Origin of the sequence: Nonomuraea sp. NPDC049607 (assembly GCF_040675375.1) — a bacterium.
In the GTDB taxonomy this organism is placed as follows: Bacteria; Actinomycetota; Actinomycetes; order Streptosporangiales; family Streptosporangiaceae; genus Nonomuraea.
Window position 1 is genome coordinate 113900 of sequence record NZ_JBFAOV010000020.1, and the last position, 50798, is coordinate 164697.

Here is a 50798-nt window from a genome sequence, read left to right on the forward strand (position 1 = left end):
GCCTTGAGGACATGGTGCCGCCTTGATCGACTCCCTACCTTGGGGCCATGATCGGTCGCCTTTCCCCTGTCGTCACCGCCCTCCTCGTCCTGGCCGCCGCAGGGCCCGCGCAGGCCGTCGCCGCAGCTCAGCCCGTCCCTGAGACGATGGCGGCGCTGGGCGACTCGATCTCCACGGGCTTCAACTCCTGCGGCTGGTACGTCTCCTGCGCGGCCCGTTCGTGGGCGGCGGGCGACAACGCGGCGGTGGACAGCCATTACCTGCGGCTGCGGAGTCTGGCTGGAACGCTCCATCGCGAGAACTTCGCCGTGCCGGGTTCGACGAGCGCCGATCTGCTCGGCCAGGTGAACAAGGCGATCGAGGCGAAGGCCGATTATGTGACGATCCTCATAGGCGCCCAGGACGCCTGCAAGCGCACCGAGCGGGAGATGACGCCGGTCGCGCTCTACCGCCGGCGGATGGACGCCGCGTTGTCGGCCTTGCGCGCCGGCATGCCGCAGGCCAGGGTGTTCATCGCCAGCGTCCCCGACCTGCGGCGGTTGTGGCAGGTCGGCAAGGGCAACCCGCTGGCCCGTACGTTCTGGACCATCGGGAAGGTCTGCCAGACCATGCTGGCCGACCCGGCCTCGATGAGGAAGGCCGACGTGGAGCGCCGGGCGCGGGTGCGGGCGCGGGTGATGGCCTACAACCAGGAGGCGGCGCAGGCGTGCCAGGCCATGGGGCCGGCCTGCGACACCGACGAGGGCGCGATCTTCTCCTTCCCGTTCACGCTCGGCCACGTCAGCAAGTGGGACTTCTTCCACCCCAACCTCGCCGGTCAGAAGGCGCTGGCCGAGCAGACGTTCGAGCACGGGTTCACCTGGGAGGACCCCCGCTAGCCACAGCCGTGGGTCGGCGGTCGGGAAGAAAGGCCGCGTGCGCCGCGAAGGGTGGGTGAATGTAATGATCACCCACCGGAAGGCACACTCATGACAAAGACCGGCACATGACCGCCCACGTGGGCGAGCAGGTGGCCGACGCCGACCTCGTCGCCGGCTACCGGCGGAACCCTGAGCTGTTCACCGCCGTGTACGACCGGTATTTCCATGACGTCTACCGGTACGTGGCGGGACGCCTGGGCAGCCAGGTGGCCGAGGACATCGCGGCGGAGACGTTCCTGCTGGCGTTCGACCGGCGTGACCGGTTCAACCCGGAAATAGGTGGTTTGCGGCCCTGGCTGCTCGGCTTCGCCACCAATCTGGTGGCCAGGCACCGCCACAAGGAGGCCCGCCGCTACAAGGCGCTGGCCCGGCTGGACCCCGCGCCGGTCGTGGAGGGGCACGAGAACCGGGTCGTCACGTCCGCGACCGCGCAGCCGTACCTGGCGAAGGCGCTCGCCTCGCTGAACGGCGGCGAGCGTGACGTGCTGCTGCTCCTGGCGCTGGGCCAGCTCAGCTACAACGAGATCGCCCAGGCGCTCGGCATTTCCCTCGGCACCGTGGGGTCGCGGCTCAGCCGGGCCCGCGCCAAGATCCAGGCCCTCACCGACAAGGAGACCACCCATGGATGACCTGGAAGAGATCGCCACCTTGCTGGACGAGCCGGAGCCGTCCGCCGGGGCGGTCGCGCGCGGCAGGGAGCGCCTGGAGCGAAGAGTGCTGGCGGGCCGGGCACGCCGGCGTGCCGGCTGGTTCGTCCCAGGTGTCGCCCTGGCCGCCGCCGGTGCCGTCGCGGCGGTCGTGTTCGCCACGGGGGCGCCCACGAACGGCGGCGCACCGGTCACGGGCAAGGAGGTCCTGCTCATGGCCGCCGTCCACGCGGAACGTACGCCCCAGGGCTCCGGGACGTACTGGCACGTCACGCGCCGGTGGCTCGCGTCGGACGCCCCACCGAAGGAGAGCTGGACCAGGCGCGACGGCAAGCGCTGGACCAGGGCCGTACCGGGGGATCACGCCGGCGCCGTCATCCAGGCGCCGGACTCGAAGACGCTCAGGCTCAAGGGCGCCAAGGTGAGCTTCGAGGAGCTCGAAGCGCTGCCGACGGACCCGGAGGCGCTGAAGGCGTGGATCGTCGCGCGCAAAGGCAAAGAGACGGACATGTCCGCGTCCGAGATCCGCGGCGAACCCACCCTCACCCTGCTCGCGCTGATCACCGACCTGCCGACGCCCGCGGCGGTCCGCTCGGCCGCGTTCCGCGCGCTTGCCGCGACACCGGGGGTGGAGAACGCGGGCGCGGTCGAAGGCGGCCAGCGTCTGAGCCTTCCGGACCCCGACGGCGGCATGGACATCGAGGTGGTCATCGATCCCGAGAAGGCCCGGGTGGTCCGCGCCACCCTCATCCTCGTCGACGACGGCGACATGGCGTTCAGCGCCGGGTTCATCTCCGTGACCACCGAGTGGACGGACCAGCTTCCTGCGGTGAAGAGCTGAAGCGGGATGACGTGAGCCCCGCGGGTGATCGCGACCGCTGACGGGCCTCCTCACCCGCACTCGTCCGCCCCCGGGCTGGAAGGCCCGGGGGCGGACGAGTCGTGATTCGCCGGGAGCCTCAGCTCACCGGCCGTACGGGTCAGCCCACGGCGTAGGCGCGGGTCACGGTCTGGGTGACGCCGTCGCCCGCCTTGTCGGTGACGGTCGCGCGCAGCGAGACGTACCCCGCGGTGGCGGGGTTGTCCAGCCGTGCCGTCCAGCCCGATCGGGTCGCCCGGACGGGCACCGGTCGCCACGTCCTGCCGTCGTCGGCGGACGCCTCCAGCTTGATCGAGGAGACCGCCGCCCGGCCGGCGCCGGGAGCGCGCTCGACCCGGATCGGGATGGTGGTCCGTGATCCCGGCTTGGCGCGGTTGTCGTCATCGAGGTCCTGCGGCGTGTAGCGCACGGCCATCAGCGGCAGGGGCTCGGGCTTCGCCGTACGGGCGGAGCGGAAGGTCCAGACGGCGTCGACCGCCGTGGACAGCTTCGCCTCCGGCCGCCGGGAGGAGGCGGTCAGCGTGTAGGCGGTGTCGGCCTGCGGCAACGTGGCGGTGAGCGTGCACTCCTCGCTGCGGTAGGGGAGGCAGCCGGCGATGCCGGTCGTGGCGATCTCCTTTCCGTTCCCGGTCAGGGTGAGGGTGCCGGTCGCGGCCGCGTCCATGCCGGTACGTCCGGCGGTTCCGCTGCTGTACAGCCCGTCGGCGGGGAAGGCCAGGGTGTCGCCGGCCCGGCTGCCGCCGGAGACGGCGAACGAGGGGCCGGTCACCGCGGCGTTCCAGAGCTGGGTGAAGTTCCTGTCGCGCACCGGGCCGGTGCCCTGCTCGATCAGGCCGCCCGTGCTGAACTCGTCGTTCCACGCGAAACCCGGGGTGAGGTAGCGCGTCAGGCGGCTCGGCAGCGGCATGTCCTCCCACGTGCTCAATCCAGGCGAGAGGACGCCGCCGGGCAGCACCGGCCCCGTGTTCAGCGTGCCGGTGGCGCCCGGGACGGTCGAGCGGTAGGTCTCGGTCGCCTTGACCATGTCCCGGGTCCGCGCGGCGTACCCGGGGTTGGCGGGGAAGCCGTCCGTACGCTGGTCGACGAGGTCGTAGCGGTACGGGCTGGGCGTCGTGCCCTTCTTGGTCCAGGCGGTCTGGGCCAGGTAGGTGAGCCCCGGCTGCCGCAGCGGGACGAGGTAGTAGCCGCCGGAGTAGCCGAACGCGATCATCGCGGTTCTCCAGGGCCCGTTGACCACGGAGAGGGAGAGCGCGGGATCGGGGACGGCCGTGGGGTCGTCGACCGTGAACGTCATCCGCTTCGCCTTGCTCCCGTCGACCGTCAGCGACACGTCGGCGTCGTCGATCTCGAACGGCTGGTGCGCGAGCGTCAAGCTGCGTTCCGCCTTCCCCCAGATCTCGGTGTAGAGGTTCCAGCGTCCCTTCGGCAGCCTGATCGTGGCCGTGTCGCCGTGGAAGACGAGGCCGCGCTGCGCGCCGGTCGCCTGGTCGTAGACGAGGCTCTGTACCCCGTCGGCGGTCCCCCCGTCCCTGCCCTTGACGGTCACCGTGACGTCATGGGACTCCGGCTCCACGTAGGCCCCGGCCGGGGTGCGGACCACCGTGTCACCGGCCGTGGCGGTGACGATGCCCGGATAGTCGCCGGGGCCCTTGCCCTCGGCGTCGATGGTCACCGTGACCGACGCCTGCCCGCCCGCGGGCACCTCCAGCCGCTGCGGCGACAGCGTGAGCACGTCGGAGCCGTCCGCGAGGTCCAGGGTGACGGGCGCGGCCCCGGTGTTGCTGTAGGTGATCTTCCCGGTGGCCCGCCGCTCGCCGGGCCGGCCCCAGGGGAAGGCGGCCCACACGCCGGTGGGAGTGGCGATCACCTCCTGGGCCAGCGAGCGGAGCACGTCCACCCGCCCGGTGCCCTGCTGGTACGGCGTGGCGCCGTCGGTCGGCCGGGCACTGCCGACGAGCGCCGCCTTGAGCTGCTGCCCGGTCCAGTCGGGATGGCGCTGGGCGAGGATGGCCGCCGCTCCCGCCACGTGCGGGCTGGCCATCGACGTGCCGCTCATCGCCACGTGGGTTTCGTCGGCGGTGCCCGCCGCGGCGGCGGCCACGATGTCCACGCCGGGGGCGGTGAGGTCCGGCTTGACCGCATGGTCGCCGATGCGCGGGCCCGTGCTGGAGAAGTCGGCCACCTGGTCGGAGCGGTCCACCGCGCCGACGGTCAGCGCGGCGTCGGCGCTGCCGGGGCTGCTCACGCTGCCCCCGCTCTGCTCGCCCTCGTTGCCCGCGGCCGCCACGAACAGGGTGCCCGTGGCTTGCGACAGGGTGTTGACCGCCTGCTCGATCGGGTCGAGGCCGGGTTCGTCGGGGCCGCCGAAACTCATGTTGACGATCTTGGCCTTGACCTCCGTGGCGGCCCACTCCATCCCGGCCAGGATCGCGGAGTCGCTGATGCGCTCGCCCAGCTTGCCGAAGGCGATGCGGGCTCCCGGCGCCACGCCGCGGTACTTCTCGCCGGCGCCGGCGATGATCGAGGTGACGTGCGTGCCGTGTCCGACTCGATCGGTGATGTCAGGCTCGTCGGAGAAGTTCCGCGACTGGATGACCACGTCCTTCAGGTCGGGATGCGTGGGGTCGTACCCGCTGTCGAGCACCGCGACCGTGACGCCCTGTCCGGTGAGACCCCGCTGCCACGCCTCGGTCGCGCCGATCTGCTTGGTGCTGCGATCCAGGGTGTACGAACGCCGGCCGTCCAGCCAGATCCTGCCCTTGCCCGCGGCCAGCGTGGACGCCCCGCCGAGCAGGCTCCGCCACGTCTCGCCGGCGCTCTTCTTGGCCACCCGCTGGGCCGTCATGTTCAGGCTGGTCAGTTGCCGGGTGGCCGCCGCGCCTCGCAGCGCGGGGGCCCTTCCCTGCGGCGACTGTGTGATCAGCGGGATGTCGGGCGTGTCCGCGTCGCCGTAGCGCCAGGCGAGCAACTGGGTGACATCGAACAGCCGCTCGTCCAGCACCCCCTGGGCGACCAGGGGCGCGGCGTCGGACGGGACGACGTACAGGTGCCCGTCGCGGTACCCGGAGGAGAAGTGCACCTCCCGGTCCGCGCCCGGCTCCACCTGGAAGCTCCTGCCCGTGACCACGACCCGGTCGCCGGTCAGCAGCGTCACACTGCCCGCCGTGCCGGAGCGCGGCTGCCCGGGCCCTTCCCGGCCCGCGTCGGCCGTGCCGGTTCCCGTTGTCGCGCCCACAGTCAGCGTGCCTGCCAGGACCGCTGCCAGCAGTCCCTTGCCTAACGTCATTGATCCTCGCAAGAAGAGAAAACGATCGCTTTCTCCTCCTCTTCCGAGAAAGGCGGATTCTTCTTCCCTGGGCCCTGAGACGGAGGACCGGGGCTAGCGGCACTGGGCGAGCATGGCGTTCTTGTCGGCCCTGGTCACGGGCAGGTCGTACTTGAGCGCGACCTGGGCGAATCGGGTGACGTACGCGCAGCGGACGCTGCGCTGGGGAGGCAGCCAGCCCGACGGGCCCGAGGCGTCCTTCTCCTCGTTGGCGCGGCCGTCCACGGGTAACAGGTTGAGCGGGTCGTTGGCGAAGTCGAGGCGTTTGGCCATCGGCCAGCGCGGCGCGCCCATGCGCCAGCCGTAGTTGAGCGGCACGACGTGGTCCACCTGCACCTCGTCGGCCTGGGCCTTGCGCCAGGAGATGAGCCGGCCGGTGTAGGGGTCGGTCAGCTTCATGGCGACGACCTCGCACCTCGACCCGGCCCGGTACTCGACGCCGGTGCCGTCGCGGGCGAGCAGGTCGTCGCGGGTGCGGCAGCCGTTGCGCGCGTAGGGGACGCCGGTGGCAGAGTCGGCCCAGTTCTCGCCGTACCGGCTGCGGGCGTAGCCGGTGTTGGGGCCCCGGCTCTTGACGCGTAAGCGGGCGATCAGGGCGCGCGCCCTGGCCTTGTCGCCGTCGGACAGGACGGGGGCGAGGCCGGGCAGCGTGCCGCTGGCGTTGCTGAGGGGGCTGGCGGCGGTGGCGGCGGGGCTCTTGGCGCTGCCGACGAAGGAGACGACGATGACCGCCCCGGCGAGCAACGCGATGACGTCCTTCGTGCCCAAGCAGCCCTCCGTGGATCCCGTGGGCGAAGTTGTCTAGAGAATTCCCGGCATTCCCGGATTTGACACGGGAAGGCTTCCCTCACTGATCGCCCCCGCGCCCGGGGCCACGTCCCGGCGGACGTCGCGGCCGAGCCGGTGGAGGTCACCGGCTCGGAGCTGTGGCGTTCGCCCCGCTAGATCCGGGGCTCGGCCGGTTCGGCGGCTTCGTCGGCCGTGGCGACCTCGGCGGGTTCGGGCCGGGGCGGGCGCACGTACGTGCCGTTGCGGCGGGCCACCAGTTCGGCCAGCAGCGCGTCCCACTTCTGGCCCACGGCGTCCACGTCGTAGGTCCGCGCCGTCTCCAGCGCCCCCGCCGCCAGCGACCGGCGCAGCGGCTCGTCCTCGATGACCCGGATGATCGAGGTCGCCAGGTTGGCGTTGGTACGGGGCTTGACCAGCAGCCCGTCCACCTCGTCAGTGATCATCTCCTTGGGCCCGTGCGGGCTGTTGAAGCTGACGATGGCCAGCCCCTTGGCCATGGCCTCCAGGATCGTCATCGGGAAGCCCTCGTGCCTCGAGCTGAGCACGAAGATCGACGCCTTCTCCAGCTCGGCCCCCACGTCGCTGGTCGGCCCCGGCAGCTCCACCTTGCCCTCAAGCCCGGCCTCGACGATCTGCGCGGCCAGGTTCTCCTGCTGCGGCCCGGCGCCGAAGATGCGCAGCGTCCAGTCCGGATGCGCGGCGGCGACGGTCTCCCACGCGGTGATCAGCCGGTGGAAGCCCTTGAGCCTGGTCATCCGGCCCACGGCGACGACGACCTTGGCGTCCAGACGGGACACCCCGCCGGTCATCGGCGGGACGGCGTTGGGGATGCGGGCCAGCTTCTTCGGCTTCTTCGGCAGCGTGCTGCGGTAGTCGCGCAGGTCGGCCTTGGTGAGGGTGACCAGCGCGTCCATGCGGCGGTAACGCCACTTGATCAGCTTCTGGATCGGCTCGGCCTGGGTGCGCAGGGCCACGTGCTCCTGCCCGACGGTGATCACGCCCGGCTGCGCTAACTGCGCCATGGCCAGGTTGAGCCCGGGACGGGTGGCCATGAGCACGCCGCTGTCGAGCGAGCGGATGTAGCGGGCCAGCCGGTAGTCGGTCCACAGGGTGAAACGGTGGTAGGCCGTCTCCTCCGGAGGCATCAGCTTGCTCGGGAACTTCGACAACATCGCCCGCAGCGGGTCGGCGCTCGGCTTGAGCCGGTCGTCGAGGAAGCGCAGGCGCACCCGCGGGTCGAGCGGGAAGAACGGCTCCTCGGCCTCCTTCAGGATGCTGACGATCTCGACGTCGTGCTTGTCGGCCAGGTAGCCGGCCAGGTTGAACACCGTCCTGATCGTGCCGCCCATGCCGTTGGCGTGCAGGAGCAGGATCCGGATGCGGTCGGTCGACGGAGGTGGCGCGTTGCGTGCCTTGCGGCGGTTGTACCCCCGGTACAACCGGACCATCGCCGACTTCCCCCTGCGTGCCAGTGCGCGCACCTGGACGATCCCCCTTGTGCTCGGTTGCATTCGCGAACACGCGGTCCCGGTCGTCGGGCCGCGCGCGAGCGGAGTGCACACGTCATCCCCTGTGCGCTTTCCCCGCCTATGATCTTTAGACGCCGAACAGGTTCCTAAGGTTGCATCCCCGGCCGATGCGACGGATCGGGCGTATGCGGCGAATGCTCGGCCAGCAGGCTCAGGGCGACGTCGATGGCCCGTTCGAGCTGCGTGTCCACGCCCCTGGCGTAGTCCTGCGGGGTGATGTCCACCTCGATGTCGGGGTCCGTGCCGTAGTTCTCCACCTGCCAGCCGACGTCGTCGAAGGCGAAGGAGAACTCCGGCTGCGTGGTGACGGTCCCGTCGGCGAGCCGGTGGCGCGGCCAGATGCCGATCACGCCGCCCCAGGTGCGCCTGCCGACCAGCGGGCCCAGCTTGAGCAGCTTGAAGGTGTGGCTGAAGATGTCGCCGTCCGAGCCCGCCCACTCGTTGGTGATGGCCACCAGCGGCCCGCGCGGCGACTCCGGCGGGTACGGCTCCGGATCGCCCCACCGCGGGTAGTCGTAGCCGAGCCGCCGCCTGGCCAGCTTCTCCAGCAGCAGCGCCGAGACGTGCCCGCCGCCGTTGAAGCGCACGTCCACGATGAGGGCGTGCCGGTCGTACTCGGCCAGGAAGCCGCGGTGGAACTCGCCGAACCCCTCGGTGCCCATGTCGGGGACGTGCAGATAGCCGATGCGGCCGCCGGAACGCGCGTGGCACTCGGCGCGGTTGAGGTTGACCCAGTCGCGGTAGCGGGCCGGCTGCTCGTCGGCCAGCGCGCGCACGGTCACGGTGAAGACCCGCTCCTCGCGCCGCAGGGTCAGCTCGACCTCCTCGCCCGCCTGGTTGACCAGCCGTTCGTTCGGGGTGGCCGCGCGGCCGATGGGCGCGCCGTTGATGGCCAGCACCGCGTCCCCCGGCCGTACGTCGAGCCCCATCCGGTTCAGCGGCGAGGTGGCCTCGGGGTCCCACCGGTCGCCGGTGACGATCGCGTGGATGTGGTAGACGCCGTCGCGGAAGTCCCAGTCGACGCCCAGCTTGCCCTGGCTGTAGTCGGGCCCCGGGCGATACTCGCCGCCGCTCTCGTAGGCGTGGCTGGTGGCCAGCTCGCCGTGCAGCTCCCACAGCAGGTCGGAGAACTCGCCCCGGGTGGTGACCCGGTCCACCAGCGGCTCGTACCGCCGGAAGACGGCCGGCCAGTCGACGCCGGCCATGTCCTCGGTCCAGAAGTTCTCCCGCTGCAGCCGCCACGCCTCGCGGAACATCTGCCGCCACTCCGACTCCGGCGCCACCGACACCTTGATGCGCGACAGGTCGATCCAGCCGCTCTCGCGTCCCGGCGGGTCGTCGTCGTGCTCGGGCACCTCGCCGGCCTTGACCACGCGCAGTCGGCTCCCGGCCCGGTACAGCAACGTCTTGTGGTCGCGGCCCAGCTCGAACGCGGTGACCCCGTCGGCGAACGTCTCGTTCCTGCCCTTGGCGAAGTCGTACAGGTGCAGGGTGTTCTCGCCCTCCAGCGGGCTGGTCAGCAGCAGCGCCTTGCCCTTGAGACCGGCCACGCCCTCGTAGCGGCCCTCCGGCAGCGGGAACGCGGTGACGCGGGCGGCCAGCCCGTCCAGGTCCACCCGGACGGCCTCCTCCGGCTCGTCCTCGTCGTCGTCCTTGCCGTTGAGCGGGCGCTGTCCGGGCACGAACGGGTCCGGCGCGTCGGCCCGCAACGCGATCGCGTACGGCCGGGTGCCCAGCGGGAAGCCCAGGTCGAACTGCAACTGGTCGTAGACGGGCGAGAAGACCCGCTGGCCGATGAAGTACAGGTAGCGGCCCTGCGGGTCGAAGGCCGGCATCGAGTCCTTGAGCACCGGCTCGGAGGCGGCCACCGTCCGGCCGGTCTCCGGATGGTGCAGCTTGATCGCGGTGGTCTGGGCGTTGAGCGGCCCGGCGTAGGCCAGCCACTGCCCGTCGTGCGACCAGGCCGGGTCCTCGGGCGGCCCGTGCGGGTTGCGTTCCACCAGGGTGGCCGCGCCCGTGGCCAGGTCCAGCAGGTGCAGCTCGTGGCGGTGGTTGACGACGGCCACGCGGTCGTGCGCGGGGTCGGGGACCAGCTCGTTGATCCGGCCCAGCCTGGCCACCTCGACGCCGCAGCCGCCCTCGCTGCCCTCCAGGATGACCAGCGTCTCCTCGTCGGCCTCGCCGCTGGCCGCGGCGATCAGCCGTACGCCGTCGTTGAGCCAGGTCAGGAAGCGGTAGCGGACGCCGTCCGGCTCGCCGTGCTGGCTGACCGGGCCCTCCCAGTCGGCCATCGCGTACGCCTTGCCGCGCGAGGTGATCGCCAGCGCGCTGCCGTCCGGGCTGAGGGTCGCGCTGTCGAGGAAGTCCTCGGCGTCGACGAACCGGCGGTTGCGCTGCGTCCTGGAGCTGGCCAGCCGCACCTCCAGCCGCCTGGGCTCCTCGTCCGGCTCCAGCAGGTACAGGTCGGCGCCGGCGTGGTAGACCAGCCGGTGGCCGTCGCTCGACAGGTTGCGCGCGTAGTAGTCGTCGTGGTGGGTGTGCTTGCGCAGGTCCCGGCCGTCGGGCAGGCAGGAGTAGACGTTCCCGACGCCCTCGTGGTCGGACAGGAAGCAGACCCGCCGCCCGCTCCAGCAGGGCGAGGCCAGGTTGCCCGGCAGCCGGATCAGCCGCCTGAACTCGCCGTCGCCGTCGGTGTCGATCCACAGGTCGCCGACCGTGCCGCCGCGGTAGCGCTTCCACCGCGCGGGGTCGGCCGTGTTGCGGCCGAGCACGATCATCTCGTCGGGGCCGTAGGCGATCGAGTTCGCCGGTCCGTACGGCAGCCGCTGCGGCACCCCGCCCGGCGTCACCCGGTGCAGCCACTTGCGCCCGGCGAACGGCTGGGACTGGTCGCTGGCGTAGAGGATGCGGCCCTCGTGGTCCCAGCCGGTGACCGTGCAGCGCGCGCCGTGGAAGGTGACCCGGCGGGCGGCGCCGCCGACGACCGGCATCACGTACACCTCCTCCGGGCCCTCCTCACGGCCGACGAACGCGATCTGGTCGCCGCGCGGCGAGATGCGCGGATAGCCGGCCTCGGCCGCGCCCGCGGTGAGGCGGAAGGCGCGGCCGCCCTGGGCCGAGACCATCCACAGGTCGTCCTCGGCGGCGAAGACCACCACGTCCTGAAAGACAGTGGGAAAGCGGAGATAGGCCGACATGTGCGCAGCTCCTCCTCCACCGGACAGCCGGGGGCCGCCGGCCCCCGGCTGCGCGATTCACCTCACGGGGTCATCCCTCGTCGGTCCTTCTCGTTTCCTTCTTGGTCTCCTTGGCCTGCCGGTTGGTCTTGATGGCCTGCTTCTTGGCCTTGCCGGACTTAGTGGCAGGTTTCTTCTTCGTGTCAGCCATCGTCTTCCCCCTGTGACGGTTGCGCCCGATTGGCACACTATGGCGGTTAAATACCCATCTATCCCCGAAATCCGACATTCTGCCTATCGCGCGCGAATCGGGCGATCTCCGGACGGTCGCGACCACCACATGCCCTCGCCGTGCGACAGGCCCGGCAGCCGCCGCTCGGCCTCGTGCACGGACGCCGCCGGGATCTCGCCTTCGAGCACCCACGTCTCGGCCCGCCTGCTCGTGCCGTCCAGGGCGGCGCCCAGCCCGGCCAGGGCCGCCGACACGGTGGCGAACGCGTCGGCGGGCACCTCCAGCTCGAAGCGGTGGCACGGCTCGTAGACCTTGGTCCCGGCCCTGCGCAGGGCCTCGGTCAGCACGGCCCGCGCCTGCCCGCGGAAGTCGCCCGCCGCCGTGACCGGAGAGGCGTACCCGGTCGCGGTGAGCGTGACCAGCACGTCCGTCACCGGCCATCCCCGCGGCCCCGAGCCCAGCGTGTGCCGTACGCCCTCCTCGATCGCCCGGTGGAAGGCCGGCGGCAGCGAGCCGAGGTCGACCTCCAGCCGGTAGAGCACGCCCGAGCCCGGCGCGGCGGGCTCCACACGCAGGCCCACGGTCGCCATGAACGCGCCTCCGGCCTGACGCATCTCCTCCCGGGCCGCGCCGGTGCCCGACGGGCGCTCGAAGTAGACCGGCCGGCTCGGCTCGAACTCGGCCTCCACGCCGAAGTCCCTGGCCAGGGTCTCGCCGATGACCTCCTTCTGGACCTCGCCGTACAGCAGGACCGCCGTCCCGCCGCCGGGCAGTGTACGGGTGCCGATCAGGGGGTCCTGCTCGGCCAGCGCGACCAGCGCGGCGTGCAGGCGCGGCTCCTGGCCGGGGATCCGGGGGCGTACGACGGTCTCCAGGCTGGGCGGGGCGAAGTGGGCCTGCCCTGCCGGGCCGGGCTCGCCCAGCCGGTCGCCGACCCGGATCTCCGGCACCCCCCGGACCGTGGCGATGTCCCCCGCCACCGCCACCCGCGCCCCTGACCCCACCACGGCCACCCCGTTCGGACGCCCCTCGTAGGCGTGGACGCCCCCACCCGGCTCGCGGCGCAGGAACGTCACCCGCTGCCGCGCCCGCAACTCCCCGCCGCGCAGCCGCAGATAGGCCACCTTCTCCCCGGCCCGCCCCCGCTCCACCGCGAACACCGTAGCCCTCGTGAGACCCCTGCCGACCGCGCCCGCCGCGTCCGCCGCGCCCGCCGCGCCCGCCGTGGGCTTCGTGGAAGTCCTGGTTGTCGCGCCTGTCGTGGCCATCGCGTCCGTCGTGGTCGGCTTGGCCGTCGTGGTGCGGCTGTCGGCTTCGTCCGAGCCGGTCGGCGGCTGGGGAGCCGCGGGCAGCAGCCGGATCGCCCCCAGCAGCTCGGCCACCCCCTGGCCGGTGATCGCCGACCCGAACGACACGGGATGCGCCTCGCCCACCGCGCACTGCGCCGCGAGCGCCTCCCGCACCCGCCCCGGCCCCGGAACCACCCCGTCGACCAGCAACTCCAGCAGCCCGTCATCTCCGTCGGCCAACACCTCGACCGCCTCGACCGCCCGAGCCTCCACGTCACGGGCCTCCACGTCACGGTCCTCTGCGCGACGGTCCTCTGCGCGGCGGGCGTCCGCGCGGACGGCCTCCGCCTCGACGGGCCCACCGGCCCGCACCACCTCCTCCGAGCCCCCGCCCGCCGCCCCCGAAAGGCCGCGAGCCCCCCGGAAGGCCGGGGGAGCGAAGGCGAAGGGACGCGTGGCGGCGCCCGGCCCGCCGATGCCGGAAACCGTGCTCAACGGAACCGCCCGCGGCGACAACCACCGCCGGATCTCCGCGAGCACCCCCGCCTCCCGGGCCCCCACCCGGTCGATCTTGTTCACGAAGATCAGCGTGGGCAGCCGCAACCGCCGCAACGTCTTCATCAGGACCCGCGTGTGCGGCTGCACGCCCTCCACGGCCGACAGCACCAGGACGGCGCCGTCGAGCACGTCGAGCGCGCGTTCGACCTCGGCCACGAAGTCGGCGTGGCCGGGGGTGTCCACCAGGTTGACCCGCAGGTCGCCCACGGTGAACGAGGCGACCGCCGAGCGGATGGTGATGCCGCGGCGGCGTTCGATCTCGCCGCTGTCGGTCTGCGTGCTGCCGTCGTCGACGCTGCCGAGGCGCGCGATGGCCCCGCTCTCGAACAGCAGCCGCTCAGTGAGGCTGGTCTTGCCCGCGTCCACGTGCGCGAGGATGCCGATGTTCAGGATGTGCATGAGTGGTGGAGCCCTCGAGAACTCTCGTGCCAATGGGGCGCTGGAAGATCTCTGGGCGGCGCCGCATCTCATGCTCCTGAACGTCGTCCGGCAAGTGCCCGGTCATCCTGTCACCGAGGCGGAGGGGCCGGCCACCGATTTAAACCGGGTCACAACAGGCGAAGCTGCTCCGGCTCGGCGACGGCGGCGGGGATCGGGCGGGGCGGCACGCGGCGGGCCATGGCCGGGGTGGCCCTGCCGACGCCGTGGCGTTCGGCCAGCTCCCTGACCTGGGCCACGACGCGGTCCTGGTAGGAGGTGGGGGCGTAGGCGCCGCGGCCGTACAGCTCCAGGTAGCGCGGAACCAGACGCGGGTGCTCGCGCCCGAGCCAGCTCAGCCACCACTCGCGCGCGCCGGACCGCAGGTGCAGGACGATCGGGACGACGTGGGTCGCACCGGCCTCGGCGATCTCCTTGACCGTGCGTTCGAGCTGGGCGGGGGAGTCGGTCAGGTACGGCAGGATCGGCGCCATCAGCACCCCGCACGCCACGCCGTTGTCGTTGAGCGTGGCGCACGCCTCCAGCCGCCGGCGCGGGTTGGGCGTGCCGGGCTCGACCCCGCGCCACACGGCCTCGTCGACGAAGCCGACCGACACGCTCGTGCTCACGTCGGTGACCTCGGCCGCCTCGGTGAGCAGGTCGAGGTCGCGCAGGATCAGCGTGCCCTTGGTGAGCACCGAGAACGGGTTCGCCGCGTCGCGCAGGGCGGCCAGGATGCCCCGCATCAGCCGGTAGCGGCCCTCGGCGCGCTGGTAGCAGTCGACGTTGGTGCCCATGGCCACGTGGTGGCCGCCCCAGCGGGCCGCGGCCAGCTCCTTGCGGGCCAGCTCGGCCGCGTTGACCTTGACGACGATCTTCGAGTCGAAGTCGGCCCCGGCGTCGAGGTCGAGGTACTCGTGCGTCTTGCGGGCGAAGCAGTAGACGCAGCGATGCCCGCAGCCCCGGTAGGGGTTGATCGTGTACTCGAACGGCACCCGGCTGGCCCCCGGCACCCGGTTGATGATGGACCGGGCCTGGACCTCGTAGAAGGTCATCCCCCTGAACTCGGGCGTGTCGAACGTACGGGTGACCGCGCCGCGGGCGAACAACGGCACGGCCGGATCGGCCTGACCGGGCCCGGCCAGGCGCAGGTTGTCCCAGCGCATCCCATGATTAGAACAAAAGTTCGAGCGTGATCGCAAACCGAAAAGAGGCAGTAATTAGGGGGTCACGCCAAGGCTAATGATCTTCATGGTTGGGGAGGAACACGCCACAGTGCTTGCGTTCCGGAGGTGCGTCTATGGCCTGGTCGCAGGACGAGGAGCGAATGCTGGCCCAGATCGAGCAGCACCTCGTCGACGACGATCCGCGTCTCGTCGCCCGGCTCGAGTCGTTCAACGAGCGGGCCCGTCGCGGTGAGGCGAGGGCGAAGGGGCAGCCGGGCAGCAGGCGGCCGCGCCGGTCGACGGTCATCATCGTGATCAGCTGGGTGCTCATCGCGACGCTGGTGGCCACTCTGTTGATCATGGTGCTCCAGCACGAGGCCGCCACCGCCGTGGCGCTGGCCGCCTCGCGCTGACCGTTCCCGGACGGCGTCCGGCTCCGGTGACGCTCAGGCCGTGCGGACGGTCGGCTCGTGGCGTACCGGGAAGTTGACCGAGGCGGCGATGAAGCACGCCTTGTGGGCGTCCGCGTGCAGGCGGGCGGCGGTCTCGGCCATCTCCGGCGCGGCCACGGTCACCTCCGGGCGGAGCACGACCTCGGTGAACCGGCCGCCGGCGCCGTTCTCGGCCATGGTGCCCGCCGCGCGGTCGGCGTACGCGGTGACCACGACGCCCGCGTCGGCGCACAGGTGCAGGTACCAGAGCATGTGGCACTGGGAGAGCGAGGCGACCAGCAGCTGCTCGGGGTTCCAGCGGGTGCGGTCGCCGCGGAAGGCGGGGTCGGAGCTGCCCGCGATGACCGGCGGGCCCTCGGCCGACACGTCGTGGTCGCGGCCGTAGGTGCGGTAGTCGCTGGTCCCGGTGCCGTTGCTGTCGGTCCAGGTGACGGTGACGTCGTACGTGTGATGACGGGTCATGTGGGTTCGTCCGTTCTGTGGGTGACGGCACGGGTGTCGAGGACGTGCGCGCGGGCGACGGCCGCCGCGTCCTGCGGCCTGGCCTCGATGATCGCGGCGAGGAGCTGCTCGTGCTGGCCGGAGACGTGCGCCGGACGGGACGGCGGCGCCAGCGAGCGCAGCGTGGACACCTGGATCTGGTCCCAGACGCGCTCCAGGGTGTGCAGCGCGATGGCGTTGGCCGCCAGCTCGGCGATCCGCCGGTGGAAGCGGCGGTTGAGCCCGACGGCCTCGGTGAGGCGGCCCTGCGCGGTGGCGGCCGCCGTGGCGTCGGCGACCTCGCGCAGCGAGACCAGGTCGGCGGGGGCGATGCGGCCCTCGCCCTGCCGGGTGGCGGCCAGCTCGGCGGTCAGCGCCTCCAGGGCCGCCCGCACCTGGAAGGCGTCCTCCAGCGCGGACGCCTCCAGGGCCACGACGACCACCCCGCGCCCCGCCGGGCGCACCAGCCCGTCGGCGGTCAGCGCCCGCAGCGCCTCGCGCACCGGGGTACGGCTCATCTCCAGGGTCGCCGCGACCTCCATCTCGGTCAGCCGCGCCCCCGGCGGGTAGGTCCCGTCGAGAATCAGCTCCCGCAACCGGCGCCAGGCCACATCGCTCTGCACGGGACGTGACTCTAGCGGTTTGCATACATTGCATGCAATGGTGGGCCCGCGCATGCGAGTCAGCGAGACAGGAGGACTCAGAGGCCCTTGAGGAAGGTCGCCGCCACCGGGGCCGCGACCTTGCCGCCCGTGCCGCCGCCCTCCACGACCACGGCGAAGGCCACGTCACCCTTGAAACCCATGAACCAGGCGTGGGTCTCCAGCTTGTCGCCGGTGCCGAACTCGGCCGTGCCGGTCTTGCCGTGGGTGCCGGCGGGCAGCCCGCTGGCCCTGGCGGTGCCCTTGGAGACCACGGCCGCCATCATGCTGTGCAGCTGCTCCTTGACCCCCTTGGGCAGCGGCTTCTCGCCGGCCTTCTGCTTGAGCGAGGGCACCAGCGTGGGCGGCCGCCAGGTGCCGTCGGCGATGGCGGCGGCCACCGAGGCCATCGACAGGGGGCTCGCGGTGATCCTGGCCTGGCCGAAGGACTCGGCGGCCAGCTCGGCGTCGGACTGGGCCCTCGGGAAGCTGGCCTTCGTGGCGGGCATGCCGATGTTGAGCGGCTGGTTGAAGCCGACCCCTTCGGCCGTCTTGAGCAGCTTGTCGGCGCCGAGCCGCTGTTCGGCCAGCGGCGCGAAGGTGGTGTTGCACGAGTGGGCGAAGGAGTCGAGGAACGACAGCGAGCCGAACTCCTCCTTCTCGGAGTTGCGGATCTTCAGCCCGCCCACGGTGGCGTACATCGGGCAGGTGACCGTGTCGCCGGGCGACATGCCGGCCGCCAGCAGGCCGATGGCGGTGACCGCCTTGAACGTCGAGCCCGGCGGGTAACGGCCGTCGAGGGCCCGGTTGAAGCCGCCCTGGTTGTTGACCACGGCCAGGATCTCGCCCGTGGAGGGCCGGACGGCGACCATGGAGGTGGGCTTGGGGACGTCTTTGACCGCGGCCACGGCGGCGGCCTGCGCCTGCGGGTCGAGCGAGGTCTCGACGGGCTTGCCGTCGGTGCCCTCGATGGTGGCGAGCGTCTTGCCGCCGAGCTGGATCTGGGTGGTGGGGGTGCCGGCCAGCCGCTTCTGGAACGTCTCCTGCAGGCCGCCGCGCCCGACGGCCTGTCCGGGCTTGTAGGAGGAGCCGAGCTTGGCGACGTCCTTCTTGGTGGCCTTGTCGAGGAAGCCGACGAGCTGCTGCACCGAGCCGCCGGACGTGCCCGCGTCGATGCGGCCGCCGTCGGCGTCGGTGATCCCGGCCCGCTGCGGCCAGTTCGTCTTGATGCCGAACGTCGCCCCGGAGGTCATCTTCGGGTGCAGCGCGGTGGGCCGCCAGTCGACCTTCCACGCGCGGTCGGCCACGACGAGGTCGATCTGCCCGTCGTAGGACCAGGAGCCGATGTTCTTCAGTGTCAGCGTCGCGCTGTAGGGGACGTGCGCCCGGCCGTCGCCCTCGACGACCTGCCCCAGCTTGACCGTGGCCGACTCGACGCCGAGCGCGCTGCGCTGCTGGTCGTAGGCGGTGAGCTGCTGCGGTGTCGCCAGTTCGGCGGTCATGGCGGTCTTGTCGCCCGCCTGCCAGGCGGCGGCGAAGCGCTGCGCCGTCTCGCCCGGTGTGCCCTTGGTGCGCAGCAGGTAGTAGGCGCCGCCGCCGGCGGCCCCCGCCACCAGCACTGCGGACACCGACACGATCGCGATGGTACGGCCCCGCGCCACTGGTCAGCCCCCCGGTCCTCGACGACAGGTGTCAGAAGCCTAGCGGTGATCCGTCATGGCGTCCCGTCGGAGGCCTTGTGGCTGGAGGCGTAGGCGGGCACGTACTCCTGGCCGGACAGCTTCTGGACGGCTTCCATGATCTCGTCGGTGACCCGGCGCCGGTCGCGTGCCTTGGTGTGGTCGCCCTCGAAGCGCATCGGCTCTCCGATGGAGATGCCGATCTTGGCGGGCCTGGGGACCTTCGACCCGACCGGCAGCACCTTCTCGGTGCCCTTGAGTGCCACCGGCAGCACGGGCGCGCCCGTCTTGAGCGCCAGCCAGGCCACGCCGACCTTGCCGCGGTAGAGGCGGCCGTCGGGGGAGCGGGTGCCCTCGGGGTGGATGCCGAACAGCTCGCCGCGCTCCAGCAGCTCGGCGGCGGCGTCGAGCATCGCCTGGGCGGCGTGGGCGCTCTCGCGGTCGATCGGCAGGCTGCCGCCGATCCGCATGAAGAAGCCGGAGACGGGGTTGCCGTCGAAGTACTCGTTCTTGGCGGTGAACGTGACGTGCCGGGGCAGCAGCGCGGGCAGCAGGAAGGAGTCGAGCACGGAGAGGTGATTGGCCGCCAGGATGGCCGGGCCGACCCTCGGCACGTTCGCGGCGCCGGTGATGTGCGGCCGGCACATCGCGTGGGCGAGCGGCGCGGCGGCGAACTTGACCACTTCGTACAGCAACGGGCTCTCCTGGATCATGGGCAGTCGGCCATGCCACCCTAAGGCAGCGGGACGCCCGGAAAGCTTTAAGGCCGATGTGGTGGTCGCCTCCTCGGCGAGATGCACAACACGGTTCCAGCCGAACGGTATTCCGTGAAGGCGGTAATTTGCGGCCCGGGGGACACAGCCACATCGGCATTTCCGAGTTAAGCACAGCCTCCGGCGTTGGAGGTAATCGTGCCCGCCACATGGGGCACGCGTGACCTGCGCGCCGGGGCTCAGCGGCGCGGCGGGCCGCCCGCGAGCTGTGCGAAGGCGTGTTCGGCGGCGCTTACCGCGTCGGCCTCGGCCTCGGGCAGGGGGCGGCCCCCGGCGAGCTGTGCCCAGGTGCGGCGGGCGAGCACCCGCTGCACGGCCAGCACCTGAGCGGCCAGCAGCGTGGCGGTCAGCTCGTCCATGGTCTCGGCCAGGGCCTCGGTCAGCTCGGCCTCGTCCTGGGTCATGTGGTGGGACAGCCGCAGGGCCAGGCTGGGGGTGTCGAACACCATGCGGTGGAAGGCCAGCACCTCGGGGTGGTCGTTGAGCCCGGTGACCGGATCGTGCGCGGCCAGGCCGTCGAGGTAGTGGCGGCGCAGCGCGGCGACCGGGTGCTCGTCCGCCCCCCGTCCGCGCACCACGCGGGCGGCCTCGCCCTTGTGGTCGGCGAACCGGTGCAGGACGAGGTCCTCCTTGGTCGGGAAGTACTTGAACAGTGTCGGCTTGGACACCCCGGCCGCCGCCGCGATCTCGGTCACCGGCACCTCGTCGAAGCCGCGTTCCAGGAAGAGCGCGATCGCCGCCGTCGAGATGGCCTCGTGCGTCTGCCGTCGTTGCAGCTCCCGCAGTCCTGTCATGTCGCCAGCCTAGCAAAGTGTTAACCTGGTTAATGACTTAACCGAGTTAACGCTTTTGGGGGTGTGCATGGGAACGCTCGACGACGAACGGCGTCACGTCGAACGCTGCAGGGCGGGGCTGCGCAGGATGCTGGAGGGCGCGCGCGAGAACGTGATCGTCGGGGAGACCGTGGCCGGCGACCGCTACAGCGCCGAACGGCTCGGCCGCCACCTCAAGAGCCTGGCCAAGGAGCTGGGCGAGGAGCCCGACGGGCCGCCGTTCTTCGGCCGGCTGGACTTCGGCCAGGAGTCGGCCGAGCATCGCGGGCGGTCGTACCACATCGGCCGGCGGCACATCACCGGCGAGCACGGCGGGCCGCCCGTGGTGATCGACTGGCGCGCGCCCGTGGCGCGCGCGTTCTACCGCGCCGGCGCCCGCGACCCCCAGGGCGTCGAGGTGCGCCGCCGTTTCGGCTGGTCGGGCAGCACGCTGACCGGCTTCGAGGACGAACGCCTGGGCGCGGGGGAGGAGGGCGGCGGCGCGCTCCTGGCCGCCGAGATCGAACGCCCCCGCGTCGGCCCGATGCGCGACATCGTCGCCACCATCCAGCCCGAGCAGGACGACCTCGTCCGCGCCGACCTGGACACCACGATCTGCGTGCAGGGCGCCCCCGGCACCGGCAAGACCGCCGTCGGCCTGCACCGGGCCGCCTACCTGCTGTACGCGCACCGCCGCCGCCTCGAACGCTCCGGCGTCCTGGTGCTCGGCCCGAACCGGGCCTTCCTCGGCTACATCGCGGCCGTGCTGCCCGCGCTCGGCGAGGTGGACGTCGAGCAGACCACCCTCGAAGGGCTGCTCGGCGCCTACCCCGTACGGGCCGTCGACACCGCGCGGGCCGCGGCGGTCAAGCACGACGTCCGCATGGCCGAGGTGCTGCGCCGCGCCCTGTACGGCCGCATCCGCAGGCCCGCCGAGCCGGTCGTGGTGGCCGACGGCTCCTACCGCTGGCGCGTCGGCGAGGACGAGCTGCGCCGCATCGTGGAGGACACCCGGCGGGCCGCGCTCCCGTACGGGGTCGGCCGCGACCGGGTCAGGGCCAGGATGGTGGCGGCGATGCGCCGGCAGGCCGAGGCCCGCGGCCTGACCTGCAACGCCGCCTGGGAACGCAGGACCGGCCGCGCGGTGGCCCCGGCGCTCGACGCGACCTGGCCCGCCGTCCGCCCCGAGGACGTGCTGCACGAGGTGCTCAGCGCCCCGCCCGAGGGCCTGCTGACCGACGACGAACGCGCCGCCCTCGCCTGGTCCCGCCCGCCGCGCGGCGTCAAGAGCGCCAAATGGACCGAGGCCGACCTGGTGCTCCTGGACGAGCTGGCCGGCCTGCTCGAACGTCCCCGCGGCTACGGCCACGTCATCGTGGACGAGGCGCAGGACCTGTCGCCCATGCAGTGCCGCGCCGTCGCCAGGCGCAGCGAGCACGGCTCCCTGACCGTGCTCGGCGACCTGGCCCAGGGCACCACGCCGTGGGCGGCGGCTTCGTGGCCGGAGCACCTGGAGCTGCTCGGCAGGCCCGACGGCCGGATCGTCGAGCTGACCACCGGCTTCCGGGTGCCCGGCGTGGTCGTGGAGCTGGCCAACACGCTGCTGGCCGCGCTCGACGCCGACGTGCCGCTCACCCGCTCCTACCGCTCCGACGGCAGGCTGCGCGTCATCGCGACCGCGGGGCTGGAGAAGGGGGTCGTGGAGGCCGTACGGGAGGCGCGCGGGTTCGAGGGGTCGATCGGGGTGATCGCGGCCGACGCCCACGTCGAGGCGATCACCTGCGCGCTCTGGGACGAAGGGCTGGACCTCGGCGAGCGGCTGAGCGTCCTGCCCGCCTCGATGTGCAAGGGGCTGGAGTACGACCACGTGGTCCTGGCCGAGCCGGCCGCCGTCGTCGCCGCCGAGCCGCGCGGCCTCAACCGCCTGTACGTCGCCCTCACCCGCGCGGTCTCCCGGCTCGACGTGGTCCACGCCGAAGCCCTTCCCCCGCAGCTTTCCCGCCCGTCATAAGCCTTCTGAAATGGGCAGATGTCTGGACTCGGCGGCTCGACAGGCCCACGGCTCTGGTGTGTGATGTGATTCACTTCACGAGGGAGCCGGAGATGACCGCTTCGCAAGACCCGCCGCCAGGCGACGACGAGCACACGCGTGAGGGGCGCCGGCCGCAACCGCCGCCCTACGGCCGGCCGCCGCAGCCGCGGCAGGGCGCCCAGATCCTGTCGATCATCGGGTTCGTCAGCGCCGCGGTGGCCGTCCTGTTCATACCGATCCTGTTCGGCCTGGCCGGCATCGTGCTGGGCATCGTCGGCCACACCCGTGGCGAGCCCCTCGGCAAGTGGGCCGCCATCGCCGCCGCGGCCTGCATGATCGTCGGCATGGTCCTCGGCGCGCTGGCCACGCGCGCGCTGGGCTCCTGACCCGCTGTGCCCGCGTGAATCCGCCGTCGCGCGGGCACAGGGACGCCTCCGGAATGAAGCGCGCCTCCCCGGTGCTGTCAGGGACGCAGTCGCTCATGAAAGAAGGCGTTACCCATGTCTCCGCAGGCGGACGCGGCCCATCTGATCGTGCGAGCCCTGGAGGCGGAAGGCGTCGAGTACGTCTTCGGCATCCCCGGTGAGGAGAACATCCACTTCGTCGACGCGCTCAACGACTCCTCCATCCGCTACATCCTCGTCCGGCACGAGCAGGGCGCGGCGTTCATGGCCGAGATCTACGGCAGGCTGACCGGCAAGGCGGGGGTGGCCTCGGCCACGCTCGGCCCCGGCGCGATCAACCTGCAGCTCGGCGTGGCCGACGCCACCACCAACAGCACCCCCGTCGTGGCGATCACCGCCCAGGTCGGGCTCGACCGCATCTACAAGGAGTCGCACCAGGTGGTCGACCTGGTGTCGCTGTTCCGGCCGATCACCAAATGGGCGGACATGGCGCCGACGGCCCTGGCGCTGCCCGAGATGATCCGCAAGGCGTTCAAGACCGCCCAGACCGAGCGGCCCGGCGCGGTCTACCTGGCCATCCCCGAGGACGTCGAGTCGGCCCCCGTGCCGGCCGACCTCGGCCCGCTGCCCGTCAACGTCGTACGCCCCCAGGACCCCTCGGCCGCCCAGATCGCCCGCGCGGCCGACGTACTGGCCGGCGCGCGCAGGCCGATCGTGCTCGCCGGGCACGGCGCCGGCCGGGCCGGGGCCTCCGCCGCGCTGGTGCGCTTCTCCGAGCGGCTCGGGCTGCCGGTGGCCACCACGTTCAACGGCAAGGGCGTCTTCCCCGACGACCACAGGCACGCGCTGGGCGCGGTCGGCTTCATGCGGCACGACTACGTCAACTTCGGCTTCGACGAGGCCGACGTGCTGATCAGCGTCGGGTACGAGCTGCAGGAGTTCGACCCCGTCAAGATCAACCCGAACCGGGACAAGAAGATCATCCACCTGCACCGGTTCCCCGCCGAGGTCGACGACCACTACCCGGTGGACGTGGGCGTCCACGGCGACATCTCCCGCTCCCTGGACGCGCTCGCCGACGCCGTCCCCCGCCGCTTCGAGGTCAACGGCACCGGAGAGAAGATCCGCCGGCTGATGCGCGAGGAACTGGAGCAGGGGCGCTCGGAGGACGGCTTCCCGCTCTCGCCGCGACGCGTGGTCGCCGACATCCGCGAGGCCATGGGCCGCGAGGACATCGTCCTGGCCGACACCGGGGCGGTGAAGATGTGGATGGCCCGCATGTACCCGACGTACGAGCCGAACACGATGCTGGTCTCCAACGGGCTGTCCTCGATGGGATTCGCCGTGCCGGGGGCGCTGGCCGCCAAGCTGGCCTTCCCGCGGCGCAAGGTGCTGGCCGCCACCGGCGACGGGGCGTTCCTGATGAACTCCCAGGAGCTGGAGACGGCCGTACGGGAGCGCATCCCGATCACGGTTCTGGTGTGGGTGGACGACGCGTACGGGCTGATCGAGTGGAAGATGGACCTGGAGCTCGGCCGCCACTCGGGCATCCGCTTCGGCAACCCCGACTTCGTCGCCTACGCCGAGAGCTTCGGCGCGCGCGGTTACCGGGTCAGCAGTGCCGGGGAACTGCTTCCCACGCTGCGCAAGGCGCTGGCCGACGAGACGGTGTCGGTGATCGCGGTGCCCGTCGACTACGCGGCCAACCTGGAGCTGACCGGCAAACTCGGCGAACTGACCGGCCCCTTCTGAGCCGCTCGGGTTCTGGGCGTGGTCCGGTGGGAGGGTCAGGTTCTCGTCCAGTGGGGCTGGGCGACGTCGAACACCCGCTGTTCGCGTCCGCGCAGCGCCACCTCGGCGAACTGCCACAGGATCGCCCCGGTCGGCGCGTGGATCACGATGCCCGGCCCGAGCGGCATCTGCAGCATCTCGCCCTGCCAGCGGGGCACCCCGGGCGCCAGGAAGCGCTCCAGCGGGACCGCGTGCACCGAGGCCACCTCGTGGGCGTCCCCCACCGGCTCCTGCCGGCCGCCGAACGCCACCACCGGGGTGATCACGAACCCGGAGTCGGCGACGAAGTCGTCGAGCAGCCCGGCCACCTGCACGCCGGTCAACCCGACCTCCTCCGCCAGCTCCCGCAGCGCCGCCTCCACCGGCAGCTCGCCCTCGTCGAGCCGCCCGCCCGGCAGCGCCCACTGCCCGGGGTTGCGCCCGCGCGCCGCCCTGCGGATCAGGACCGTGTACGGGACGCGCCCGGCGTCCTCCAGCACGCACACCGTCACGGCCGCCCGGCGCACCCCCGAGGCGGGCGGCACCTCCCGGCGGTCGAAGGCGGTGAGATGAGCGGTGACCTGCTCGCGCAGCACGTCGATCGGGGGCAACATCCCCTCAGGATCCCACGCCCCCCCACCTCCGGACCCGCCCCGTCCCCCCGCTCCGGGACGCCCCCCGCGCTCCCACCCCCCATGTCCCCACGGCCCGCACAACGCCCATCACCCCCATGACCTTCACGTCGCCCATTCCGCCCGCGCCCCCGCGCCCCCCGCGCCCCCCGCGCCCCCCGCGCCCCCTGCGTCCACTGTTGGCGGGCGCGGGCGTTCCAAGGACGTTGTCGGAGCGGTCGCGGCGCGACGAGGGCGGGTGCGGTTTCCGGCAGGGCCGCGCTGCTGCGGGCGCTGGGCGAGGTGGCGGGCGGTGCCGGAGTCCTCAGATCGCCGCTGCGCATGACATTGCGTGGCTCATCACCGGCCGAGGGTTCATGGGGGACGCCCGCCTTCCGTGCCGTCGCCTGACTGCCGTCTCACACCGATCTTGACGGCTGTCCACCCACATGATCAAAAGGATGCATCGGTCCGCCCTGCCAAGGGTCGGTGTCAGGAGCGCAGATCACTTCAGGAACGGGAGGCCATGATGAGTGCCGGGAAGCGCGGGCGGGTGACCATGCTCGCATCAGTGGGTGTACTGACGGCGGCGCTGTTGCCGCTCGGAGGCATGGCGACTGCCTCCTCCGCCACGACACAGGTTCACGCCTGCGTCAACAAGATCACTCGCGTTGTTCGAATTGTCGATTCTGGAGCCGAGTGTCTGTTCAGCGAGTCTTCTGTGCAATGGGCGGCCGAGGGTCCTGTCGGGCCCGAGGGGCCGGCGGGACCTGCCGGCCCGGCCGGCCCGCAAGGCGATCAGGGGCTCCAAGGCCCCCAAGGCCCGGAAGGCCCCAAGGGGGAGAAGGGGGATGCGGGAGGGGTGAGGGGAGCTCATGTCGAGGAAGCCCCCTTCAGCGGCGGCTCCGGTGGCGTCATGTGCAGCCCCGGAGAGTACGCGACCGGTGGCGGCTACAAGGTCAACAACGGTGCGGGCCAGGTCTACCAGAGCCTCCCCGTCTTCGGGGTGACCAAGGAGCCACGAGGCTGGGAGGTCAGGGCCACCAACTCCGCCAGCGGAACGCTGTACGTCATTTGCCTTCCCTGGAGCTGATCACCTGGGCAGTGGGTAGGGGGGTTCGGAGTCGTCTTCCTGGTGGAGGAGCTGGTGAAGGGTATGGGCCTGGCCGAGGTGGGCTTGGGCGTCCTGGTGGCGGCCTTGCTGCTCGTCCAGCATGCCGAGCTGGCGGTGGCAGATGCCGAGGCCGCGGCGCTGCCCGGCCTGCTCGAACAGGGCCATCGACCGGGTGAGACGGCCGCGGCCGCGGTGTGGTGGCCCTCCAGGCGGTCGAGGGTGCCGAGGGTGCTGAGGGCGAAGGCCTGTCTGGTGAGGTCCCCGCCGGAGAACGCGACTTCGAAGCAGTACGTGGCGTGCACCCGGGCCTGGGGGAGATCGTCGAGCCACTTGTTGACATTGCACAGCTCGTGGTGGATCGTCGCCAGGCCGTCGGCGTTGCCGGCCTGGGTGTACAGCCGGAGCGCGGTCCGGAAGCGCGTGAGGGCGGCGCGATAACGGCTGGTACGCATGTCGACCAGGCCCAGGTTCTGGTGCATGGCGGCCTGCCCGAGCAGGTCGCCGGCCTGCTCGGCCAGGCGTAGCGCCTCGGTGTTCAACACGATGATCTCGGAGTAGAAGTCGCGCATCCGCTGGTAGCACTCCAGATTGTGGATCAGGCGCCAGGCCTGGGGGGAACCCGCGGACAGGCATCGGCGGGCCACGGCCAGGAGATCCGGGTGGTTCCGGTCGAGCCAGCGCAGCGCGGAGACGTCCGTTTCGTGCTGGGGTGGCTGAACGCGGCAGGCGTCCTGGTCGGCGTCCACGTCCGTGAAGGAGGTGCTGGTGTCGACGAGAAGGACGGCGGCGTTGACGGCGCGGCGCGCGTACCGGAAGAGCCGTTCGTCGGCGGCGGCCAGCTGCCGGTCGGTCGGCCAGGACGGCGGCGATGGGCGCGCTGACCAGCGAGCCCGGATAGCGGGCGACGCGGCGGAGCACGAGGCGGGCGGGTTTGGCCAGCGCGGCGAGAGACCGGGCGAACGCGGTGGCGGTCTCGTCGTCGATCGGCAGCGTGGCCGCGGAAGGGATCTCGTGGGCCGGATTCGCCGCCTTGAGGTCGCTCATCTGCCGGATGGCGAGGGGGAGGCGGAAGCCGGCGGCGATCGCGGCGACGGCCTGGGGGTCGTTCAGGCCGGCGCGGCGCAGGATCGTGCCGGCCAACTGGGCCGCCTGGCCGCGGGTGAACGGTCGCAGGGTGACGCCGCGGTCAGGATCGAGGCCGACCAGCACGTGGCGGGTGGTGATCAGGATCGCCGACTCCTCGGCGGCGGGCAGCAGCGGACGGATCTGTGCGGCGGTGTCGGCGTCGTCCAGGACGATCAACATCCTCTTGCCGGCGGTCGCGGCCCGCCAGGCGCGGCTGAGCGCCTGAACGTCGGTCGCGCCCGGGTCCGGCGGCACGTTCAGGGCGTTGAGCAGCGTAAGCAGTGCCGCGGTGCTCGTCATCCGTGACTCGGCGGCGGCATAGGTGCGCATCCCCGCGATCACCAGGACGAGAGGACCGGGCCGGTTCTCCTCGGGAACAGGAGCGGTCAGGCGGTCCAGTTCCTTGGTGCGTCCGATGAAGACCCGGGTGCCGGTCGGCGGCTGCAGCGCCCACCCCGGCTGCTGGTCCTCACCAGGTGACGCCGCCGGGTTCGGGAGAGCGTCGTGCGGCAGTGCGATCAGCGTGCCGGCGCTCACCACGCTGGTCACCAGGACGAGCCCGCCGAACAGCCACCAGTTCCAGGTCGTGGTGAGCAGGTTGGTGAGCGCGCCCGCCGTCACGCCCGCCACCGGGCCCGACGCCGCGACGACCAGGCGTCCCCGCCGCCGAGCCGGCAGTCCGCCTGCCATCGCGATCACCTGACGCTGCTTCACGGGCGGTACGGCCCTTCGCAGGGCCGCCCGCAGGTCCGGTAGGTCCGTGCTGCCGTTGTAGAGCATGAAAGGACCGATGTCGAGTGGTTGAGGTGATCCGGCCACCGGTCGAGGCGTGGACGCCGGTGGCGTCAGGAGAGGCGGGCCACTCCTTCCAGGAGGCGGGTCACGTCCGAGTGGTCGTTGTAGTGGACCAGGCCGGCGCGGACGGCGCCGCCCGAGTCGCGCAGGCCCAGGGCACCGGTCAGTTCCCAGGCGTAGTTGTGGCCGTTCCAGACGTTCACCCCCAGACCGGCCAGGTGCTCGGCGACCTGGCGCGGGGTGTGGCCGGCGACGGTGAAGTAGGCGGTCGCGGTGCGCCGGGCCGGCTTGCCGTGCAGGGTGACGTGGGGCATCGTCTCCAGGCCGGCGATCATGGTGGCGAACAGCTCCAGCTCGTGCTCCTCGGCGGCGGCCATCGAGGCGAGGAGGCGTTCGCGGCGGGTGCCGGAGCCGGGGACCATGGCGGCCAGGTGGTCGACCGCCGCGGTGACCCCGGCCAGGTCGGCGAAGGCGGACGTACCCGTCTCGAACCTCTCCGGCACGGTGTCGGGGGAGGGGCGTAACTTGGCCGGCCGGACCGTCTCCAGCAGGACCGGGTCGGCCACGACGGCCCCCATGTGCGGTCCTGACCACTTGTAGGCGCTGGTGGCGTAGAAGTCGGCGCCGAGGGCCCGCATGTCCACCGGGCCGTGCGGGGTGGCGTGCACGCCGTCCACGTACAGCAGGGCGCCCGCGCGGTGCGCCAGCTCGGCGATGGCGGGCAGGTCGGGACGGGTGCCGAGGATGTTGCTGGCCGCCGTCACGGCGACGACCTTGGTCCGCTCCCCGATGAGGCCGGCGTACTGGTCGACCGGGAGTTCGCCGGTCACCGGGTCCACCTCGGCCCAGCGTACGGCGGCGCCGGTCTGGGTCCAGGGGCGTACGTTCGCGTCGTGGTCGAGCCTGGAGACCACCACCTCGTCCCCGGGGCCGGTCAGTGCCCTGGCCAGCCGGTACGTCAGCGTCGTCATGTTCGGACCGAGGACCACCCCGTCCGGATGGCCGCCGACCAGGTCCGCGACGGCGGCACGGCAGGCGGCGACGATCTCGTCCGCCCGGTGGCTGGCGGGGAAGGCCCCGCCCACGTTGCCGAGCCCGGCCCGGTAGGCGGCGGAGACGGCGTCGATCACCGAGTCCGGCGTCTGGGTGCCGGCCGCGCCGTCAAGGTAGGCGAAGCCATCGGAAAGCGCGGGATAAGAGGAACGTACGGACTCCAGGGGGAAAGGCATGATAAGTAGATGCTCACCCTCAGAGACCTCAACCGCGCCACCCTGGCCAGGCAGCACCTCCTCACCCGGCACAAGGGGCAGCCGGCCGACATCGTGCGCCGGCTGGCCGGGCTGCAGGCGCAGGAGCCGAGGCCGCCCTACCTGGGGGTGTGGACGCGGCTGGAGGGGTTCGTCCGCGACGACCTGCACGACGCGCTGCACGACGGCAGCCTGGTGCGGGCGACGATGATGCGGGCCACTCTGCACCTGGTGACGGCGGAGGACTTCGCCACGTTCCGCCCGCTGCTGCGTCCCATGCTGGCCGCCGCGGCGCGCCGGTTCGAGGGCGTCGACTTCGAGGCCGTCGCGGCGGTCGCCGACCGGCTGCTCGCCGACGGGCCGCTCACGTTCAACGAGCTGCGGCCCCTGCTGCTGAAGGAGTTCCCCGGCGCGGACGAGCGCGTGCTCGGGTACGCCGTACGCATGATGACGCCGCTGGTCATGGTGCCGACGCAGGACCGGTGGAGCTTCCCGCGCGAGTCCGCCTTCGGCCTGCCCGGCGTCGAGCTGGACCCGGACCCCGGCGTGGAGGGCATGGTCGAGCGGTACCTGGCCGCGTTCGGGCCGGCCACGCCCGCCGACGTGCAGACCTGGTCGGGGCTGGGCGGCCTGCGGACCGTCATGAAGGGGATGGAGCTGGAGAGACTCGCCGACGAGACGGGACGCGAGCTGTTCGACCTGCCGGGCGCGCCGCGACCGGGGGGCGACGTGCCCGCGCCGGTGCGGTTCCTGCCCGACTTCGACAACCTCGTCCTGGGGCACGCCGATCGCAGGCGGGTGCTGGCGGACGAGTTCAGGCCGCTGGTCGCGACCAAGAACCTGCGCATCAAGGCGACGTATCTGGTCGACGGGTTCGCGGCGGGCACCTGGCAGATCAAGCGGTCCGGCAAGAAGGCCAAGCTCGTCATCAGCCCCTTCGCCGACCCGACGCCTCTGGACGTCCTGGAGGAGGAGGGGCTGGCGCTGCTCGCCTTCGCCGAGCCGGACGCCACCGGCCACACTCTCGAACACGCTCCGGCGAGCTGACCGTCCCTGAACCGCCTTCGACGGGTCAGGGGGATGGAACTGTCGGTGGCGTGTGCGACCTTGAGAACGGCGTGCCGACGGCGCGGCCCTTCCATCCGCTGGGCGACGGCGTGATGGGGGAGCCCGTCGAGGAGGGGGCGCGCCTGATGGCCTTCGCCGGAGTCGAGGAGGGGAGCGTCGCATGGCCACCGCCCAGGAGCTCTGGCGGAGAAGCCCCGCGCGACACCTGGGAGGGGGCGTCTTCTGGAGTGCCGTGGATCGGACGGGGTGGAAGAGGGGTGGCGGGGTTGGGGTGCTGGTCAGGGGGCGCTTGGCGGCGGCGGCCCATCAGTGATCGCCGTTCCGTCGAAGCCGCGTTCGAGGAAGCGTTGGGTAGCCTGGTCAGAGACGGCCCTGCCAGGCCCCGCTTCTTCCGTTCCCTCATGTCCTGAAGGTTCCGACGCCTATCGGCCCGCTACGTTCCCCCGCCGGCCCTGCCCGCAGGCCGGCTCAGTCACTGAGCGTCCACCCAACGCGAGCGAGGAGAGAATTTTGTCCCAAGCAGCAGAGGTTCTCGAACTGGACGACACCATCGCCGACGGTGGCACGGCCGTCGGCGCCGACTCGGTCAAGACCTACCTGAAGGAGATCGGGCGCGTCCCGCTGCTCACCGCCGAGCAGGAGATCGAGCTGGCCAAGCGCATCGAGGCCGGCCTGTTCGCCACGGAACGGCTCGACAGCGAGCCCGGCCTGCCCCCCGAGCTGCGCGCCGACCTGGAGTGGATCGCCGACGACGGCCTTCGTGCCAAGCGCCGCATGCTGGAGGCCAACCTCCGGCTCGTCGTCTCCATCGCCAAGCGTTACACCGGCCGGGGCATGCTCTTCCTCGACCTGATCCAGGAGGGGAACCTCGGCCTGATCCGGACGATCGAGAAGTTCGACTACCGGCTCGGCTACAAGTTCTCCACCTACGCCACCTGGTGGATCAAGCAGGCCATCACCCGTGCCATGGCCGACCAGGCCCGGACGATCCGCATCCCCGTCCACATGGTCGAGCTGATCAACAAGGTGGCCCGCGTGCAGCGCCGCCTGCAGTCCGACCTGGGCCGCGAGCCCACCCCCGAGGAGATCGCCGCCGAGACCGATCTCGACGTCGAGCGGGTGGCCGAGGTGCAGAGCTACGGCCGGGAGCCGATCTCGCTGAGCACGCCGCTCGGCGAGGAGGGCGACAGCGAGTTCGGCGACCTGATCGAGGACACCGAGGCCGTCTCGCCGGCCGACGCGGTCTCGTTCACACTGCTCCAGCAGCAGTTGCACAGCCTGCTCGACCAGCTTTCCGAGCGCGAGGCGGGTGTGATCACCATGCGTTACGGCCTGGCCGACGGCAAGCCGCGCACCCTCGACGAGATCGGCCGCGTCTACGGCGTCACCCGTGAGCGCATCCGGCAGATCGAGGCCAAGACCATGTCCAAGCTCCGCCACCCCTCCCGGGCCATGGCGCTGCGCGACTACCTGAGCTGATCGCCCCGGCCCGGGAGCATCACGTGACACGCCGAGCAGGGCTCGCCGTGTGGACGTGGAGCGTCACCGCCTTGTCGACCGAACCAGCCGCCGCGGCGCCGGCGACACCAGCGACAGGCACGACCTCCGTCCATCCTGGCGAGAACCACCCCGGCGAGGGGCCCGAAGCCGGGAGAGCTGACCGGACGGGTCCGCAGGGAGAGACAGGGTGCGGGAAAGAGGGGGTAAACGGTGGCTCATCAGTGTGCCGAGCCCTGAGCGGGCCCGATGAGCCCGACCTACTCTGCCCAACGTGAAACGCTCCCGTACGAGCCTCGTCCACCAGGCCGCCTACGCGTTCCGGCACCCCCACAGGATCGCCCCGCACCTGCGCCGGCTGGCCCGCGACACCTGGTTCAGGCTCCGCACCCACGACCACGTCACCTACTACCGCGCCGTCATGAGGTCCGACACGGCCCGTGACCCCGAGGGCGCCGTGGGCTCGCACAAGCACCGGCGCTGGCTCGCCCTGGGACGCATGCAGTTCGACTACCTGGTGGAACACGGGCTCAAGCCCGACTGCCGGATGCTGGAGATCGGCTGCGGGAACCTGCGCGCCGGCCGTCTGTTCATCGGCTACCTGTTCACCGGCAACTACTACGGCATCGACATCTCGCCCGACATCCTGCTGGCCGCCCAGGACACGATCGACAAGCACGCCCTGCAGGAGAAGCTGCCGTACCTGGCGCCGGTGCGGGACCTGCGGTTCGCGTTCCTGCCGGACGAGTACTTCGACGTCGTGCACGCCCACAGCGTCTTCTCGCACTCGCCGATCGAGGTCATCGAGGAGTGCTTCGCCCACGTGGGCCGGATCATGAAACCGGACGGCTGGTTCGACTTCACCTTCGACAGGACCGAGGGGCAGGAGCACCACGTCCTGCGCGAGGACTTCTACTACCGCACCGAGACCCTGGTCGAGCTGGCCCGCCAATACGGACTCAAGGCGACGTTCATGGACGACTGGGAGCAGGGCCCGCATAAACAGTCGAAAATCCGCATCACCCGGCGATAACCTCCCGGAGAGTGAGAGACCTCCACCTGCTGCCCAAGGCACACCTGCACGTCCACCTGGAGAGCACCGTACGGCCCGGCACTGTGCGCGAGCTGGGCGGCCCGCCCGAGCCCGAGGGCAGCTTCACGAGCTTCCGTGAGTTCGCCGACCAACGGGCCAAGGTGCGTGACCTGCTGCGCACCCCCGAGCACTTCCGCCGCGTCGCCCTGGAGTTCTGCGAGGACGAGGCCGCCCAGGGCACCCGCTACGTCGAGGTCACCTTCACCGCTGCCTCTCACGGGGAGCGGCTGGGCGCGCCGGAGATGCCGCTGGAGGCGGTGCTCGACGGCCTGGCCGAGGGCAGACGGTACGGCATCGAGTCCAGGGTGCTGCTGGACCACTCCAGGCGGCGGCCCCTGGAACGGCTGTGGCGGACGTACGAGCTGGCCACCCGCTACGACGCGGTGATCGGCCTCGGGCTCGCGGGCGACGAGGCGTACCCGCTCGCGCCGTTCGCCGAGGTGTTCGCCGCGGCCGGGGACACGGGCCTGCACCTGGTGCACCACGCGGGCGAGGCGGCCGGGCCGGCGAGCATCCGCGAGGCGCTGGACCTCGGCCGCACCGAGCGGCTCGGCCACGGCATCCGGGTGCTGGACGACCCGGAGCTGGTGGCCGAGGTGCGCGAGCGCGGCGTCCCGCTGGAGGTCTGTCCCACGTCGAACGTGCTGCTCGGGCTCGTGCCGTCGCTGGCCGAGCACCCGTTGCCGCGTTTGCGCGCGGCGGGGCTCGCGGTCACGGTCAACACCGACGGCGAGACGGCCCTGGCCGACGAGTACCAGCGGCTGCGCGAGGTCTTCGGGTACGGCGACGACGTCCTGGCCGAGCTGGCCCGCGCCTCGATCAGGGCCTCCTTCGCCCCCGACGCGCTCAAGACGGACCTGCTGGCCGCCGTCGACGCCTGGCTCCACTGAGCCGCCGCCCCGGCCCGCCCGCCCCGACCCGTGCCCGCCAGGTGCGGCGATCTCCGTCACATCGTGGAATAGTTGGCGAATCCACGACCGTTGCGAACGGAGGTGGCGCGAACGCCACGACAGTGGCAGGCCGCGGCTTGGATGGGCCGGGGCCGACCGCCCGACCGAAGGAGCAGCGTTTGCGCACCGACTCGGCAGACTTAAGACTCAGGACCGCGTCGGCGGTCTACCCCGCGGGCATGCTGGCCTCGCCGCCCCGCACACTGATCGACATCCTCGACGAGACCACCCGCCGCCACCCCGAGGCGCCCGCGCTGGACGACGGCACCGTGTGCCTGGACTACCGGTCGCTGCGCGCCGAGGTCGACCGGGTCGCCGCCGACCTCGCCGCGGCCGGTGTCGGGCGCGGTTCCCGGGTCGGCGTGCGCATCGCCTCCGGCACCGCCGGGCTGTACGTCTCCATCCTCGCCGTGCTGGCGGCCGGCGCCGCGTACGTCCCCGTGGACGCCGACGATCCGGACGAACGCGCCGAACTCGTCTTCGCCGAGGCCGCCGTGGACGCCGTGCTCGACGGCGGCCCGGCCACGCGGGTCCGGCAGGCGGCCGCCACCGAGCGGCCCACCCCGGACGACGACGCCTGGATCATCTTCACCTCCGGCTCCACCGGCAGGCCCAAGGGCGTGGCGGTGACGCACCGCTCGGCCGCCGCGTTCGCCGACGCCGAAGCCGGCCTCTTTCTCCAGGACCGCCCGCTCGGCCCCGGTGACCGGGTGCTGGCCGGGCTGTCGGTGGCCTTCGACGCCTCCTGCGAGGAGATGTGGCTGGCCTGGCGGCACGGCGCCTGCCTGGTGCCCGCCCCCAGGGCGCTGGTGCGCACCGGCATGGACCTGGCCCCCTGGCTCGCCGAGCAGGGCGTCACCGCCGTCTCCACCGTGCCGACGCTGGCCGCGCTCTGGCCCGCCGCGCACCTCGACGGCATCCGCCTGCTCATCTTCGGCGGCGAGGCGTGCCCGCCCGAGCTCGCCGAACGGCTGGCCGTGCCCGGTCGCGAGGTGTGGAACACGTACGGGCCCACCGAGGCGACCGTGGTGGCCTCGGCGGCCCGGCTGACGGGGGAGGGGCCCGTACGCATCGGGCTGCCCCTGGACGGCTGGGACCTGGCCGTGGTGGACGGCGCGGGCGAGCCGGTCGCCATGGGCGAGACCGGCGAGCTGATCATCGGCGGCGTCGGCCTGGCCCGCTACCTCGACCCGGCCAAGGACGCCGAGAAGTACGCGCCCCTGCCATCACTCGGCTGGGAGCGCGCCTACCGCAGCGGCGACCTCGTCCGCGCCGAGCCCGAGGGTCTCGTCTTCGCCGGCCGCGCCGACGACCAGGTGAAACTGGGCGGACGCCGGATCGAGCTCGGCGAGGTGGACGCCGCCCTGAACGCGCTGCCCGGCGTCACCGGCGCGGCCGCGGCCGTCCGGACCGCGGGCGGCGGCCACCAGGTGCTCGTCGGCTACGTCGTGACCGGGCCCGGCTTCGACGCCGGACAGGCCCGCGAACTGCTGGCCGGCTCGCTGCCCGCCGCGCTCGTGCCCCGCCTGGCCCCCGTGGACGCCCTGCCCACCAGGACCTCCGGCAAGATCGACCGGGACGCGCTCCCGTGGCCGCTGGACGGCCCGGCACAGACGGACGCCGGCCTGAGCCCGGCCGAGGCGCTGCTGGCCGAGCAGTGGACCGAGATCCTCGGCGTGCCTCCGCAAGGGCCGGGATCGGACTTCTTCACCGACGGCGGCACCAGCCTGGCCGCCGCCCGCCTGGTCTCCACCCTGCGGGCCACGCACCCCGACGTGGCGGTCGGCGACGTCTACGCGCACCCGACCCTGGCCGGGCTGGCGGAGCTGCTGGCCTCCAGAGGCGGGACGCGGGCCCCCGCGCACGCCGAGGCGGCCGCCCCCATGCCCGTGCGCGCCTCGCTGGCGCAGACCGCGCTGATGATCCCGCTGCTCACCGTGGGCGCGCTGCGCTGGGTCGTGCCGCTGGCCGCCCTGGGCAACCTGCTCGCCCCGCCGTGGGCGCCGACGTTGTCGTGGTGGTGGGTGACGCTGGGCGCGCTGGCGTTCGTCACCCCCATGGGACGCATGGGCCTGTCGGCGGCGGTGGCCCGGCTGCTGCTGCGCGGCGTGCGCCCCGGCGCCCACCCGCGCGGCGGCGGCGTGCACCTGCGGCTGTGGTTCGCCGAGCGGTTCGCCGAACGGCTCGGCGTCCCCGACCTGGCCGGTGCGCCGTGGATGGCCTGGTACGCCCGGCTTCTCGGCGCCACCGTCGGCCCGGACGCCGACCTGCACTCGCCTCCGCCCATCACCGGCCTGCTCAAGCTGGGCAGGGGCGCCTCCGTCGAGCAGGAGGTCGACCTCGCCGGCCACTGGTACGACGGCGACCTGCTGCACGTCGGCGAGATCCGCATCGGCGCGGGTGCCACGGTCGGCTCCCGCGCGACCCTGCTGCCCGGCGCGCGCGTCGGGAAGAACTCGCAGGTCGCCCCCGGTTCCGCGGTCGCCGGGACGGTTCCCTCCGGCGAGCGCTGGGCCGGCGTCCCGGCCTTCCGCCAGGGCAAGCCGCGCCGCTCCCGCCCGGCCGGGCGCGCCGCCCGCTCCCGCCCGTGGGTCGCGCTGTACGGGGTGAGCGCGATCGTGCTCAGCCTGCTCCCGGTGGCCGCCGCCGGCGCCGCGCTCGCGGTCCTGGCCGCCTTCGCCGGGGACGAGCCCACGCTCGGCGGCGCGCTGGCCGCCGCCCTGCCCGCCGTGCCCCTGGCCACGCTCGCCGGGATGGCCGCCTTCGCCCTGGTCACGCTGGCCGGCGTACGGCTGCTCGGCCTCGGGCTGCACCCGGGCCACCACCCGGTGCACAGCCGCCCGGCCTGGCAGGCGTGGGTCACCGGCAGGCTGATGGCCTCGGCCCGGGTGTGGCTGTTCCCGCTGTACGCCAGCGTCCTGACGCCCGTGTGGCTGCGGGCGCTCGGCATGAAGGTGGGCCGCGGCGCCGAGCTGTCCACGGTACTCGCGCTGCCCACGATGACCTCCGTCGGTGACGACGCGTTCCTGGCCGACGACACCATGGTGGCCCCGTACGAGCTGGACGGCGGCTGGATGCGCCTGGCCTCGGCGCGGATCGGCAAGCGCGCCTTCCTCGGCAACTCGGGGATGACCGCCCCCGGCCGCAAGGTGCCCAAGGACGGCCTGGTCGGCGTGCTGTCGGCGACGCCCAAGAAGGCCAAGTCGGGCTCCTCGTACGTGGGCATGCCGCCCATGAAGCTGCGCAGGACCGCCGAGGAGGCCGACCGCAGCAGGACCTACGACCCGCCCGCGCGGTTCAGGGCGGCGCGGGCGCTGGTCGAGTTGTGCCGGGTGGTGCCCGCGATGGGCGTGGTCGCGCTGGCCGTCCTGGCCGTGGCGGCCTTCGAGTGGCTCGCCGCCGGGTACGGGTTCGCCGTCGCCGCCGCGCTGGGCGGCCTGGTCGTGCTGGCCGCCGGGGTGCTCGCCGCGGCCGTCGCGACGGCCGCCAAATGGGCGCTGGTCGGCCGCATCCCGGCCGGGAACAGGCCGCTGTGGAGCTCGTTCGTGTGGCGCAACGAGCTGGCGGACAACTTCGTCGAGGTGCTGGCGGCGCCCTGGTTCGCCCAGCCGTGGCTGGGGACCGCCCCGCTGAACGTGTGGCTGCGCTCCCTCGGGGCACGCATCGGGCGTGGGGTCACGTGCGAGACGTACTGGCTGCCGGAGGCGGATCTGGTGACACTGGGCGACGGCGCGTGCGTCAACCGGGGGTGCGTGCTGCAGACGCACCTGTTCCACGACCGGGTCATGAGCATCGACACCGTGACGCTGGAGGCCGGCGCGACGCTCGGCCCCCATGGCGTCGTCCTGCCGGCCGCGCGGGTGGGCGCGGGCACGACGGTCGGGCCGGCGTCCCTGGTCATGCGCGGCGAGGCGCTGCCCGGCGGCGGCCGGTGGTTCGGCAACCCCGTCTCGGCGTGGCGATGACGCCGTACTTCCCGGGGCACGGCGACCACCGGTACGCGGTCGAGCACTACGATCTGGCGCTGCACTACCGGGTCGCGGCCAACCGGCTCGACGGCACGGCCCGCCTGACGGTCTCGGCCGTCGAGCCGCTCGGCGACCTGGGCCTCGACCTCGGCCACTTCCGCGTCTCGGGCGTCGCCGTGGACGGCCGGGCCGCCCGCCACACCCACGGCCAGGGCAAGCTGCGCCTCAGCCTGCCCAGGCCGCTGGCCGCCGGGGACCGGGCCGTCGTCGAGGTGCGGTACGCGGGCACGCCCGTGCCGGTCCGCAGCCCGTGGGGCGGGCTCGGCTGGGAGGAGCTGACCGACGGCGCGATCGTGGCCGGCCAGCCGATCGGCGCGCCCTCCTGGTTCCCGTGCAACGACCGGCCGGACGACAAGGCGCCCTACCGGATCTCGGTGACGACGTCGCCGGCGTACCAGGTGATCGCGAACGGCGTGCTCACCTCCAGGCAGCGGACGGCCGGGACCACCACGTGGGTCTACGAGCAGGCCGAGCCGATGGCGACGTACCTGGCCAGTGTGCAGATCGGGCGCTACCAGCTCTCGGAGGCGGCCGGGACGCGGCTGGCCCATCCCGCGCGGCTGGCCGCCCGCGTCCGGCACGACTTCGGCCGGCAGGGCGAGATGATGGCGCTGTTCGGCGAGCTGTTCGGGCCCTACCCGTTCAGCGGCTACACCGTCGTCGTGGCCGACGACGACCTGGACATCCCGGTCGAGGCGCAGGGCATGTCGATCTTCGGCAGGAACCACGTCGACGGCGCCCGCGGTTGCGAGCGGCTGGTCGCGCACGAGCTGGCGCACCAGTGGTTCGGCAACAGCCTCACCGTGGCCCGCTGGTCCGACATCTGGCTCCAGGAGGGTTTCGCCACCTACGCGGAGTGGTTGTGGTCGGAGCGGTCGGGCGGCCCGCCCGCCGACGAGCACGCGCTGCGCTGGCACCGCAGGCTCGCCGCGCTGCCGCAGGACTTCGCGCTGGCCGACCCGGGCCCGGCCGCGCTGTTCGACGACCGCGTCTACAAGCGCGGCGCGCTGACCCTGCACGCCCTGCGCCGGGCCGCCGGCGACCAGGCGTTCTTCGCCCTCCTGCGCTCCTGGGCCGACAGCCGCCGGCACGGCAGCGTCACCACCGAGGAGTTCGCCGCCCACGCCGAGCGGCACGTCTCGGCGGCCGCGCTGCTGACGGCGTGGCTGCGCGACCGCCCCCTGCCCCCGATGGCGGGCGGCGCGCTGACCCGCGACCGCGGTGCCTGACCGGCCCCGAGCCGCGCACACCGCGCCTACCTGGTCGGACGGTCGCCGGGGTGGCGTCTCGGGGACGGGCGCGTCCGCTCATAGCCTGGTCACATGGTGACCCGGCTCGCTACCTGCAACCTGTGCGAGGCCATGTGCGGCCTCCGCGTCGACCTCGACGGCGACCGGATCACCGGCATCCGCGGCGACGAGGACGACCCGCTGTCGGCAGGCCACCTGTGCCCGAAGGCGGTGGCTCTGCAGGACGTGCGCGAGGACCCCGACCGGCTGCGCCGTCCCGTGGTCCGCACCTCCGGCGGCTGGCGCGAGATCCCCTGGCCGGACGCGTTCGACCTGGTCGCCGCCCGGCTGGCCGGCACCCGTCTCGTGCACGGCGCCGACGCCGTGGCCGTCTACCTGGGCAACCCGGTGGTCCACAGCCTGGGCGCGCTGACGCACGCGCCGCCGTTCGCCCGCCTGCTGGGCACCCGCAACCGCTACTCCGCCGCCTCCCTCGACCAGCTCCCGCACCAGTACGTCGCCCGCCACCTGTACGGCAGCCAATGGCTGCTCCCCGTGCCCGACATCGACCGCACCGCCTACTTCCTGACCTTCGGCGCCAACCCGGCCGTCTCCAACGGCAGCGTGATGAGCGCGCCCGGCGTCGTCCGGCGCATCCGCGACCTGCGCGCCCGCGGCGGCCGGATGGTGCTGTTCGACCCGCGCCGCACGGAGACCGCCCGGCTGGCCGACGAGCACCACTTCGTCCGCCCCGGCACCGACGCCGCGCTCATCCTGGCCATGGTCGGCCTGATCATCGACGGGGGCGCCGCCCGTCCCGCGCCCTACGTGGACGGGCTCGACCGGCTGGCGCCGGCGCTGGCGGCGTTCACGCCGGAGCGGGCCGCGGCGGTGACCGGCGTACCGGCCGAGGTGATCACCCGGATCGCGGCCGAGTTCGCCGCCGCCCCCAGCGCCGCCGCCTACGGCCGGATCGGCGTGTCCACCCAGCGGTTCGGCACGCTGTGCCAGTGGGGGATCCAGCTGCTGAACCTGGTCACCGGCAACCTCGACCGGCCCGGCGGCACGCTGATGTGCAGGCCGGCCGTCGACCCGGTGCGCAACCGCCTGATCGACCCCGGCCACGAGGGCAGGTGGCGCAGCCGGGTGCGCGGCCTGCCGGAGTTCGGCGGCGAGCTGCCCGCCGCGGCGCTCGCCGAGGAGATCGGCACGCCCGGCGAAGGGCAGGTGCGGACGCTGGTGACCATCGCCGGGAACCCGGTGCGCTCGGCCCCCGGCGGGCACGAGCTGTCGCGCGCCCTGGCCGGGCTGGACTTCATGGTCAGCCTCGACTTCTACGTCAACGAGACCACCCGGCACGCCGACGTCATCCTCCCACCCACCGACCTGCTCGAACGCGACCACTACGACCTCGTCTTCAACCTGGTCGCGGTCCGCGACCACGCCCGCTACACCCCGGCCGTGCTGCCCAGGACGCCCGGTGCCCGGCACGACTGGGAGATCCTGCGCGAGCTGGCCCGCCGCTACCGCCGCCTGGTCCGCGCCGGCTCACCGGCCGACCGGTTCATGCTGCGGCTCTCTCCGGAGCGGATCGTGGACCTCGGATTGCGGGCGGGGCCGTACCGGCTGAGCGTGGCGCGGCTGCGCCGTCACCCGCACGGGCTGGACCTGGGCCCGCTCAGGCCCAGCCTGCCGGGCCGGCTGCGCACGCCGGGCCGCCGCGTCCAGGCAGCGCCGCCCGTCCTGCTCGACGGCCTCGCCCGCGCCCGCGCCGAACTCCTGGCCCCCGCCTCCGCCGGGCTGCTGCTGATCGGCCGCCGTCACCTGCGCGACGACAACTCCTGGCTGCACAACTCCGCCAGACTGGCCAAGGGCCGACCTCGTCACCACCTGCTCATGCACCCCGACGACCTGCGCGCCCGCGGCCTCACCGACGGCGCGCCGGTCCGGGTGCGCTCCCGCAGCGGCGAGGTGACGGTCGAGGTCGGCGCGAGCGAGGACGTCATGCCCGGCGTCGTCAGCCTGCCCCACGGCTACGGCCACGACCGGCCGGGCGTGCTGCTGTCGGTCGCCTCCACGCTCGGCGGCGCCAGCGCCAACGACCTCACCGACCCCACCCGCCTGGACGAGCTCACCGGCACGGCGGCGCTCAACGGCGTCCCCGTCACCGTCGAGCCGCTCAGGTGACCGGGACGATCTCCGCGCGGGTCAGCACGCCGTCCTGGACGGTCAGCAGGCCGAGGGTGCCGTGCGGCTGGCGACGGCGGTCGGTGGGGGAGCCCGGGTTGAAGATGCGCAGGCCGTCGCCCGACTCGTCGAGCGGGATGTGCGAATGGCCGAAGACCACCAGGGCGGCCTCGGGGAAGCGGCGGCGCAGGCGGGCCAGGCGGCCCTTGGCGGGTCCGCTGTCGTGGATCATCCCGATCCGCAGGCCCTCCAGGGTCAGCTCCAGCGTCTCCGGCGCCACCACGTCGGGGCCGTCGTTGTTGCCCTTCACCACGTGCACCGGGGCGTAGGCGGCCAGCTCGTCGAGCACCGCGCGGACGCAGACGTCGCCCGCGTGCAGGATGACGTCGGCCGTACGCAGGTGCTCGGCCACCCGGGGCGGGCAGGAGCGCCACCGGGCGGGCGCGTGGGTGTCGGACAGTGCCACCACGTTCATCCGGAAGTCATGCCCGTTCCGCGTGCGCATCCTCCAGCCAGGACCGCCAGGCCGCGGCTTGGCCCGCGGGGTCGCCGAACAGCAGGTGCATGGCGAGCATGCTGCCGCCCATGCCCTGGACGAACCGGTAGAGGGCGTCGGACGTGCGGACGCCGACGGACTGGGCGTTGCGGAAGTAGACCACGCCCTCGACCGGCGGCAGGCCGGGCGGCGTGATCCGGACGGCGTCGCCGGGCTCGGGGGTGCCGCCGAGGGCGGCGTGGAGGGATCGCCAGGCGCGCGGCCAGTCGCTCACCGGCGGGCCCGACTCGGTGAGCGGGGTCGCGGCCCGGCCGGCGAAGTGGCCGAGGTACTCCGTCAGCGTCGCGAAGAACAGGGCCAGGCCCGTGGACATCGCCTCGTACTCCTGCTCCCAGTCGTCGCCGGGCAGGAAGCCGCTGGTGACCATGCGGACCAGGGTGCTGCCCTGGCCGCGGGCCTCCAGCAGGAACTCGTAGGCCACGAACCGGCCGTCGGGGCCGGGGACGCCGGAATGGGCGAAGCGCTTGAGCGGCTCCTCGGCGGTCACCCTGGACTCGGGCAGCTCGACCCCGGCGAACGCGGTGCGGATGGCGCCGCCCTCGACCTCGTTGCGGCCCATGAACCACGAGTCGATGCCGGGCCCGGTGGTGATGGCCTCCCACACCTGCTCGGGCGTCGCCTCGACCAGGGAGTCGAGGGGGATCTCGAACTCGTGCCCCACCTCAGGAGCCCTTCTTCACGGACGGGTGCACGGCGACGATCAGCCGATGATCCCGCCCGCCTTCCGCGGATTCGTCATGATATTTGCTGACCAGCGAGGTCACGCACTGCGCCAGCTCCTCGGCGAACGCGGCCCGGTCGGCGGCCGAGGCGAAGCGCACCTCGCCGTCGATGGCGAACGTGGCCACCTTCTTCTGCGCCTTGGCCGCGCCGGTGATCAGCGTGCCGACGTCGCGGACGAGCTGCGCCGCCAGGGCCAGCAGCCAGCGCGCCGACAGCCGGTCGGGAGACCGGGCGGGATCGGGCTGCACCGAGGCCAGCGCGGTGGGGGAGATCACGAAGGAGGCGGCCGTGGCCTGCATCACGCGCTCGGTGACGTTGCCCTTCCTGCGCTCCTCGACCAGCTCGACCAGCCCGTGGCGTTCGAGGGTGCGCAGGTGGTAGTTGACCTTCTGGCGGGCCAGGCCCACCTTGGCGGCCAGGGACGTGGCAGAGCCCGGCTCGACGAGCTCGGCCAGCAACTTCGATCGCATCGGGTCGAGCGACGCCTCCGCGGCCGCCGCGTCTTCGATCACTGCCACTTCGTGCATGCCTGAACGATCGCACCGAAAAAAATCGTTGTCAAGCCAGCCGGGCGGCCTTGCCCTCCAGATAGCGCTGCTCAGGCAGGCTGAGCGTACGCCGGGCCGCCTCGCGGAAGGCCAGTGCCGCCCCCTCGGTGTCGCCCTCCATCTCCAGCAGGTGGGCGCGTACGGAGGCCAGCCGGTGGTGCCCCGAGAGCCGGTCGTCGGCGGCCAGGCCGTCGAGCAGGTCGAGCCCGGCCCGCGGGCCGTGCACCATGGCGGCGGCCACGGCCTGGTTGAGCCGGACCACCGGGTTGTCCTCCAGGCCGGCCAGCACGCCGTAGAGAGCCAGGATCTGCGGCCAGTCGGTCTCGGCGGACGTGGGCGCCTCGTCGTGCACGGCCGCGATCGCCGCCTGCAACTGGTACGGGCCGAGGACGCTGGTGGCCAGCGCCTTGCTGACCAGCTCGACGCCCTCCTCGACGAGCCGCCGGTCCCACAGCGAGCGGTCCTGCTCGGCGAGCGGGACCAGCGACCCGCCCGGCCCGGTACGCGCCGCCCGCCGCGCCTCGGTCAGCAGCATGAGCGCCAGCAGCCCGGCGACCTCGCCGTCGTCGGGCAGCAGCCGGCGGACGAGCCGGGCCAGCCTGATCGCCTCGGCGGTCAGCTCGGGCCGCTGCAGGTCGGGCCCGGAGGTGGCGGTGTAACCCTCGTTGAAGATCAGGTAGAGCACGTGCAGCACCACGCGCAGCCGCTCGGCCCGCTCCTGCTCCGGCGGCGGCCCGAACGCCACCCCCGTGGACCTGATGCGCTGCTTGGCCCGGCTGATGCGCTGGGCCATCGTCGCCTCCGGCACCAGGAACGCCGCCGCGATCTGGGCCGTGGTCAGGCCGCCCACGGCCCGCAGCGTGAGCGCGAGCTGCGAGGGCTCCGACAGCGACGGATGGCAGCACAGGAACAGCAGCGTCAGCGTGTCGTCGCCGGCCGGCGTGCGCTCCTCGCCCGGCGCCGGCTCGACGAACTCGTCGGCCGGGACGGCGACCGCCGCGCTCTCCTCCCGCCGCCGGCGCGCGCTCTCACTGCGGAAATGGTCGATGACCCGCCGGGAGGCGACCGTGATCAGCCAGGCCCGCGGGTTGTCCGGCACGCCTTGGTCGGGCCACTGCACGGCGGCGTCCAGCAGGGCTTCCTGGACGGCGTCCTCGCAGGCGTCGAACTGCTCGTAACGGCGCACGAGCACGCCGAGCACCTGCGGCGCCAGCTCGCGCAGCAGCCCTTCGATCACTCCGCCACCTCGTCGATGATCGGCCGCACCTCCATGGCGCACAGCCGAGCGTCCGGCCAGCGCGCGGCGATCTCGGTGGCCCGCTCGACGCTCGCGCAGTCGACGATCAGATAACCCGCCAGGTACTCCTTGGCCTCCAGGAACGGGCCGTCGGTGACGGCGGGCACGCCGTTGCGCACCGTCACGGTCTTGGAGGAGGCCGGGTCGCCCAGCGCCTGGCCGCCGGCCAGCTCGCCGTTGGCCTCCAGCTCCGCCATGAGCGCGTCGACCTCGGCCATGACCTGGTCGAAGCCGTCGGCGACGGCCTGCTGGGCGGCCGGGTTGCTGTAGATGAGCAGCATGTATTTCACCTGCCTCATCCTAGGGTTCCGGGGATTCCGGCCGGGTCAGGCTAGGCGGGTTCGGCCGGTGGCAGGACGGTCCCCGCCAGGTCGGCGGCGCGCGGGACGAAGGGGGCGGGTGGCTGTTCGTCCGGGACGAGGAGGGCCGGTTGCGGGGGGTGCGCGGCCCGGACGTCCATGTGCAGGCGTAACCGGCTGCCTTGCGGGCTCTGGTCGAGTTCGACCTGGTCGCACAGGTGCTGGATCAGCCACAGGCCGAAGCCGAACCCCGCCGTGTGCGCGCGGCCGTGTTCGGCCGCGGCCAGGTGGGCGGCGCTGAGCAGGCCGGCGTCGTCCGCGACCTCCACGGTGACGCCGCCCGGCTCGTCGAGGCCCACCACGGTGCCGGTGCCGCCGCCGTGGTCGAGGACGTTGGTGACCGCCTCGTTGACCGCCAGCACGAAGTTGTCCAGGGGCTCACCGGACAGCCCGCCGCGGCCGGCGTGCTCGCGTACGAGGCGGCGGATGCCGTCGAGGTCGGTGCTGATGGGACAGCGTAGCTCCGGTTCCATGGCCATGGTCTGATCAGTCCTGCCTGGGTGTGGCGTGGCGGGTCACCCGGCTCTCGATGCTTACCGGGCGGAGGCCCGGCAAACTCGCGGGATCGGTGTCCCGTGGCCCGGCCTCGATGAGGACGGTCACTGGAGGCGGGCGCCGATGATGCACGTGTCGTCGTCGGTGTCGGAGTTGCTGTGCGTGAGGAGGTGGTCGAGGCGTTGCTCCAGGGTGGCCGCGGGCTGGCGGGCGACGTCCAGGAGCCGCTGCTGGGACTCGTGCAGGTTGACGTCCCGCCGTTCGATCAGGCCGTCGGTGTACATGAGCAGGATGTCGTCGGAGGCGAGCTGGAGGTGCGTCTCCTCGTAGTCGGCCTCGGCGACCGCCCCGAGCAGCAGGCCCTTGGTCATGTCGAGCTCCCTGGCCTGACCGTCGCGGACCAGGATGGGCGGCAGGTGCCCGGCCCTGGCGTAGCGCAGCACGCGCGTGCGGGGGTCGAACAGCGCGCAGATGGCGGTGGCTGTGACGTTCGCGGTCAGGTGGTGGGCGACCAGGTTGAGCCAGGTCAGGAGCTGGCCCGGCCCGGCGCCCGTGGCGGCCAGGCCGCGCAGCGCGTTGCGCAGCACGACCATGCCGGTGGCCGCCTCGATGCCGTGCCCGGCCACGTCGCCGACCGACAGCAGGATCTGCTTGGTGGGCAGCACGACCGCGTCGTACCAGTCGCCGCCGACCAGGTGCTCCTTCTCGGCCGGACGGTAGCGCACGGCGATCTGCAGGTCGAACGCCTCCAGCGGCTCCCGGCTCGGCGGCATGATCGCCTGCTGGAGCTGCAGGGCCAGCCGGTTGCGCTCGGCGGCCTGCTGCTCGGTGTGGGCGAGCTGGTCGCGGGTGGCGGCCAGGGCCACCTCTGTCCAGTGCTGGGAGGAGATGTCCTGGAAGGCGCCGCGAATGGCCAGCAGCAGGCCGCTGTCGTCGAAGACGGGCTCGGCGACGACCCTGATGTGCCGTACGGTGCCGTCGGACCGCTGGAGCCGGTAGGCGGTGGAGGCCGGCCGGCGATGGTGCAGCACGGCCCGGACGAACCGGCCGATGGCCACGGCGTCATCGGGGTGGGCGTGCGTGGCCAGGCGTTCGAGCGGGATGGGCGGCTCGTCGGCGGACATCCCGTACAGGTCGTGGAGCTGGGCGCTCCAGACGATCTCGCCGGTGAGCAGGTTCTCCTCGAAGCCGCCGATGCGCCCGAGGCGCTGGGCGTGCTGGAGCAGGTTGGCGAGCTGGGCGTCCTGGTCCTGCAGCCGCCAGATGAGCAGCACGCCGTCGCCGAGCCGGATGATCGCGATGCCGGCGACGGTGTGCAACGGGATCTGGTCCACCAGGGCCGTGATCGCCATCTTCTCGGCCCTGAAGGTCTCGCCCGTGGCGTGCACGTGCTCGATCCTGGCCAGCAGCGCGCCCTCCTCGGCGGCCAGCGGGTACGCCTCCAGGAACAGGCTCCCGACGACCTCGCCGCGCGGCCGTCCGGCCGGGTCGAGGAAGCGGGGGTTGGCGTGCACGATGCGGAAGTCGGTCAGCCGGCCCTCGGTGCCCAGTTGCGGGCGCAGCACCAGGGCCGCGTCGGGCAGCGCGTCGGCCAGGTCGATCAGCTCGGGCAGGACCTGCGGCTCGTGGGCGGCCTGGTCGGCGGTCTCGAAGGTGTGGGCGCACAGGTCGGCCAGCACCTCGATCTGCTTGATGACCCGCGGGTCGGGCCGCGGCATGGCGTGCGGCCAGCCGATCTCCAGCACGCCCAGGATGCGGCCGCCCGTCCCGGCCGGCGCGGTCGCCCGCGCGCCGGACGTCTGGCGCTGCCCGATCGAGGGCAGGCCGACGGCGGTCAGGTCGTCCAGCCACACCGTGCCGCGGGCCAGCAGCGCGCGGCGGGCCGGCGTGGCCACGCCCGGCGGCACGTAACGCCAGCGCCGGGCCTCCTCGTCGGCCAGCCCCGCGTAGCCGGCCAGGGTGAGCGACGCGTCCGGCCCGGCCTCCCAGATGGCGACCGTCGTCGCGCCCAGCGCGGACAGGGCCTGCTCCAGCAGCGACTGCGCCACGGCCTGCGCGTCGGTGGCGGTCAGCGCCCCGTTCTCGGCGGTACGCAGCCGCACCGCCACCTCCGCGGACTCATCGGCGCGGGCCGAGCTCAGGAAGTCGCGCGCGGTCTCGCTGATGCGGTCGTGGGCGGCCTGGTTGATGATGTCGGCGGCCAGTTCCAGCTGCGTCACCCCCGCCTGGTCGGCCAGGGTGGCGAGCTGCCTGGCGGCGGCGGACAGGCTGCACTGCAGGCGCTCGACCAGCACGCCCTTGGCCACCTCGACCAGGGCGCGGCCCTCGGCGGCCCGCTGGGCCTCCAGGATCTGGCTGTGCAGGCGGTCGACCGTCGCGGCCAGGCGGCCGAGATTGGGCGGCTCGATACGCTCCGGCGGTACGGCGGCCGCCGGATCGTGCAGGTGGTGCACTGCGTTGCTCCTCGGGGGGGGACGGGTCAGGCGCCGAGCCAGTGGCGGATGCGCTCGACCAGATGGTCGGCCTCGACCGGCTTGGTCACGTAGTCGCTCGCGCCGGCGGCCAGTGCCTTCTCCTGGTCTCCGGGCATCGCCTTGGCCGTGACCGCGATGATGGGCAGGTCGGCGTACTGCGGCATCGTCCGGATGCGGGCGGTGGCGGTGTAGCCGTCCATCTCCGGCATCATCACGTCCATCAGCACCAGGTCGATCCGCGGGTGGGCGACGAGCGTGTCGATGCCCTTGCGGCCGTCCTCGGCGTGCAGCACGTCGATGCCGTGCACCTCCAGCATGCTGGTCAGGGCGAACAGGTTGCGCGCGTCGTCGTCGACGATCAGCACGGTCCGGCCCGTCAGCGACGTGTCGATCTCGGCTCCGGCGAGCTGGTTGACGTTCCCGGCCCTGATCAGCGGCAGCACGTCGCCGGGCTGGTCGGCGGTCAGGTGCAGGGCGATGCGCTCGCGCAGCTCGTCGAGGCTGGACAGCAGCTCCAGTGGCTGCCCGCCCTCACGGGCCTGCAACGGCGCCGCCTGCTGGGAGCTGGCCCGCCAGTTGTTGTAGGCCAGGACCGGCACCGAGTTCAGGGCCTGGTCGCCGTCCATGGCCTCCAGCAGGCGGTAGGCGCTCTGGTCGGGCAGGTCGAGGTCGAGCACGATGCAGTGGCAGGGGTCGGCGGCGAGGGTGGCCGCGGCCTCCTGCGCCCCGGCGGCCGTGACGATCTCGATCGTCTCGTCACTGCCCGGCGCCAGCTCCGTCACCACGCTCTCGGCCACGTGCGACAGCAGTCCCTGCGGGCGTTCCTCGATCACCAGCAGGCGGCGCGGCTGCGGCTGGTGCGACCTGGCCGGGGCGGCCGCGTTCGGCTCGGGCATGGTGGCGGGAGCGGCCTCGACGAGGATCGAGGGGTCGGCCAGGAGCTTCTTCGGGGAGAGCCCGACGAAGTCCGGCCGGGCGATCGGCAGGTAGAGGGTGAAGACGCTGCCCTGGCCCGGGGTGCTCTGCGCCGCGATCGCGCCGCCGAGCAGGTGGGCGATCTCGCGGCTGATGGACAGGCCGAGGCCGGTGCCGCCGTACTTGCGGCTGGTGGTGCCGTCGGCCTGCTGGAACGCGCCGAAGATGGCTTCGAGCTGCTGGGCCGCGATGCCGATGCCGGTGTCCACGACGCGCAGCGCGATGGCAGCGCCGTGCTGGCGCACCGAGGCGGGCAGCTCGTCCTGGGCGGCCGGTTCGATGCGCAGCTCGACGCTGCCGGTCTCGGTGAACTTGACCGCGTTCGACAGCAGGTTGCGCAGCACCTGCCGCAGGCGCGAGTCGTCGGTCATGACCTCCACGGGGATGCCGGGGGCGTTCGTGATCGTGAAGTCGAGGCTCTTCTGCGAGGTCATCGGCCGGAACGTGGCCTCGACGTAGTCGAGGAGCTGGCGCAGCGGCACCCGTTCGGGGTTGATGTCCATCTTGCCCGCCTCGACCTTGGACAGGTCGAGGATGTCGTTGATGAGCTGGAGCAGGTCGGAGCCGGCCGAGTGGATGATCTCGGCGTACTCGACCTGCTTGGCCGTGAGGTTGCGCGTGTGGTTCTGGGCCAGGAGCTGGGCCAGGATGAGCAGTGAGTTGAGCGGGGTGCGCAGCTCGTGGCTCATGTTCGCCAGGAACTCGCTCTTGTACGTCGAGGCCAGCGTGAGCTGGTGGGCGCGGTCCTCCAGCTCCTGCCGGGCCTGCTCGATCTCCAGGTTCTTGGTCTCGATGTCCTGGTTCTGGCGGGCCAGCAGCGTGGCCTTCTCCTCCAGCTCGGCGTTGGAGCGCTGGAGCTCCTCCTGCTGCTGCTGGAGCTCCTCCGACCGGGCCTGCAGCTCGCCCGCGAGCCGCTGCGACTCGGCCAGCAGCTCGTCGGTGCGGGCGTTGGCCACGATCGTGTTGAGGTTGACGCCGATCGTCTCCATGAGCTGGTCGAGGAAGGCCCGGTGGACCGGCGTGAACGCCTGCACCGAGGCCAGCTCGATCACGCCGAGCACCTGCTCCTCGACCACGATCGGCAGCACGACCACCGAGGCGGGCTCGATCGTGCCGAGACCGGTCGAGATCCGGACGGCCCCGGAGGGCACCTCCTCGACGGCGATGACCCTGCGGCTGCGGGCGGCCTGGCCGACCAGCGCCTCGCCGAGCCGGAACCTCGTGGGCCTGCCGGGGTCGGCCGGGTAGCCGTAGGCGCTGATGAGCTGGAGCTCGTTCTCCTCGGCGAGGAAGAAGGCGCCGTACTGGGCGCTGACCAGCGGGGCCAGCTCGTTCATCACCAGCTCGGCCACGGCCGCCAGGTCGCGGTGGCCCTGCATGAGGCCGGACATGCGGGCGAGGTTGGACTTGAGCCAGTCCTGCTGCTCGTTGGCGGTCGTGGTCTCGCGCAGCGACTTGACCATCGAGTTGATGTTGTCCTTCAGGTCGGCCAGCTCGCCCTCGGCGTCGACCGTGATCGACCGGGTCAGGTCGCCGGAGGTGACCGCGCTGGTGACCTCGGCGATCGCGCGGACCTGGCGGGTCAGGTTGGCGGCCAGCTCGTTGACGTTCTCCGTCAGCCGCTTCCAGGTGCCCGACACGCCCTCGACCTCGGCCTGGCCGCCGAGACGTCCTTCGCTGCCGACCTCGCGGGCCACGCGGGTGACCTCGGCGGCGAACGAGGACAGCTGGTCGACCATCGTGTTGATGGTGGTCTTCAGCTCCAGGATCTCGCCGCGGGCGTCGACGTCGATCTTCCTGGTCAGGTCGCCCCTGGCCACCGCCGTGGTGACCTGGGCGATGCTGCGTACCTGGTTGGTCAGGTTGTCGGCCATCGAGTTGACGTTGTCGGTGAGGTCCTTCCAGGTGCCGGCCACGTTCGGGACGCGGGCCTGGCCGCCGAGCTGGCCTTCGGTGCCGACCTCGCGGGCCACGCGGGTGACCTCGTCGGCGAACGCGCTCAGCGTGTCGACCATGGTGTTGATCGTCTGGGCGAGCGCCGCCACCTCGCCCTTGGCCTCGACGGTGATCTTCTGCGACAGGTCGCCGCGGGCGACGGCGGTGGCCACCTGGGCGATGCTGCGCACCTGGCTCGTCAGGTTCGACGCCATGACGTTGACGTTGTCGGTGAGGTCTTTCCACGTGCCCGACACCCCCCGGACGGTCGCCTGACCACCCAGGTTGCCCTCGGTGCCCACCTCACGCGCCACCCGGGTCACCTCGTCGGCGAAGGCCGACAACTGGTCGACCATCGTGTTGATGGTCTCCTTCAGCTCCAGGATCTCCCCACGCGCATCCACCCGGATCTTCTGCGTCAGGTCACCCTTGGCCACCGCCGTGGTCACCTCGGCGATGCTGCGCACCTGCGCCGTCAGGTTGTCGGCCATCACGTTGACCGACTCCGTCAACGCCTTCCA

At 72.6% G+C, this 50798-nt stretch carries 38 protein-coding genes; 16 read left to right on the forward strand and 22 right to left on the reverse strand.

The features are described from left to right. The first annotated feature begins 47 nt into the window (after window positions 1–47). The 3 genes from AB0J97_RS32520 to AB0J97_RS32530 all read left to right on the forward strand — a co-directional run bounded on the left by AB0J97_RS32520 (window position 48) and on the right by AB0J97_RS32530 (window position 2408). Window positions 48–878 (forward strand): SGNH/GDSL hydrolase family protein, encoded by an 831-nt coding sequence (locus AB0J97_RS32520; RefSeq protein WP_364095730.1) that lies wholly within the window; start codon window positions 48–50, stop codon window positions 876–878. A 107-nt stretch (window positions 879–985) separates the two neighbouring features. Then, a complete protein-coding gene (locus tag AB0J97_RS32525; RefSeq protein ID WP_357706892.1) occupies window positions 986–1549 on the forward strand; it encodes an RNA polymerase sigma factor in 564 nt (187 codons plus the stop codon). Then, complete coding sequence (locus AB0J97_RS32530) at window positions 1542–2408, forward strand: CU044_5270 family protein (RefSeq protein WP_364095735.1); 867 nt, start codon at window positions 1542–1544, stop codon at window positions 2406–2408. Before AB0J97_RS32525 ends, AB0J97_RS32530 begins: the two co-directional genes overlap by 8 nt. Window positions 2409–2547: 139 nt before the next feature. Here the strand turns inward: AB0J97_RS32530 and AB0J97_RS32535 are convergent, their stop codons facing one another. The 6 genes from AB0J97_RS32535 to AB0J97_RS32560 form a co-directional block, all read right to left on the reverse strand. Further along, the gene (locus AB0J97_RS32535) at window positions 2548–5733 is read right to left on the reverse strand and encodes a S8 family serine peptidase (protein ID WP_364095738.1); all 3186 of its coding nucleotides are present in this window, start codon (window positions 5731–5733) and stop codon (window positions 2548–2550) included. A gap of 93 nt (window positions 5734–5826) precedes the next feature. Further along, window positions 5827–6540, reverse strand: coding sequence for an HNH endonuclease family protein (locus tag AB0J97_RS32540; protein ID WP_364095741.1), 714 nt, complete (start codon window positions 6538–6540; stop codon window positions 5827–5829). 173 nt (window positions 6541–6713) lie between these two features. After that, window positions 6714–8042 (reverse strand): glycosyltransferase family 4 protein, encoded by a 1329-nt coding sequence (locus AB0J97_RS32545; protein WP_364095744.1) that lies wholly within the window; start codon window positions 8040–8042, stop codon window positions 6714–6716. A gap of 134 nt (window positions 8043–8176) precedes the next feature. Continuing rightward, window positions 8177–11287, reverse strand: a complete 3111-nt coding sequence (locus AB0J97_RS32550; RefSeq protein WP_364095747.1) for a PDZ domain-containing protein — start codon at window positions 11285–11287, stop codon at window positions 8177–8179. 273 nt (window positions 11288–11560) lie between these two features. After that, window positions 11561–13744 (reverse strand): translation factor GTPase family protein, encoded by a 2184-nt coding sequence (locus AB0J97_RS32555; protein WP_364095750.1) that lies wholly within the window; start codon window positions 13742–13744, stop codon window positions 11561–11563. 149 nt (window positions 13745–13893) lie between these two features. Next, window positions 13894–14928, reverse strand: a complete 1035-nt coding sequence (locus AB0J97_RS32560; protein WP_364095753.1) for an Rv2578c family radical SAM protein — start codon at window positions 14926–14928, stop codon at window positions 13894–13896. Between the two features lie 134 nt (window positions 14929–15062). Between AB0J97_RS32560 and AB0J97_RS32565 the strand changes: the two genes are divergently transcribed. Further along, on the forward strand, window positions 15063–15341 hold the full coding sequence (locus AB0J97_RS32565) for a DUF3040 domain-containing protein (RefSeq protein ID WP_357710281.1): 279 nt from the start codon (window positions 15063–15065) through the stop codon (window positions 15339–15341). Window positions 15342–15374: 33 nt separating this feature from the next. Here AB0J97_RS32565 and AB0J97_RS32570 read toward each other — a convergent pair whose 3' ends face one another. The 5 genes from AB0J97_RS32570 to AB0J97_RS32590 all read right to left on the reverse strand — a co-directional run bounded on the left by AB0J97_RS32570 (window position 15375) and on the right by AB0J97_RS32590 (window position 19747). Beyond that, on the reverse strand, window positions 15375–15842 hold the full coding sequence (locus AB0J97_RS32570; RefSeq protein ID WP_364095757.1) for an OsmC family protein: 468 nt from the start codon (window positions 15840–15842) through the stop codon (window positions 15375–15377). After that, the gene (locus tag AB0J97_RS32575; protein WP_364095760.1) at window positions 15839–16483 is read right to left on the reverse strand and encodes a GntR family transcriptional regulator; all 645 of its coding nucleotides are present in this window, start codon (window positions 16481–16483) and stop codon (window positions 15839–15841) included. Before AB0J97_RS32575 ends, AB0J97_RS32570 begins: the two co-directional genes overlap by 4 nt. A 77-nt stretch (window positions 16484–16560) precedes the next feature. Next, on the reverse strand, window positions 16561–18135 hold the full coding sequence (locus tag AB0J97_RS32580; protein WP_364095763.1) for a penicillin-binding transpeptidase domain-containing protein: 1575 nt from the start codon (window positions 18133–18135) through the stop codon (window positions 16561–16563). Window positions 18136–18215: 80 nt separating this feature from the next. Further along, window positions 18216–18875, reverse strand: coding sequence for a lysophospholipid acyltransferase family protein (locus AB0J97_RS32585; RefSeq protein ID WP_357710269.1), 660 nt, complete (start codon window positions 18873–18875; stop codon window positions 18216–18218). 257 nt (window positions 18876–19132) lie between these two features. Then, entirely contained in the window at window positions 19133–19747 is a 615-nt protein-coding gene (locus tag AB0J97_RS32590) for a TetR family transcriptional regulator (RefSeq protein WP_364095766.1), read from the reverse strand. 67 nt (window positions 19748–19814) lie between these two features. Here AB0J97_RS32590 and AB0J97_RS32595 point away from each other — a divergent pair, with 67 nt between their 5' ends. From AB0J97_RS32595 to AB0J97_RS32605, 3 genes are all read left to right on the forward strand, one after another. Beyond that, the gene (locus AB0J97_RS32595; protein WP_364095769.1) at window positions 19815–21776 is read left to right on the forward strand and encodes an AAA family ATPase; all 1962 of its coding nucleotides are present in this window, start codon (window positions 19815–19817) and stop codon (window positions 21774–21776) included. Between the two features lie 92 nt (window positions 21777–21868). After that, a complete protein-coding gene (locus tag AB0J97_RS32600; protein ID WP_364095772.1) occupies window positions 21869–22183 on the forward strand; it encodes a hypothetical protein in 315 nt (104 codons plus the stop codon). 114 nt (window positions 22184–22297) lie between these two features. After that, window positions 22298–23953, forward strand: coding sequence for an acetolactate synthase large subunit (locus AB0J97_RS32605; RefSeq protein ID WP_364095775.1), 1656 nt, complete (start codon window positions 22298–22300; stop codon window positions 23951–23953). Between the two features lie 35 nt (window positions 23954–23988). Here the strand turns inward: AB0J97_RS32605 and AB0J97_RS32610 are convergent, their stop codons facing one another. Together AB0J97_RS32610 and AB0J97_RS32615 are read right to left on the reverse strand one after the other, a co-directional pair. After that, entirely contained in the window at window positions 23989–24585 is a 597-nt protein-coding gene (locus AB0J97_RS32610) for a CoA pyrophosphatase (RefSeq protein WP_364095778.1), read from the reverse strand. Window positions 24586–25563: 978 nt separating this feature from the next. Next, complete coding sequence (locus AB0J97_RS32615; RefSeq protein WP_364095781.1) at window positions 25564–26442, reverse strand: tetratricopeptide repeat protein; 879 nt, start codon at window positions 26440–26442, stop codon at window positions 25564–25566. A gap of 4 nt (window positions 26443–26446) precedes the next feature. Here AB0J97_RS32615 and AB0J97_RS32620 point away from each other — a divergent pair, with 4 nt between their 5' ends. Together AB0J97_RS32620 and AB0J97_RS32625 are read left to right on the forward strand one after the other, a co-directional pair. Next, window positions 26447–27127: a hypothetical protein gene (locus AB0J97_RS32620; RefSeq protein ID WP_364095784.1), complete on the forward strand. Its 681-nt coding sequence runs from the start codon at window positions 26447–26449 to the stop codon at window positions 27125–27127. Window positions 27128–27236: 109 nt separating this feature from the next. Then, on the forward strand, window positions 27237–27524 hold the full coding sequence (locus AB0J97_RS32625; RefSeq protein ID WP_364095787.1) for a hypothetical protein: 288 nt from the start codon (window positions 27237–27239) through the stop codon (window positions 27522–27524). 142 nt (window positions 27525–27666) lie between these two features. Here AB0J97_RS32625 and AB0J97_RS32630 read toward each other — a convergent pair whose 3' ends face one another. Beyond that, on the reverse strand, window positions 27667–28845 hold the full coding sequence (locus AB0J97_RS32630; protein WP_364095790.1) for a cysteine desulfurase-like protein: 1179 nt from the start codon (window positions 28843–28845) through the stop codon (window positions 27667–27669). A gap of 9 nt (window positions 28846–28854) precedes the next feature. Between AB0J97_RS32630 and AB0J97_RS32635 the strand changes: the two genes are divergently transcribed. The 7 genes from AB0J97_RS32635 (at window position 28855) to AB0J97_RS32665 (ending at window position 40915) form a co-directional block, all read left to right on the forward strand. After that, window positions 28855–29910 carry a winged helix DNA-binding domain-containing protein gene (locus AB0J97_RS32635; RefSeq protein WP_364095793.1) on the forward strand — a complete coding sequence of 352 codons (1056 nt, stop codon included), beginning with the start codon at window positions 28855–28857 and terminating at the stop codon, window positions 29908–29910. A 330-nt stretch (window positions 29911–30240) separates the two neighbouring features. Continuing rightward, window positions 30241–31410, forward strand: coding sequence for an RNA polymerase sigma factor (locus AB0J97_RS32640; RefSeq protein WP_357710243.1), 1170 nt, complete (start codon window positions 30241–30243; stop codon window positions 31408–31410). A 292-nt stretch (window positions 31411–31702) separates the two neighbouring features. After that, the gene (locus AB0J97_RS32645) at window positions 31703–32461 is read left to right on the forward strand and encodes a class I SAM-dependent methyltransferase (protein ID WP_357710241.1); all 759 of its coding nucleotides are present in this window, start codon (window positions 31703–31705) and stop codon (window positions 32459–32461) included. A gap of 11 nt (window positions 32462–32472) precedes the next feature. Continuing rightward, window positions 32473–33411, forward strand: a complete 939-nt coding sequence (gene add, locus AB0J97_RS32650) for an adenosine deaminase (protein WP_364095797.1) — start codon at window positions 32473–32475, stop codon at window positions 33409–33411. 239 nt (window positions 33412–33650) lie between these two features. After that, window positions 33651–37436, forward strand: a complete 3786-nt coding sequence (locus tag AB0J97_RS32655) for a Pls/PosA family non-ribosomal peptide synthetase (protein ID WP_364095800.1) — start codon at window positions 33651–33653, stop codon at window positions 37434–37436. Beyond that, on the forward strand, window positions 37433–38728 hold the full coding sequence (locus AB0J97_RS32660; protein WP_364095828.1) for a M1 family metallopeptidase: 1296 nt from the start codon (window positions 37433–37435) through the stop codon (window positions 38726–38728). The genes AB0J97_RS32655 and AB0J97_RS32660 overlap by 4 nt, the downstream gene beginning before the upstream one ends. 132 nt (window positions 38729–38860) lie before the next feature. Continuing rightward, window positions 38861–40915 carry a molybdopterin-dependent oxidoreductase gene (locus AB0J97_RS32665; RefSeq protein WP_364095830.1) on the forward strand — a complete coding sequence of 685 codons (2055 nt, stop codon included), beginning with the start codon at window positions 38861–38863 and terminating at the stop codon, window positions 40913–40915. Here the strand turns inward: AB0J97_RS32665 and AB0J97_RS32670 are convergent. The 8 genes from AB0J97_RS32670 to AB0J97_RS32705 form a co-directional block, all read right to left on the reverse strand. Beyond that, window positions 40908–41390 carry a metallophosphoesterase family protein gene (locus AB0J97_RS32670; protein WP_364095803.1) on the reverse strand — a complete coding sequence of 161 codons (483 nt, stop codon included), beginning with the start codon at window positions 41388–41390 and terminating at the stop codon, window positions 40908–40910. The genes AB0J97_RS32665 and AB0J97_RS32670 overlap by 8 nt on opposite strands. 7 nt (window positions 41391–41397) lie before the next feature. Then, window positions 41398–42132: an SRPBCC domain-containing protein gene (locus tag AB0J97_RS32675; RefSeq protein WP_364095806.1), complete on the reverse strand. Its 735-nt coding sequence runs from the start codon at window positions 42130–42132 to the stop codon at window positions 41398–41400. Window position 42133: 1 nt separating this feature from the next. Next, complete coding sequence (locus AB0J97_RS32680; RefSeq protein WP_357710225.1) at window positions 42134–42721, reverse strand: helix-turn-helix domain-containing protein; 588 nt, start codon at window positions 42719–42721, stop codon at window positions 42134–42136. Window positions 42722–42752: 31 nt separating this feature from the next. After that, window positions 42753–43979, reverse strand: a complete 1227-nt coding sequence (locus AB0J97_RS32685; RefSeq protein WP_364095809.1) for a sigma-70 family RNA polymerase sigma factor — start codon at window positions 43977–43979, stop codon at window positions 42753–42755. Continuing rightward, entirely contained in the window at window positions 43976–44320 is a 345-nt protein-coding gene (locus tag AB0J97_RS32690; RefSeq protein ID WP_357710289.1) for a YciI family protein, read from the reverse strand. The genes AB0J97_RS32685 and AB0J97_RS32690 overlap by 4 nt, the downstream gene beginning before the upstream one ends. A 50-nt stretch (window positions 44321–44370) precedes the next feature. Next, the gene (locus tag AB0J97_RS32695) at window positions 44371–44877 is read right to left on the reverse strand and encodes an ATP-binding protein (protein WP_364095812.1); all 507 of its coding nucleotides are present in this window, start codon (window positions 44875–44877) and stop codon (window positions 44371–44373) included. A 120-nt stretch (window positions 44878–44997) separates the two neighbouring features. Further along, complete coding sequence (locus AB0J97_RS32700) at window positions 44998–47346, reverse strand: SpoIIE family protein phosphatase (protein ID WP_364095815.1); 2349 nt, start codon at window positions 47344–47346, stop codon at window positions 44998–45000. Window positions 47347–47372: 26 nt separating this feature from the next. After that, on the reverse strand, window positions 47373–50798 hold a 3426-nt coding region (locus tag AB0J97_RS32705), incomplete at its 5' end, for a HAMP domain-containing protein (protein WP_364095818.1).

Bases quoted from the DNA above. Each gene is read 5' to 3' on its own strand.
- AB0J97_RS32520 (WP_364095730.1), top strand. From the start codon at position 48: ATGATCGGTCGCCTTTCCCCTGTCGTCACCGCCCTCCTCGTCCTGGCC.
- AB0J97_RS32525 (WP_357706892.1), top strand. From the start codon at position 986: ATGACCGCCCACGTGGGCGAGCAGGTGGCCGACGCCGACCTCGTCGCC.
- AB0J97_RS32530 (WP_364095735.1), top strand. From the start codon at position 1,542: ATGGATGACCTGGAAGAGATCGCCACCTTGCTGGACGAGCCGGAGCCG.
- AB0J97_RS32535 (WP_364095738.1), bottom strand. From the start codon at position 5,733: ATGACGTTAGGCAAGGGACTGCTGGCAGCGGTCCTGGCAGGCACGCTG.
- AB0J97_RS32550 (WP_364095747.1), bottom strand. From the start codon at position 11,287: ATGTCGGCCTATCTCCGCTTTCCCACTGTCTTTCAGGACGTGGTGGTC.
- AB0J97_RS32555 (WP_364095750.1), bottom strand. From the start codon at position 13,744: ATGCACATCCTGAACATCGGCATCCTCGCGCACGTGGACGCGGGCAAG.
- AB0J97_RS32560 (WP_364095753.1), bottom strand. From the start codon at position 14,928: ATGCGCTGGGACAACCTGCGCCTGGCCGGGCCCGGTCAGGCCGATCCG.
- AB0J97_RS32565 (WP_357710281.1), top strand. From the start codon at position 15,063: ATGGCCTGGTCGCAGGACGAGGAGCGAATGCTGGCCCAGATCGAGCAG.
- AB0J97_RS32570 (WP_364095757.1), bottom strand. From the start codon at position 15,842: ATGACCCGTCATCACACGTACGACGTCACCGTCACCTGGACCGACAGC.
- AB0J97_RS32590 (WP_364095766.1), bottom strand. From the start codon at position 19,747: ATGACAGGACTGCGGGAGCTGCAACGACGGCAGACGCACGAGGCCATC.
- AB0J97_RS32595 (WP_364095769.1), top strand. From the start codon at position 19,815: ATGGGAACGCTCGACGACGAACGGCGTCACGTCGAACGCTGCAGGGCG.
- AB0J97_RS32600 (WP_364095772.1), top strand. From the start codon at position 21,869: ATGACCGCTTCGCAAGACCCGCCGCCAGGCGACGACGAGCACACGCGT.
- AB0J97_RS32605 (WP_364095775.1), top strand. From the start codon at position 22,298: ATGTCTCCGCAGGCGGACGCGGCCCATCTGATCGTGCGAGCCCTGGAG.
- AB0J97_RS32610 (WP_364095778.1), bottom strand. From the start codon at position 24,585: ATGTTGCCCCCGATCGACGTGCTGCGCGAGCAGGTCACCGCTCATCTC.
- AB0J97_RS32625 (WP_364095787.1), top strand. From the start codon at position 27,237: ATGAAGACCCGGGTGCCGGTCGGCGGCTGCAGCGCCCACCCCGGCTGC.
- AB0J97_RS32630 (WP_364095790.1), bottom strand. From the start codon at position 28,845: ATGCCTTTCCCCCTGGAGTCCGTACGTTCCTCTTATCCCGCGCTTTCC.
- AB0J97_RS32635 (WP_364095793.1), top strand. From the start codon at position 28,855: ATGCTCACCCTCAGAGACCTCAACCGCGCCACCCTGGCCAGGCAGCAC.
- AB0J97_RS32655 (WP_364095800.1), top strand. From the start codon at position 33,651: ATGCTGGCCTCGCCGCCCCGCACACTGATCGACATCCTCGACGAGACC.
- AB0J97_RS32660 (WP_364095828.1), top strand. From the start codon at position 37,433: ATGACGCCGTACTTCCCGGGGCACGGCGACCACCGGTACGCGGTCGAG.
- AB0J97_RS32665 (WP_364095830.1), top strand. From the start codon at position 38,861: ATGTGCGGCCTCCGCGTCGACCTCGACGGCGACCGGATCACCGGCATC.
- AB0J97_RS32670 (WP_364095803.1), bottom strand. From the start codon at position 41,390: ATGAACGTGGTGGCACTGTCCGACACCCACGCGCCCGCCCGGTGGCGC.
- AB0J97_RS32680 (WP_357710225.1), bottom strand. From the start codon at position 42,721: ATGCACGAAGTGGCAGTGATCGAAGACGCGGCGGCCGCGGAGGCGTCG.
- AB0J97_RS32690 (WP_357710289.1), bottom strand. From the start codon at position 44,320: ATGCTGCTCATCTACAGCAACCCGGCCGCCCAGCAGGCCGTCGCCGAC.
- AB0J97_RS32695 (WP_364095812.1), bottom strand. From the start codon at position 44,877: ATGGCCATGGAACCGGAGCTACGCTGTCCCATCAGCACCGACCTCGAC.